Annotated in this window: 58 protein-coding genes, 1 tRNA gene and 1 riboswitch (2 of these 60 cut by a window edge); of the genes, 24 read left to right on the forward strand and 35 right to left on the reverse strand. The window is 69.9% G+C overall.

The window, feature by feature from the left end; all coding sequences use genetic code 11:
• The 4 genes from treY to ABZX12_RS35625 all read left to right on the forward strand — a co-directional run.
• Window positions 1–273: the end of a malto-oligosyltrehalose synthase gene (gene treY / locus ABZX12_RS35610; protein ID WP_355699843.1), read on the forward strand. It extends 2124 nt beyond the left edge of the window; only the last 273 of its 2397 coding nucleotides appear in the window; its start codon lies beyond the left edge, outside the window; the stop codon is at window positions 271–273.
• Between the two features lie 5 nt (window positions 274–278).
• Entirely contained in the window at window positions 279–2015 is a 1737-nt protein-coding gene (gene treZ, locus ABZX12_RS35615) for a malto-oligosyltrehalose trehalohydrolase (RefSeq protein WP_355699844.1), read from the forward strand.
• A 157-nt stretch (window positions 2016–2172) separates the two neighbouring features.
• A complete protein-coding gene (locus ABZX12_RS35620) occupies window positions 2173–2367 on the forward strand; it encodes a hypothetical protein (RefSeq protein ID WP_355699845.1) in 195 nt (64 codons plus the stop codon).
• A 182-nt stretch (window positions 2368–2549) separates the two neighbouring features.
• A complete protein-coding gene (locus ABZX12_RS35625) occupies window positions 2550–3374 on the forward strand; it encodes an SAM-dependent methyltransferase (RefSeq protein ID WP_355699846.1) in 825 nt (274 codons plus the stop codon).
• Here the strand turns inward: ABZX12_RS35625 and ABZX12_RS35630 are convergent.
• Window positions 3364–5952, reverse strand: coding sequence for a GNAT family N-acetyltransferase (locus ABZX12_RS35630; protein ID WP_355699847.1), 2589 nt, complete (start codon window positions 5950–5952; stop codon window positions 3364–3366). The genes ABZX12_RS35625 and ABZX12_RS35630 overlap by 11 nt on opposite strands.
• A 128-nt stretch (window positions 5953–6080) precedes the next feature.
• Between ABZX12_RS35630 and ABZX12_RS35635 the strand changes: the two genes are divergently transcribed.
• Complete coding sequence (locus tag ABZX12_RS35635; RefSeq protein ID WP_355699848.1) at window positions 6081–6530, forward strand: GNAT family N-acetyltransferase; 450 nt, start codon at window positions 6081–6083, stop codon at window positions 6528–6530.
• Here ABZX12_RS35635 and ABZX12_RS35640 read toward each other — a convergent pair.
• The 7 genes from ABZX12_RS35640 to ABZX12_RS35670 all read right to left on the reverse strand — a co-directional run bounded on the left by ABZX12_RS35640 (window position 6505) and on the right by ABZX12_RS35670 (window position 13184).
• The gene (locus ABZX12_RS35640) at window positions 6505–7131 is read right to left on the reverse strand and encodes a TMEM175 family protein (protein WP_355699849.1); all 627 of its coding nucleotides are present in this window, start codon (window positions 7129–7131) and stop codon (window positions 6505–6507) included. The genes ABZX12_RS35635 and ABZX12_RS35640 overlap by 26 nt on opposite strands.
• A gap of 25 nt (window positions 7132–7156) precedes the next feature.
• Window positions 7157–8656 carry an alpha-N-arabinofuranosidase gene (locus ABZX12_RS35645; protein ID WP_355699850.1) on the reverse strand — a complete coding sequence of 500 codons (1500 nt, stop codon included), beginning with the start codon at window positions 8654–8656 and terminating at the stop codon, window positions 7157–7159.
• Between the two features lie 72 nt (window positions 8657–8728).
• A complete protein-coding gene (locus ABZX12_RS35650; protein WP_355699851.1) occupies window positions 8729–9598 on the reverse strand; it encodes a carbohydrate ABC transporter permease in 870 nt (289 codons plus the stop codon).
• Complete coding sequence (locus ABZX12_RS35655; protein ID WP_355699852.1) at window positions 9595–10536, reverse strand: sugar ABC transporter permease; 942 nt, start codon at window positions 10534–10536, stop codon at window positions 9595–9597. The genes ABZX12_RS35650 and ABZX12_RS35655 overlap by 4 nt, the downstream gene beginning before the upstream one ends.
• Window positions 10537–10547: 11 nt before the next feature.
• Entirely contained in the window at window positions 10548–11837 is a 1290-nt protein-coding gene (locus ABZX12_RS35660; protein WP_355699853.1) for an extracellular solute-binding protein, read from the reverse strand.
• Window positions 11838–11928: 91 nt separating this feature from the next.
• On the reverse strand, window positions 11929–12939 hold the full coding sequence (locus ABZX12_RS35665) for a LacI family DNA-binding transcriptional regulator (protein WP_355699854.1): 1011 nt from the start codon (window positions 12937–12939) through the stop codon (window positions 11929–11931).
• Between the two features lie 50 nt (window positions 12940–12989).
• On the reverse strand, window positions 12990–13184 hold the full coding sequence (locus tag ABZX12_RS35670) for a hypothetical protein (protein ID WP_355699855.1): 195 nt from the start codon (window positions 13182–13184) through the stop codon (window positions 12990–12992).
• 129 nt (window positions 13185–13313) lie between these two features.
• On the opposite strand from ABZX12_RS35670, the gene ABZX12_RS35675 reads away from it, so the two are divergent.
• Window positions 13314–14423: a peptidoglycan-binding protein gene (locus tag ABZX12_RS35675; protein WP_355699856.1), complete on the forward strand. Its 1110-nt coding sequence runs from the start codon at window positions 13314–13316 to the stop codon at window positions 14421–14423.
• On the opposite strand, the gene ABZX12_RS35680 is transcribed toward ABZX12_RS35675, so the two are convergent.
• Entirely contained in the window at window positions 14424–15461 is a 1038-nt protein-coding gene (locus ABZX12_RS35680) for an aldo/keto reductase (protein ID WP_355699857.1), read from the reverse strand.
• An 80-nt stretch (window positions 15462–15541) separates the two neighbouring features.
• Here ABZX12_RS35680 and ABZX12_RS35685 point away from each other — a divergent pair, with 80 nt between their 5' ends.
• On the forward strand, window positions 15542–16576 hold the full coding sequence (locus ABZX12_RS35685) for an aminotransferase class V-fold PLP-dependent enzyme (RefSeq protein ID WP_355699858.1): 1035 nt from the start codon (window positions 15542–15544) through the stop codon (window positions 16574–16576).
• Window positions 16577–16596: 20 nt separating this feature from the next.
• A complete protein-coding gene (locus tag ABZX12_RS35690) occupies window positions 16597–17022 on the forward strand; it encodes a MerR family transcriptional regulator (protein ID WP_355699859.1) in 426 nt (141 codons plus the stop codon).
• Window positions 17023–17026: 4 nt separating this feature from the next.
• Here ABZX12_RS35690 and ABZX12_RS35695 read toward each other — a convergent pair whose 3' ends face one another.
• The 11 genes from ABZX12_RS35695 to alr all read right to left on the reverse strand — a co-directional run bounded on the left by ABZX12_RS35695 (window position 17027) and on the right by alr (window position 28454).
• Entirely contained in the window at window positions 17027–18142 is a 1116-nt protein-coding gene (locus tag ABZX12_RS35695) for a MerR family transcriptional regulator (protein ID WP_355699860.1), read from the reverse strand.
• Window positions 18143–18176: 34 nt separating this feature from the next.
• Window positions 18177–18659, reverse strand: a complete 483-nt coding sequence (locus ABZX12_RS35700; protein WP_355699861.1) for an SRPBCC family protein — start codon at window positions 18657–18659, stop codon at window positions 18177–18179.
• Window positions 18656–19513 (reverse strand): formate dehydrogenase accessory sulfurtransferase FdhD, encoded by an 858-nt coding sequence (gene fdhD / locus ABZX12_RS35705; RefSeq protein WP_355699862.1) that lies wholly within the window; start codon window positions 19511–19513, stop codon window positions 18656–18658. Before fdhD ends, ABZX12_RS35700 begins: the two co-directional genes overlap by 4 nt.
• Entirely contained in the window at window positions 19501–20715 is a 1215-nt protein-coding gene (locus ABZX12_RS35710; protein ID WP_355699863.1) for a molybdopterin molybdotransferase MoeA, read from the reverse strand. The genes fdhD and ABZX12_RS35710 overlap by 13 nt, the downstream gene beginning before the upstream one ends.
• A 68-nt stretch (window positions 20716–20783) precedes the next feature.
• Window positions 20784–21005 carry a formate dehydrogenase subunit delta gene (locus ABZX12_RS35715; protein ID WP_355699864.1) on the reverse strand — a complete coding sequence of 74 codons (222 nt, stop codon included), beginning with the start codon at window positions 21003–21005 and terminating at the stop codon, window positions 20784–20786.
• Window positions 21002–23824, reverse strand: a complete 2823-nt coding sequence (gene fdhF / locus ABZX12_RS35720; protein ID WP_355699865.1) for a formate dehydrogenase subunit alpha — start codon at window positions 23822–23824, stop codon at window positions 21002–21004. The genes ABZX12_RS35715 and fdhF overlap by 4 nt, the downstream gene beginning before the upstream one ends.
• Entirely contained in the window at window positions 23821–25335 is a 1515-nt protein-coding gene (locus tag ABZX12_RS35725) for an NADH-ubiquinone oxidoreductase-F iron-sulfur binding region domain-containing protein (protein ID WP_355699866.1), read from the reverse strand. The genes fdhF and ABZX12_RS35725 overlap by 4 nt, the downstream gene beginning before the upstream one ends.
• Window positions 25332–25826, reverse strand: a complete 495-nt coding sequence (locus tag ABZX12_RS35730) for an NAD(P)H-dependent oxidoreductase subunit E (RefSeq protein WP_355699867.1) — start codon at window positions 25824–25826, stop codon at window positions 25332–25334. Before ABZX12_RS35730 ends, ABZX12_RS35725 begins: the two co-directional genes overlap by 4 nt.
• A gap of 71 nt (window positions 25827–25897) precedes the next feature.
• Window positions 25898–26359, reverse strand: coding sequence for a M15 family metallopeptidase (locus tag ABZX12_RS35735; RefSeq protein WP_355699868.1), 462 nt, complete (start codon window positions 26357–26359; stop codon window positions 25898–25900).
• Complete coding sequence (locus tag ABZX12_RS35740; RefSeq protein ID WP_355699869.1) at window positions 26356–27321, reverse strand: D-alanine--D-alanine ligase family protein; 966 nt, start codon at window positions 27319–27321, stop codon at window positions 26356–26358. The genes ABZX12_RS35735 and ABZX12_RS35740 overlap by 4 nt, the downstream gene beginning before the upstream one ends.
• Window positions 27318–28454 (reverse strand): alanine racemase, encoded by a 1137-nt coding sequence (gene alr, locus ABZX12_RS35745; protein WP_355699870.1) that lies wholly within the window; start codon window positions 28452–28454, stop codon window positions 27318–27320. The genes ABZX12_RS35740 and alr overlap by 4 nt, the downstream gene beginning before the upstream one ends.
• A gap of 118 nt (window positions 28455–28572) precedes the next feature.
• Here alr and ABZX12_RS35750 point away from each other — a divergent pair, with 118 nt between their 5' ends.
• A complete protein-coding gene (locus ABZX12_RS35750) occupies window positions 28573–29115 on the forward strand; it encodes a CGNR zinc finger domain-containing protein (RefSeq protein ID WP_355699871.1) in 543 nt (180 codons plus the stop codon).
• Here the strand turns inward: ABZX12_RS35750 and ABZX12_RS35755 are convergent.
• From ABZX12_RS35755 to ABZX12_RS35765, 3 genes are all read right to left on the reverse strand, one after another.
• A complete protein-coding gene (locus tag ABZX12_RS35755) occupies window positions 29053–29703 on the reverse strand; it encodes a GNAT family N-acetyltransferase (RefSeq protein WP_355699872.1) in 651 nt (216 codons plus the stop codon). The genes ABZX12_RS35750 and ABZX12_RS35755 overlap by 63 nt on opposite strands.
• Window positions 29704–29738: 35 nt before the next feature.
• A complete protein-coding gene (locus ABZX12_RS35760; RefSeq protein ID WP_355699873.1) occupies window positions 29739–30884 on the reverse strand; it encodes an ROK family transcriptional regulator in 1146 nt (381 codons plus the stop codon).
• Window positions 30885–31054: 170 nt separating this feature from the next.
• Entirely contained in the window at window positions 31055–31753 is a 699-nt protein-coding gene (locus tag ABZX12_RS35765) for a GAF and ANTAR domain-containing protein (protein WP_355699874.1), read from the reverse strand.
• 138 nt (window positions 31754–31891) lie between these two features.
• Between ABZX12_RS35765 and nhaA the strand changes: the two genes are divergently transcribed.
• The 3 genes from nhaA to ABZX12_RS35780 all read left to right on the forward strand — a co-directional run bounded on the left by nhaA (window position 31892) and on the right by ABZX12_RS35780 (window position 35222).
• Window positions 31892–33772: a Na+/H+ antiporter NhaA gene (gene nhaA, locus ABZX12_RS35770; RefSeq protein WP_355699875.1), complete on the forward strand. Its 1881-nt coding sequence runs from the start codon at window positions 31892–31894 to the stop codon at window positions 33770–33772.
• 64 nt (window positions 33773–33836) lie between these two features.
• Window positions 33837–34274: a rhodanese-like domain-containing protein gene (locus ABZX12_RS35775; protein WP_355699876.1), complete on the forward strand. Its 438-nt coding sequence runs from the start codon at window positions 33837–33839 to the stop codon at window positions 34272–34274.
• Between the two features lie 105 nt (window positions 34275–34379).
• On the forward strand, window positions 34380–35222 hold the full coding sequence (locus ABZX12_RS35780; protein WP_355699877.1) for an SAM-dependent methyltransferase: 843 nt from the start codon (window positions 34380–34382) through the stop codon (window positions 35220–35222).
• 6 nt (window positions 35223–35228) lie between these two features.
• Here ABZX12_RS35780 and ABZX12_RS35785 read toward each other — a convergent pair whose 3' ends face one another.
• From ABZX12_RS35785 to ABZX12_RS35795, 3 genes are read right to left on the reverse strand one after another with little or no spacing between them, the layout of a single operon-like run.
• Window positions 35229–35762: a tetratricopeptide repeat protein gene (locus tag ABZX12_RS35785; protein ID WP_355699878.1), complete on the reverse strand. Its 534-nt coding sequence runs from the start codon at window positions 35760–35762 to the stop codon at window positions 35229–35231.
• The gene (locus ABZX12_RS35790) at window positions 35759–36121 is read right to left on the reverse strand and encodes a DUF1622 domain-containing protein (protein WP_355699879.1); all 363 of its coding nucleotides are present in this window, start codon (window positions 36119–36121) and stop codon (window positions 35759–35761) included. Before ABZX12_RS35790 ends, ABZX12_RS35785 begins: the two co-directional genes overlap by 4 nt.
• Before the next feature lie 16 nt (window positions 36122–36137).
• Window positions 36138–37424, reverse strand: a complete 1287-nt coding sequence (locus ABZX12_RS35795) for an FAD-binding oxidoreductase (RefSeq protein WP_355699880.1) — start codon at window positions 37422–37424, stop codon at window positions 36138–36140.
• Between the two features lie 85 nt (window positions 37425–37509).
• Between ABZX12_RS35795 and ABZX12_RS35800 the strand changes: the two genes are divergently transcribed.
• The gene (locus ABZX12_RS35800; protein WP_355699881.1) at window positions 37510–38910 is read left to right on the forward strand and encodes a PLP-dependent aminotransferase family protein; all 1401 of its coding nucleotides are present in this window, start codon (window positions 37510–37512) and stop codon (window positions 38908–38910) included.
• A gap of 52 nt (window positions 38911–38962) precedes the next feature.
• A complete protein-coding gene (locus tag ABZX12_RS35805) occupies window positions 38963–39694 on the forward strand; it encodes an N-acetyltransferase (RefSeq protein WP_355699882.1) in 732 nt (243 codons plus the stop codon).
• A gap of 119 nt (window positions 39695–39813) precedes the next feature.
• Here the strand turns inward: ABZX12_RS35805 and ABZX12_RS35810 are convergent, their stop codons facing one another.
• A complete protein-coding gene (locus tag ABZX12_RS35810; RefSeq protein WP_355699883.1) occupies window positions 39814–40764 on the reverse strand; it encodes an MBL fold metallo-hydrolase in 951 nt (316 codons plus the stop codon).
• Between the two features lie 109 nt (window positions 40765–40873).
• Between ABZX12_RS35810 and ABZX12_RS35815 the strand changes: the two genes are divergently transcribed.
• Entirely contained in the window at window positions 40874–41746 is an 873-nt protein-coding gene (locus ABZX12_RS35815) for a LysR family transcriptional regulator (RefSeq protein ID WP_355699884.1), read from the forward strand.
• Window positions 41743–42615 carry a serine hydrolase gene (locus tag ABZX12_RS35820; protein ID WP_355699885.1) on the forward strand — a complete coding sequence of 291 codons (873 nt, stop codon included), beginning with the start codon at window positions 41743–41745 and terminating at the stop codon, window positions 42613–42615. Before ABZX12_RS35815 ends, ABZX12_RS35820 begins: the two co-directional genes overlap by 4 nt.
• Window positions 42616–42621: 6 nt before the next feature.
• On the opposite strand, the gene ABZX12_RS35825 is transcribed toward ABZX12_RS35820, so the two are convergent.
• From ABZX12_RS35825 to ABZX12_RS35840, 4 genes are read right to left on the reverse strand one after another with little or no spacing between them, the layout of a single operon-like run.
• On the reverse strand, window positions 42622–43005 hold the full coding sequence (locus ABZX12_RS35825) for a RidA family protein (protein WP_355699886.1): 384 nt from the start codon (window positions 43003–43005) through the stop codon (window positions 42622–42624).
• The gene (locus ABZX12_RS35830) at window positions 43002–43472 is read right to left on the reverse strand and encodes a hypothetical protein (protein WP_355699887.1); all 471 of its coding nucleotides are present in this window, start codon (window positions 43470–43472) and stop codon (window positions 43002–43004) included. The genes ABZX12_RS35825 and ABZX12_RS35830 overlap by 4 nt, the downstream gene beginning before the upstream one ends.
• Window positions 43469–44236, reverse strand: a complete 768-nt coding sequence (locus ABZX12_RS35835; protein WP_355699888.1) for an ABC transporter permease subunit — start codon at window positions 44234–44236, stop codon at window positions 43469–43471. The genes ABZX12_RS35830 and ABZX12_RS35835 overlap by 4 nt, the downstream gene beginning before the upstream one ends.
• Window positions 44229–44948 carry an ABC transporter ATP-binding protein gene (locus tag ABZX12_RS35840; protein ID WP_355699889.1) on the reverse strand — a complete coding sequence of 240 codons (720 nt, stop codon included), beginning with the start codon at window positions 44946–44948 and terminating at the stop codon, window positions 44229–44231. The genes ABZX12_RS35835 and ABZX12_RS35840 overlap by 8 nt, the downstream gene beginning before the upstream one ends.
• Before the next feature lie 97 nt (window positions 44949–45045).
• Here ABZX12_RS35840 and ABZX12_RS35845 point away from each other — a divergent pair, with 97 nt between their 5' ends.
• Genes ABZX12_RS35845 through ABZX12_RS35855 form a run of 3 tightly spaced genes read left to right on the forward strand, consistent with a single transcriptional unit; the run spans window position 45046 to window position 48930 of the window.
• Window positions 45046–45705, forward strand: a complete 660-nt coding sequence (locus ABZX12_RS35845; protein WP_355699890.1) for a response regulator transcription factor — start codon at window positions 45046–45048, stop codon at window positions 45703–45705.
• A gap of 13 nt (window positions 45706–45718) precedes the next feature.
• On the forward strand, window positions 45719–47035 hold the full coding sequence (locus tag ABZX12_RS35850) for a HAMP domain-containing sensor histidine kinase (protein WP_355699891.1): 1317 nt from the start codon (window positions 45719–45721) through the stop codon (window positions 47033–47035).
• A gap of 32 nt (window positions 47036–47067) precedes the next feature.
• The gene (locus ABZX12_RS35855; protein WP_355699892.1) at window positions 47068–48930 is read left to right on the forward strand and encodes a DUF6807 family protein; all 1863 of its coding nucleotides are present in this window, start codon (window positions 47068–47070) and stop codon (window positions 48928–48930) included.
• On the opposite strand, the gene ABZX12_RS35860 is transcribed toward ABZX12_RS35855, so the two are convergent.
• From ABZX12_RS35860 to ABZX12_RS35870, 3 genes are all read right to left on the reverse strand, one after another.
• Window positions 48905–49678 carry a thiazole synthase gene (locus tag ABZX12_RS35860; RefSeq protein WP_355699893.1) on the reverse strand — a complete coding sequence of 258 codons (774 nt, stop codon included), beginning with the start codon at window positions 49676–49678 and terminating at the stop codon, window positions 48905–48907. The genes ABZX12_RS35855 and ABZX12_RS35860 overlap by 26 nt on opposite strands.
• 1 nt (window position 49679) lies before the next feature.
• The gene (thiS, locus tag ABZX12_RS35865) at window positions 49680–49883 is read right to left on the reverse strand and encodes a sulfur carrier protein ThiS (protein WP_355699894.1); all 204 of its coding nucleotides are present in this window, start codon (window positions 49881–49883) and stop codon (window positions 49680–49682) included.
• Window positions 49874–49985: riboswitch (TPP riboswitch) on the reverse strand. (Overlaps the previous gene by 10 nt.)
• Before the next feature lie 15 nt (window positions 49986–50000).
• A complete protein-coding gene (locus tag ABZX12_RS35870) occupies window positions 50001–50945 on the reverse strand; it encodes a DUF5937 family protein (RefSeq protein WP_355699895.1) in 945 nt (314 codons plus the stop codon).
• 87 nt (window positions 50946–51032) lie between these two features.
• On the opposite strand from ABZX12_RS35870, the gene ABZX12_RS35875 reads away from it, so the two are divergent.
• A complete protein-coding gene (locus ABZX12_RS35875) occupies window positions 51033–51431 on the forward strand; it encodes a pyridoxamine 5'-phosphate oxidase family protein (protein WP_355699896.1) in 399 nt (132 codons plus the stop codon).
• A 31-nt stretch (window positions 51432–51462) separates the two neighbouring features.
• Window positions 51463–51957: a YceI family protein gene (locus ABZX12_RS35880; protein ID WP_355699897.1), complete on the forward strand. Its 495-nt coding sequence runs from the start codon at window positions 51463–51465 to the stop codon at window positions 51955–51957.
• A gap of 4 nt (window positions 51958–51961) precedes the next feature.
• Here the strand turns inward: ABZX12_RS35880 and ABZX12_RS35885 are convergent, their stop codons facing one another.
• Window positions 51962–52450, reverse strand: a complete 489-nt coding sequence (locus ABZX12_RS35885; protein ID WP_355699898.1) for a G5 domain-containing protein — start codon at window positions 52448–52450, stop codon at window positions 51962–51964.
• 243 nt (window positions 52451–52693) lie between these two features.
• On the opposite strand from ABZX12_RS35885, the gene ABZX12_RS35890 reads away from it, so the two are divergent.
• From ABZX12_RS35890 to ABZX12_RS35900, 3 genes are all read left to right on the forward strand, one after another.
• A tRNA-Lys gene (locus tag ABZX12_RS35890) sits at window positions 52694–52769 on the forward strand.
• Window positions 52770–53011: 242 nt separating this feature from the next.
• Entirely contained in the window at window positions 53012–54442 is a 1431-nt protein-coding gene (locus ABZX12_RS35895; RefSeq protein ID WP_355699899.1) for a helix-turn-helix domain-containing protein, read from the forward strand.
• 115 nt (window positions 54443–54557) lie between these two features.
• Window positions 54558–55496, forward strand: the 5' portion of a protein-coding gene (locus tag ABZX12_RS35900; RefSeq protein WP_355699900.1) for an AAA family ATPase. It continues 1242 nt past the right edge of the window; 939 of the gene's 2181 nt are visible here — the first part of the coding sequence; its start codon is at window positions 54558–54560; the stop codon falls past the right edge of the window.

Consider the following 55496-nt stretch of genomic DNA (forward strand, 5'->3'; position numbering starts at 1 on the left):
CGGCAGTACCCCGAGGCCTTCGCGGGCAGCTACGCACCGCTCCCGACCTCCAACGGGCACGCGGTCGCGTTCGCCCGTGGCGACGCCGTCATCACCCTGGCGACCAGACTGCCGGCCGCGCTGCAGCGACTGGGCGGCTGGGGCGACAGCACCGTCGTGCTGCCGAGTGGCCAGTGGAAGAACGTGTTGACCGGCCGTGAAGTGGGCACCGGGGCCGCCCGGATCGGCGATCTGCTCGCGGACCTCCCGGTCGCCCTCCTGGTCAGGAGCTGACAGCCATGCACACGTTCCGCGTCTGGGTGCCAGAGGCAACCAATGTCGACCTGGTACTGCGGGACGGTGTGCTGCCGATGCGCTTCGCCGAGGACGGTTGGTGGGAGCGGCAGGTGGCCGAGGCGCACCACGGCACCGACTATGCGTACTCCGTCGACGGCAGCGACCCGCTCCCCGACCCGCGCAGCCCGTGGCAGCCGGACGGCGTCCACGGGTTCAGCCGGGTCTTCGAGGCGGACCGCTTCGAATGGAGCGACGACAGCTGGACGGGTCGCGACGTACGAGGCGCTGTCTTCTACGAGCTGCACCTCGGCACGTTCACGCTCGAAGGCACGCTGGACGCAGCCGCCGAGCACCTGGATTACCTGGCCGTGCTCGGGGTCGAGGTGGTCTCGCTGCTGCCGGTCGCCGCGTTCCCCGGCGTGCACGGCTGGGGGTACGACGGTGTGGACCTCTACGCGGTGCACGCGCCGTACGGCGGCCCGGAAGCCCTGCAGCGGTTCGTGGATCGCTGCCACGACGCCGGGCTGGCCGTCTGCCTCGACGTCGTCTACAACCACCTCGGTCCGAGCGGGAACTACCTGTCCAGCTTCGGTCCGTACTTCACCACCAGGCACTCCACGCCGTGGGGCCCCGCGGTCAACCTGGACGACGCCGGTAGCGCAGAGGTACGACGGTGGATCTGCGACAACGCACTGCGCTGGTTCCGCGACTTCCACATCGACGTACTGCGGCTGGATGCGGTTCACGCACTGGTCGACGACAGCCCGACGCACCTGCTCCAGCAGTTGTCGACCGAGACCGCCGAACTGGCCAAAGACCTCGGGCGGCCGCTGGGGCTGGTGGCCGAGTCGGACCTGAACGATCCGCGCACGGTCGAGCCGGTGTCCACGGGCGGCATGGGGATGACCGCCCAGTGGAGCGACGACTTCCACCACGCACTGCACTCCCTGCTGACCGGTGAACGGTTCGGGTACTACGTGGACTTCGGGGACCCGGCGGTGTTCGCGAAGACGCTGACGCGGGTGTTCCGGCACGACGGGAGCTATTCGACGTTCCGCGGCAAGGACTGGGGGCGCCCGGTCGATCCGCGCCTGCACCGCGGCGGCGAGTTCCTCGCCTACACGTCGAACCACGACCAGATCGGCAACCGGGCGCTCGGCGACCGGCCGAACCTGACCCCGGGGCAGCTCGCGATCGGCGCCGCGCTGGTGCTGACCTCGCCGTACACGCCGATGCTGTTCATGGGTGAGGAGTGGGGCGCCTCGACGCCGTGGCGGTTCTTCACGGACTTCTCCGACGACACCGAACCCGGCCTGGCGGACGCGGTCCGGACCGGCCGGCGGCGCGAGTTCGCCGAGTTCGGCTGGGACGCGGACGAGATCCCGGACCCGCAGGATCCGCAGACCTGGCGCAGCTCGGTGCTCGACTGGTCCGAACCGGACGAGGCGCCGCATCGCGAGCTGCTCGCCTGGTACCGGCACCTGCTGAGGTTCCGGGCCCGGATGCCGGAGCTGCGCGACGACAGGCTCGCGTCGGTCCAGGTCGAGTTCGATCCCCTCGGGGGCTGGCTGGTGGTGTCCCGCGGCAGTCTGCGCGTGGTGGCGAACCTGGACGGTGCGGACACGGTGGTGCCGCTGGACCAGCCCCCGGCGTACCTCGTGATGTCGTTCGCCGGCGGGGACCTGACCGCCGACGGAGTCCGGTTGCCCGGTCACGGCGTCGCGATCGTGGCCGTCTGAGACTTTCCAAAGGGTCACATTTGTAGGCCATTCCAACAGAACGCGGCGTTCGAGTGTGTTGATCCGTGGTGATTTCCGGAATCGCTTGTCTGCCGGGGTGGTCGTGGCGGACTGTTGATGGGCCAGCAGGGGACGGGGGGTTTTGAGGGAGGACCGGATGACAGTCGGAGGCGTCGACACCTACTACGACTACGAAGAAAAGCAGTGGAAGAGCCGGAAGCTGGGTGGCGGCCCGATCCGTCGCGGCCCGGTCTGCCCGGCACCACGCACCCCGGACCATGCGGTGCGCGAATCCACCGTCCACGAGCGTCGTGCGGCCGTTCGCGACGTACCGAAGCACACGCTCAACTGACGCGCACCGGTGGCAGGGCCCGCCAGACCAGGCCACCGACCTGACCACAGCGGCTGTCGTCCGACGGCCGCTGTGGCATGCCCGGACCAGCCGCGGTGACGGCTGCGCGCGCCGGGGTGGCGAGCGGCGTGGCTCCCGGGTCGCATAGAGTGACGGGTGTCTCGACAGGAAGGATCCGGGTGATGGCCGACGCGGACGACCAGGTGACACAGAGCGCTCCGTTCCCTGGGTTCGACACGACCAAGCCGAGTATCGCCCGGACGTACGACTACCTGCTGGGCGGCAAGGACAACTTCGCGGTGGACCGCGCGTTCGGCGACCGGTTCATCAACGAACTGCCCGGCTCCCGGGTGATCGCCTACGACAACCGCGGTGCGCTGATCCGCGCGGTCCGCGAGATGGTCACCACGACGCGGGTCCGCCAGTTCATCGACCTCGGCAGCGGGCTGCCGACCGCCGACAACGTGCACCAGGTCGCCCAGCGGCATGCGCCGGAGACGAAGGTGGTGTATGTCGACAACGATCCGATCGTGCTCGCGCACGGCCGCGCGCTGCTCGCCGAGAACGACAACACCACGGTCATCCAGGCCGACCTGCGGGAGCCGAAGGCGATCGTCGAGCACCCGGACACGGTGCGCCTGATCGACTTCTCCGAGCCGGTCGGCGTGATCTTCAGCGCCACCCTGCACCACGTGAACGACGACGAGGACCCGGCCGGCATCGTCCGCTTCTGGAAGGACCGGATCGCCTCCGGCAGTCACGTCTTCATCAGCCACTTCCGCAGTGAGAACGACCCCCGCAGCCAGGAGCTCGAGCAGGTCCTGCAAGGCTCGCTCGGCCGCGGCCGCTGGCGCACCGACGAGCAGATCCTCGCCCTCTTCGGCGAGGGCTTCACCGTGCTCCCTCCCGGCCTGGTCCCCGCCTTCCAATGGCGCAACCCCGACGAGCCCGACGACCTCACCGACTACCAGCGCCTGATCGCCGCCGTCCTCGCCGTCAAGAACTGACCTGTTCCCTGGTGAGGAACGCGAACTGGGCGTGTTTGGTGGAGCCGTCCGGCTGGACGATCTTCGCCTCGGCGCCGAGGGTGAATCCGCTGCGGTGGAACCGCTCGATCGCGCGGGTGTTGCGGACGTCGGGTTCGACCACGATCCGCGGGTGTCCCAGGTGCTCGAAGACGAAGCGGGCGACCGCGCCGACCAGTTGACCGGTGAACCCGGCACGGGCGTCCCCGGGCGCGATCAGCAGGTGGACGCCGAGGTCACCGGGCTCGACGGCGTACGCCGCCCCGGCGGGATCCGCCTGCGGGTCGTATGTCTGCAGCAACGCGACCGGCACGCCGTCCAGCCGGACGACGTACACGTGATGCGTCGGCACCGAGTCCAGGAACCGGTACGTCGCCTCGATCTCGTCGCGCGACAGCCCGCCCATGCCCCAGTACGTGGCCCGCTCGGCCGTCACCCACCCGTGGATGAGGTCCAGATCGCGCGCCGGATCCGCCTCCTCGATCCGCACCGTCCCGAACCCGTCGACGGTCGCCGAGTACGTGCGATCCTCCCGGGTCGCCGGACCCTCCGCGGGGACCAGCGCACCGCGCAACCACGACGCCAGTTGGTCGTGGTGGTGCGGATCGCCGAGGACGCCGGATGCGCCGAGCGGCACGATCCACCGGCTGGCGGAGCGATCGGCGAGGTCCCACGCGTACCGGGCGGCGGAGGCGCGGATGCAGACGTCCGTCAGCCCGGGCAGGCTCGACGTCGACAGCACGCAGTGGTGGTCGCCCGACAGGCCCAGGTCCAGCGGCATCTCGTTCGCCGCGAACACCGGGCCGCGCAACGCGTGCAGTGGTGCGAGCTGATGCGTCTCGGCCCACGGCGGGCGCGGGCTGTTGGCGGCGACCTCTTCCAGTGCCTCGCGGGCCAGCCAGCGTACGTCGACGTTCGGCAGCAGGTCGGTGGTGAGGAGGTTCTCGAGCGCGTACGAGACGTGGGTGAGCGGATCCATCCACGGCGTGAAGACCGCGGCGACATCGGCGTTCTCGAGCATCGTGAAGTGGTCGGTGAGGCGGGAGACCAGCGCCTTGCGGACCGCGGCGTACGACGAGGCCGTGGTGCTCGTGGCGTCCATCCGGCGGTCCCACGCGAAGAGTTCGGTGCGGAGGGCCACTGCTTGTGGGGACAGGTCGCCGAGTCCGGTCAGCAGGTCGAGCACGGAGCCGGCCGAGCCCAGGTACGTGTCCTGGTGGATGCCCGGCATGCCGTCGACCGTCCAGTCATCGCGGGCTTCCACGAGGTCGCGGATCCGGTCGGCGCGGTGCGGCGCGGCGAACTCGACCCCGAGCGGCGTCGCGAGCCCGCGGGCGTTCGCCATCACGGCCGGCCTGTCCACCGCTGCCCGCGCCATCTCGTGCCAGCCGTCCCAGCCGTACGTCGCGTCCCAGGCCGGCACGATCCGCAGCATGTTCGCCCGCTCGCGCCGCGGTACCGCGCCGGCGGTCCGATGCAGCAGCCCACCCGCGGTGTCGGCCGCCAGCACGACGTTGACCGGCTCGACCCACTCGTCGAAAGCGGCGTCCACATCACCCACGCTGGTTGCCCGGAGCAACCGACGCATCACCTGGAACCCGAGCCGTCCGGTGACCCGGGGCGGGTAGCGCAGCGAGACCGGTGCAGCGCCTTCCGGGTCGTGCGTGATGATCGGGCCGCGTTCGGTCTCGATCACCTCGACCTCGACGGGCGCCGCGCCGGCGACCTCCACCACCTCGGTGTGGACGGCCGCCGGTCGCCAGCCGTCCGGCCCCAAGGCCTCCACGCCTGAGCCGGTCCGGCGCAGTTGTTCGGCGTACAGGTCCTGGTAGTCGGCCATGGCGTTGGTGATGGACCAGGCGACCGACCCGGTGTGGCCGAAGTGTGCGAGGCCCGGGATGCCGGGAACGGCGAGCCCGAGGACGTCGTACTCCGGGCAGGTCAGCAGGATCTGCTGATACACGCCGGGGTTCTCGATGAAGCGATGCGGATCGCCCGCCACGATCGCCTGACCGCTCGCGGTGTGCGACCCCGGGATCAGCCACCCGTTGCTGCCGGCCCCGTGCGGTCCCTCTGACGAGAACAGTTCCAAGGACGCTTCTCCGAGGTGGGCCGCGACATGAGTGCGCCACAGCTTGGAGGGGAACCCGGCGAACAGGATGTGCACCGCCAGCCAGATCCCCAGCGGCGTCCACGGCTCCCACTCCTGCAGCGCCAGCCCGGTCTCCGCGAACTCGGGCGTGCGGGCCGCACCGCCCGGCAGCGCATGGTTCACGCCCTCGACGTACGCCGTGACCCACTCGCGCGTGTCGTCGTCGAGCGACTCGAAGCACTGCCGCGCCGTGTCCGCGAGCCGCGCCTGGCGGGCGAACACGTCCCACGCCACCGCCTCGACCCCGAGGAACGCGGCGCTCGTCCCGAGGTACCGCCGCCGCTCCAGCTCGATCTGCCAGGCCCGGTCCCGCGCGGCGTTCACGCCTTGCAGATAGACCAACGCGAGCGGATCCCCGGCCTGCAGGTGCGGTACGCCGTACGTGTCCCGGAACACCCTCGCGTTCACAAACAGCCCTCACTTCAGTTAGGTTAGGCTGCGCTAACTTACTCGGCAGCAATCAGTTCAGACAACCGCAATTCTGGCTGGAGGTCCAGCGTGAGGCACGGCTGGGAAGGCCGCGTAACCTGGCGGCTGTGATCACGCCGCTCGACGTCACCGACCGCACGCTCGCCGAGCGACTGCTCACGATCCAGCACGCCGCGTACGCCGTGGAGGCCGAGCTGATCGGCTTCGACGGCATCCCGCCGCTCCGGGAGGACCTCGACGGCCTGATGTCGTCGACCGAACACTGGCTCGGGCGGTACGACGGAACGCTGCTCGTCGGCGCGATCGCCTACGAACTGTCCGACGACACCGTGGAGATCGACCGGCTGATCGTCGACCCCGCCCACGCCCGCCGCGGACACGGCCGGGCCCTCCTCGACCACCTCGACCGGGTCGCACCGCGACCGGTCAGCCTGGTCTCGACGGGCTCGGCCAACACTCCGGCCGTCACCCTCTACACGTCCCGCGGCTACGCCGCCGTCGCCGAGCTGGAAGTTGCTCCCGGCATCAGCATCACACAGTTCCGCCGCGAGTCCTGACCTGCTCGAACCCGTAGTACAGCGCCAGCAGGAACACGATCAGCAGGGTCACCTGGGCGGACACGAACGAGATGCCGATGCAGGCTCCGTAGACGACCGTGCCCATCGAGTAGCGCAGCAGCGACTTGCGGACCTCCGCCTTGGACATGTCGTGGTCGACCAGATGGTTGCGCAGGACGTGCCACCAGATCAGGCTGAACGCGATCGCCGCCAGCGTCAGGTTCGTGCTGTACACGGCGGCCGCGACGTGCGCGTTGATCGACTCGTCCTCGAGGTGCTCCGCGAACAGACTGGTCGGGAACGGCAGCAGCGTCGCCCACAGCAGCAGGAGCAGGTTGAGGAACATCAGTCCGCGGTCCGCGCGCCGGATCTGGCGGAACATCGAGTGGTGGTTGACCCACATGATGCCGAGGATCGCGAAGCTGGTCAGGTACGCCGCGAACTGCGGCCACTCGTGCACCAGCGCCGGCCACAACCGCTCACCCTCCGCGAGCTCGGGACTGTGCAGTTCGAGGACGAGGAGGGTGATCGCGATCGCGAAGACGCCGTCACTGAAGGCTTCGAGACGGGTCGTCTCGGCAAGGTCGGACTGTGTGCTCACGGCCCACAGTCTGAGCCCAGGGGGATCAGTTGGTCGACAGAGAAAGCGCTGTCCAGCTGATCGCCGGTAGCGTAATCGTCAGCTTGCCGTCCTCGAGCCGTGCGTCGGCCGGTTGTGCGGTAACGCGGTCGGGCCGGGTGGCCGAGTTGGTCGCGAGCGGGTCGTCGTCGTGGACGATGACGGCCTCGTCGAGCGAGGTCACGCCGGCCCGGCCGAGGTCGACGGTGAGCTCGACCGGGCCCTCGGTCGAGCGGTTCACGGCGAAGAGCGCGATCTTGCCGTCGTCGTACGTCGCCACCGCGTCGACGGCCGGTACCTCGCCGTACTTCGCCGTGGACACGAGCGGCGAGTCGGTCTCGATCCGGAGCACCTGACCGGCCGCGAGCCGCGAGGTGATCGCGAACGGGTGGAAGGTGGGCTGCCGCCAGGCCGCGCCGCCGGGCTCGGTCATGATCGGCGCGATCACGTTCGCGAGCTGGGCGAGGCACGCGACCCCGACCCGGTCGCTGTGCCGCAGCAGTGAGATCAGCAGGTTGCCGACCACCACCGCGTCGGTGACGTTGTACTCGTCCTCGATCCGCCGCGGCGCCACCTCCCACGCCTCAGCCGGTCCGTCGGTGCGGCGGGAGCGGTCGCCGTACCAGACGTTCCACTCGTCGAAGGAGATGCCGATCTTCTTGCTGCTCTTGAGCTCCGCTCCGACGTGGTCCGCGGTCGCCACCACGGAGTCGATGAAGTGGTCCATGTTCACCGCGGACGCCAGGAACGACGCGGTGTCGCCGTCGTCGTTGCCGTAGTACGCGTGGCAGGAGATGTACTCGACGAACTCGTACGTCTCCCGCAGCACGTCCCGCTCCCAGGTGCCGAACAGCGGCATCCGCGACGACGACGAACCGCACGCGACCAGCTCGAGGTCCTTGTCGATCATCCGCATCGCCCGCGCGGTCTCCGCCGCGAGCCGCCCGTACTCCGTCGGCGTCTTGTGCCCCACCTGCCACGGGCCGTCGAGCTCGTTACCGAGGCACCAGAGCTTGATCCCGTACGGCGCCGCGCCGTGCTGCTCGCGCAGATCGGACAGCGCCGTACCGCCGGGGTGGTTCGCGTACTCGAGCAGGTCCAGCGCCTCCTGGACGCCGCGGGTGCCGAGGTTGATCGCCATCATCGGCTCGACGCCGGCCTTGGCGCACCAGCGGCTGAACTCGTCCAGACCGAACTCGTTGGTCTCGACGCTGTGCCAGGCGAGGTCGAGGCGCCGCGGCCGCTCCGCGCGCGGTCCGACGCTGTCCTCCCAGCGGAAACCGGAAACGAAGTTTCCGCCGGGATAGCGGACCACGGAAACTCCGAGCTCGCGGGTCAGTTCCAGGACGTCCTTGCGGAAACCGTCCTCGTCCGCGGTTGCGTGGCCGGGCTCGTAGATGCCGGTGTAGACACACCGGCCCATGTGCTCGACGAAGGTTCCGAAGGTCCGGCGGTTCACGGGCGCGATCGTGAACGCGGGATCGATGGTGAGATGGGCAGTGGGCACCAGGTGGCTCCTGTCGTGGTGATTCGCTATGACCGGGGCGGTGGGGTGGGAGATGCAAGGGCAGAGCAGCGGCTAGCCCTTGATCCCCGCGTCGCCGACACCGCGGACGACGTGGCGCTGGAACAGGGCGTAGACGATCAGCAGGGGAAGACCGCCCAGCACGGCCGAGGCCATGATCTGGGCGTAGCGCAGGCCGTACGAGCCCTGCACGTTGGCGAGGCCGACCGGGATCGTCATCATTGACGGGTCGGTGGTCACGATGAAGGGCCAGAGGAAGTTGTTCCAGGCCCCGATGAACGTGAAGATGCCGACCGCGACCAGGATCGGCCGCGACATCGGGACCATCACGCTCCAGACGATCCGCCACCGGGACGCGCCGTCGACCCGGGCGGCGTCCTCGTAGTCGCGGGAGATGCCGTCGAAGAACTTCTTCAGCACGAACACCATCACCGGCGCGACCACCTGCGGCAGCACGATGCCCCAGTAGGTGTCGACCAGGCCGAGGCCGGTCATCTCCTGGAACAGTGGCACGATCAGCACCTGCGGCGGCACCAGGATGCCGGCGATGATCAGCCCGAACAGCACCCGCCGGCCGGGGAACGAGGTCCGCGAAAAGCCGTACGCCGCGAGCACCGAGACGACCAGCGTCAGCGCGGTCACGAGCACCGAGACGACCGTACTGTTCAGGAACCAGCGGATCAGGTCGCCCTGCTCGATCACGCTCCGGTAGGCGCCGGTGGTAGGTGCCTCCGGCAACCAGGTGATCGGCGCGCGGGTCGTCTCCGGCTCGGGCTTCAACGACGTGTCGAGCGCCCAGAGCAGTGGAACCAGCCAGACCGCGGCGAGAATCACCGCACCGACGGCACTCGCCGCCTTCGGGAAGGTCCATGGCTGCCTGCGGCGCGGCGTTCTGGTTGCTACTGGCAACGTTGCGGTTGTCACGCTTCCTCCCCTCGGCCGGAGAACAGTTTGAACTGCGCGACCGCGACGATCACGATGACCGCGAAGAACAGGTACGAGATCGCGGACGCGTAGCCGATCCGGTAGCTGGTGAAGCCGGACTCGTAGATGTACTGGATGATCGGCCGGGTCGCGTAGTTCGGTCCGCCGTTGGTCATCAGATAGATCTGGTCGAAGATCTTCAGCGACGCCACGAGTTGCAGGACGATGATCAGGCCGGTGGTCCGGCCGAGCAACGGCAGCGTGATCCGGAACAGTTGCTGCCGCCCGTTCGCCCCGTCGATCGCGGCCGCCTCGTAGACCTGGGCGGGAATCCCTTGTAGCGCGGCCAGGTAGAGCAGGAAGTTGAACCCGACCGTCCACCAGACGGTCGTGATCACCACCGCGAGCATGGCCCGGTTCTCGGTGTTCAGCCAGTCGATCTCGGCGAAGCCGCCGGCCGTCAGCAGGCCGTTCACCAGGCCGAACCCGGGCTGGTAGATCCACACCCAGATCAGCGTCACGACCGTGGCGGGCAGCACGAACGGAGCGAAATACGCGAAGCGCAACAGCCAGCCCAGCACACCGCGCCGGTTGGCCAGCAGGGCCATGACGAGCGCGATGATCACCAGCGGCGGCGTGCTCATCGCGGTGAAGACCAGGGTGTTCTTCAGCGACGACCAGACGGCCGGGTCGCCGAACAGGTCCCGCCAGTTCTGCAGGCCGAGGAACTCGTGCTTGACGCCGGCCAGACTCGTGTTGAAGAAGCTGTTCCACAAGCCGGAAATGATCGGCCAGAGCATGAACAGGGCGAACAGCAGCAGGAACGGCGCGACGAAGAACAGGCCGCCCCAGCGTTCCTTCCACGGCTGCCCGGTCTCCGGTTTCGCCGCGGCCGGCGGCGTACCGGTGGTGAGGCGTGAGGGTGTCTCTACGGCCATGACCGACCTCCTTAGACCGGTGACGGGGTGTCGAGGAGCTTCTGGGTTGCGGCCTTGAACTGCGCGAGCGCGGCCTTCGGCGTCGCTTGACCGGAGAACACGCCGCTGAACGCCGCGGCGGCCTCGTTCTGCAGTTGCGCACCGGACCCGCTGAACCACGCGTCCGGGTCGAACAGCACGTCCGGCGCCACGCTGCGGTACTCCGCCTGCGGCTTGAGGTTCAGGTAGTCCTGGCTCTTCGCCACCGGCTGGTACGCCGGGACGTGACCGCCGGCCGCCCAGTCGGCGCTGTGCTTGAGCATCCAGGCGATGTACTCGACGGTGGCCTTGGTGTCGGCCTTGTTCCGGTTGCTCTGGTGCGGCAGCACGAACGTGTGCGCGTCGCCGGCGAACTTCGGCACGTCGTACACGACCGGGAACGGCGCCATGCTGAACGGCATCTTGGCGGTCTGGTACGTCGTCACCTCCCACTCGCCGTTGAAGCTCAGCCCGGCGTCGCCGTTGCTGAACTGGGCGACCAGGGCCGAGTAGTTGGAGGACCGTGGCGTCAGACCGTCGGCGGCGAGTTTGGCCATCAGGTTGAGGGCTTCCAGCGCCTTGGCGTCGTCGAGGATCAGCCGGGTGCCGGTGTCGTCGAAGAACTTGCCCTCGAGCTGTCCGTACAACGTCCACCAGAGCCGCCAAGGGTTCGTGGTCTCGACCGACGCGGCGAACTTGCCGGTCACGTCCTTGACCGCCTTCAGCATCTCGAGGAACGCGTCGACGCCCTTGACCGTCTTGATCCGGCCGTCCGCTTCGAGCAGCCCGGCCTTCCGGCAGATCTCGGTGTTGTAGTAGAGCACGAACGGGTGCGTGTCGAGCGGTACGGCGTACAGCTTGCCGTCCACGACCGCGCGGTCCCACGAGGTCGGCAGGAAGTCGGACTCGGTGACGCCCGCGTCGGTCAGCAGCTCGACCGGTATCGGGTCGAGCATCGTGGTCGGGCTGAACCCCTTGAGCCGGGACAGGTGCAGGGTCGCCACCTCGGGCGCCCGGCCGCCGGCCGCGGACATTGCGAGTTTCGTGTAGAACGGCGGGCCCCAGGCGAGCGTGTGGGCCTCGAACGCGACATCCGGGTGCTCGGCGACGTACTGCTGGTGGATCTGCAGCAGGCGGGCACCGTCGCCGCCGCCGAACAGGTTCCACTCGCGGACCTTGGGTTTGCCGCGGAGTGTGCCGCAACCGGTCAGAGTGAGGGCGCCGAGCAGGCCACCAAGTACTGCTCGACGCCTGGGACGGAAGGGAGGGGAGTCTGGGCGCATCTGTCCTCCAGGCGGAGTGGAGCACGGATCTACACCGATGTACTACATCGGTGTAGAAAGGATGCCCGGGTGCTCTCGGACCGTCAAGGCCTCAGTTCGCGCCGAGGGTGGACTCGCGGGTGTGGAGCACGTACGGCGAGACGATCTCGCGGTGCTCGGAGACGTCGCCGGCCATCCGCTCGACCAGCAGGTCGACGGCGGTCCGGGCGATGTGCACGCGGTCCGGGTCGACCGTGGTCAGGGTCGGGCTGCTGTAACTGGCCTCGTCGATGTTGTCGAAGCCCGCCACCGCCACGTCGTCCGGGATCCGCACGCCGCGGGCGGCCAGTGCCCGGATCGCGCCCAGCGCGAGCGTGTCGTTGAGGGCGAAGACGGCGTCGAAGTCGTGCCCCAGGGCGAGCAGCTCCGCGACCGCGTCGGCGCCGCTCGACCGGTGCCATTTCCCGCCCGACACGGCCAGTTTCTCGGGGACGGCGACGCCGTACTCCTGCAGTGTCGCGGCGTACGCGCCGTACCGGATCGCTGCGGTGCCGACCAGCTCGCCGGGGCGGATCCCGATCACCGCGATCTTGCGCCGGCCCTGGTCGAGCAGATGCCGGACGACGGCCTTCGTGCCGTCGATGTTGTCGATCATCACGTGGTCGACCGGCCCGTGGAAGATTCGCTCGCCGAGCAGCACCATCGGCGTGTTCGTGCGCAGCTGGTCGACGTCCTCGGGGCCGAGTCCGAGCGGGCTGTAGAGCAGGCCGTCGACGAGATGCCCGCGGGGCCGGGCGAGCGCGCTGAGCTCCCGCTCGCGGTCGGCGCCGGTGGTCTCGATCATCACCGTCAGGCCGTGCTCGCCGGCGGCGGCGATCGCGGCGTCGGCGAGCTCCGCGAAGTACGGGTTGCTGAGCTCGGGGACCGCCAGCGCGATCACGCCGGTCCGGCCGGACTTGAGGTTCCGCGCCGAGAGGTTCATCCGGTAGCCGAGGGCATCGATCGCGGCGAGCACCTTGGTTCGGGTCTCCTCGCGGATGTACGGATACCCGTTCATCACGTTCGAGACCGTCTTCGGGGACACGCCCGCCTCGCGCGCGACGTCGCGCATCGTCACCGCCATGGCGTCATCCCCGTCATGGGCAGCCACGGTAGTGCACGGTGCATGGGCGGTCAGTCGGCGGCGGGTGCGTCGTGGGGCGGGCGCCGCGGCGGGTTGGGCTGCGGGCCGGCCGACCGGCTGCCCGGGTGCTCCGGGATGTCGGGCTCGTCGCCGCTCAGCTCGACGCCCTCCTCGCGGAGCGTGTCCTCCACTGCCGGATCCAGCTCGTGACCCGGATGCGGCAGGCCCGGCCTGTCGAAGCTCATGGCGCCCTCCCTGGCAGTTGTCGCTGCCACCAGCGTACGGCCTGTCAATTAGTAACCGTCGACTGTAATGTGTTGGGCGAAAACCTTCATCTTCCGTTCCGCCCCTCGGAGGTTGCGATGGTTCGCCGCGTGAGTTTCGCCTGTCTTGCCCTGGCCCTGGCCGGGGTGGCGCTGCTGGTCCCGCTCCGCGATTCCCAGGCCGAGGAGCTGGCCGGCCCGACCGCCGACCAGCTGCGCGCCCGGGCGTCGTGCGAGTCGCAGCTGTCGAACGGGAAGTACGCCCACGACTCCGGTGGTTCCAGGACCGCCGCGGTCTGCCGGTCGGGAGACGCGGTGCATTGGACCGCGGACCTCGACATCGACTGCGACGGGCAGTGGACGACGGAGTGCAACGAGAACGCCGATCCGTCGTTCCAGCCGGACACGTCGTGGCATCAGTCCGACGGCGAACCGCTGAACTCGGCCGGGCTGCCGTTCATCGTCGTACCGCTGCCGAGCTCGATCTGGGACTACCGTACGGCGGGGGTCGGCGGGGCGACCGTGGCCGCGGTCGTGTACCAGGACAAGGTCGCGTACGCCGTCGTCGGCGATCAGGGGCCGACCGGGATCATCGGCGAGGGCTCGTACAAGCTCGCACAGCAGCTCGGCATCAACCCGAACCCGGCGTCCGGCGGGGTGGACGGTGCGGTCATCACCTACATCCTGTTCCCGGGTGTCACGTCGGCTCCGATCGAGAACGCGGCCGACGCGGTGAGCAAGGGTGAGGCGGCCGCGAACGCGTTCGTGAACAGCACGCAGACGTGTGCGAGCACGAACCTGGACTTCACCGCATACCCGACGATCCAGTCCGGATCGACCGGCGCCGCGGTGCAGGCCGCGCAGTGTCTCCTTGGTGGCACCAACGAACCGTCCGGCACCTTCGACACCGCGACGTCGGATGCCACCAAGGCCTTCCAGACCAAGGTCGGCCTGCCCGCCGACGGCGTTGTCGGCGCGAAGACCTGGACTGCACTCCTCGCCGCGGGCACCCAACCGACCCTCCGCCTGAACAGCACCGGTCCCGACGTCCGCCGCCTCCAACGCGCCCTCACCGCGGCTCTGTCCCGAACCGTCGCCATCGACGGCCAGTTCGGCCCGCAGACAGAAACCGCGGCCAAGGACTACCAAACCACCCGGCAGCTGGTGGTCGACGGAGTAGTAGGCCCAGTCACCTGGGCAGCCCTCCAATCCGGCAAGTAGTCAGCGGTCGGTCAGCGGGCGGCGCCGTTGGGTGAGGTCGGTGAGGGACTGGGGTTGCCAGGCGGCGTCGGCGCGGTACAGGTCGGTGCCGGGCGGGACGATCTCGTCGATGCGGTCGAGGGTCTTGTCGTCCAGCGTCAGGTCGGCGGCCTTGAGCAGACCTTCCAGTTGCTCCATCGTGCGCGGACCGGCGATGACGGAGGTGACCGCGGGATGCGTGGTGACGAAGGCCATCGCCAGCTCCGGCAGCGACACACCGAGGCCGTCGGCCACCTCGACCAGCTGCTCGACGGCGTCGTACTTCGCCGCGTTCGCGGGCAGCGCCGGGTCGAACCGGTCAGGCGCGAGCGCGGCACGCGCGGACAGGTCGAGCGGCTGGTTCTTGCGGATCTTCCCGGACAGGAATCCGAAGGCGAGCGGGCTGTAGGTCAGCACGCCCATCCCCAGCCGCCGGCAGGTCGGCAGGACCGAGCGCTCGATGCCGCGACCCATCATCGAGTACGGCGGCTGGTTCGTCCGGAACCTCCCGTACCCGCGCCGGTCGGACACGTGGTACGCCTCGACGATGTCCTCCGCGGGAAACGCCGAGCAGCCGAACGCCCGGATCTTGCCCGCGCTGACCAGGTCACTCAGCACCCACAACGTCTCCTCGATGTCGGTGGTGTGGTCCGGCCGGTGGATCTGGTACAGGTCGATCCAGTCGGTGCCGAGCCGGCGCAGGCTGTCCTCGACCGCGCGCGTGATCCAGCGCCGCGAGTTCCCGCTGCGGTTGCGGCCCTCGCCGAGCGGGAAATGCACCTTGGTCGCGAGCACGACGTCGTCGCGGCGGCCCTTGAGCGCCTTGCCGACGATCGTCTCGGACTCGCCCGCCGAATACATGTCCGCGGTGTCGACGAAGTTGATCCCCTGGTCCAGTGCGTGGTGGACGATCCGGACGCAGTCGTCGTGATCGGGGTTGCCGACCGCGCCGAACATCATCGCCCCGAGACAGTGCGTACTGACCTCGATCCCGGTCCCACCCAATGTGCGATACCGCATCTGTGCAGCTCCTTTGTTCGCTGCCCGGAACGCTAGGAGCTAGAGCGCTGTCTAGGTCAAGTCCGGCCTAGGGTGGGCGTATGGAGATCGCAGGGCTGTGGGATCCGGAGCCGGGCTGGCTGAACACCGCGTCGTACGGCCTGCCGCCGAAGCCCGCCTGGGACGCGTTGCAGGCGGCGCTGTCCGACTGGCGGGCCGGCGTGACGAGCTGGGAGCCGTGGGACGAGTCGACGACACAGTCCCGTACGGCGTTCGCGCGGCTGGTCGGGGCGGACCCGGCGGACGTGTTCGTCGGCAGCACGGTGTCCGCGGCGCTGGCGCCGATCGCGGCCGCGTTGCCGGACGGTGCGAAGGTGCTGACCGACGACGTCGAGTTCACGTCGAACGTGTTCCCCTGGCAGGTGCACGCCGACCGCGGCGTCGAGGTGATCGCCGTACCGGGGGACGAGCTGGTCGCGGCCATCACCCCGGGCATCGACCTGGTCGCGGTCAGCGCGGTGCAGTCGTCGACCGGCCTGGTCCTGGACCTGCCCGCGGTCGTTGCTGCCAGCAAGCAGATCGGCGCGCTCGTGGTGCTCGACGCGACCCAGGCCGTCGGCTGGCACCCGATCACGGTCGACGGTGTCGACGCGCTGGTCGTGCACGCCTACAAGTGGTTGATGTCGCCGCGGGGCGCCACCCTCGGGTACCTGTCCCCGCGGTTGCAGGAACGCTGCCGGCCGTCCGCGGCGGGCTGGTACGCCGGACGCGACGTCCACGGCTCGTACTACGGGCCGGTGATGGAGCTCGCGCCCGGCGCCCGGCGGTTCGACCAGTCGCCGGCCTGGTTCAGCTTCGTCGGCGCGGCCCCGGCGCTGGAGTTGGTCGAGCAGATCGGCGTCGACGCGATCAACCGGCACAACCTCGCGCTGGCGAACGAGTTCCGCGCCGGGCTCGGCCTCGAGCCGTCGAACAGCGCCATCGTCAGCACCAGCCTGCCCGGCGCCCAGGAGGCCTTCGCGGCGGCCGGTATCCGCGCCGCCGTCCGCGACGGCCGGCTGCGTGCGTCGTTCCACATCTACACCACGCGTGCCGACGTACAGCAGGCTCTGTCCGCGCTGAAGCCGTTGCTCTAGATCGGAGCTATGGTGCGGACATGGGCGGATTGAGCATCGGGCAGGTGGCGGAGCGGACCGGGTTGAGTGTGCACGCGCTGCGGTTCTACGAGCGGGAGGGCCTGCTCGCGGATACGGTACGGCGGGAGTCGAACGGGCGCCGCGTCTACACCGAGGACGACGTCGATTGGCTGACCATGTGCATCAGGTTCCGTTCGTCCGGGATGCCGCTGGACACCATCCGCAGGTACACGGAGCTGGTCCGGCAGGGAGCCGGGAACGAGGCGGACCGGCTGGCCCTGCTCAAAAGCCATCAGGACCACGTCCGCGCGCAGATCGAGGAACTCAACGAGTGCCTCAACGTGATCACCTTCAAGGTCCACATCTACCAGCAGCACGTGGACGCGGGCACCGCGGACTGCCTGTGGGTGACTCCGTCGACACAGGCAGCCAGCGAAGCGTCCTGAGCGCTCAGGCGACGAGCAGGCGGAGCCCCAGATCGGCCGCGTCGAGGTCGACGAGCTCGCTGTTGCGTTCAGCCCACCGACCGGAGCCGAGGTCGTCGCCGAGGTGCCGTACCGCGCGCTGCTCGGCCTCCGCGCCCACTCTCGTCCACACCGACATCGCGCGGCGGACGCGGTTCTCCAGGTAGGCCTCCGGCCGCCGCCAGTACGCCTCGAACAGCCCGTCGGCGCAGTCCCACGGAACGGGCACCGGCTCGGCGCGGGCGCCGATCGCGTCGCCCATGCCGGCGATCGAGGGGAAGCCTTCGAGCACGGACGCGAACTCGGGCAGGTAGTCCCGGGTGAGCCAGAACCGGTCCTGCCAGCCGGGCTCGTCGGTGTCGAACGTGAACACCACCACGCGGCGGGCCACCCGGCGCAGCTCGCGCAGCCCCGCGATCGGATCGGCCCAGTGGTGCACGGTCGAGACGGCCATCGCGACGTCGAACGAGTCGTCGTCGAACGGCAGGCTCTCCGCGGCGGCCGCCACGCACGGCGCCGAGCCGGCCGGCCGCTGGGCGCGCATGACGGCCGACGGCTCGACCGCGGTCACGTCGCGATCGGCCGGCTCGTAGGATCCCGTGCCCGCGCCGACGTTCAGCACCGTCTGCGCGTCCCCGAGCGCCTCCCAGATCCGCGCGGCGATCCGCGGCTCGGTACGCCGAGTCGCCGGATAGGCGCCGCCGATCACGTCGTACAGCTGCGCGCCGAGCACTTCCAGTTGTTCCTCCGGTGTCACCGTCAGTCCCTTCGCTCGCGTCTCGAGTTCCCTGTCGATCGCCCGCACCATGGCGTCGGCACGATCACGCCGCTCCACGAGCAGCCCGCGCAGTTGACGCAGGCGCGCGACCGCGTCCGTGGACGGGTCGCCGACCAGCTCGCCGACCTCCCGCAGCCCGAAGCCCAGCCGTCGATAGGCGAGGACTTCTCGCAGCCGCTCCACGTCGGCCGCCGAGTAGGCCCGGTACCCGGCGGCCGTTCGCGCCGACGGCCGAACGAGCCCGATGTCGTCATAGTGATGCAGCGTCCGGACGCTCACGCCGGCCAGGTCGGCGACGCGTCCCACGGTCCAGTGATCGTCCACGGGACCGACTATGGGACCTGACGTGGCGTGAGGGTCAAGCTTTCAGCGCTGACTCCATAGCGGCCAGGGTGGCGCGCATGTTCGCGGCCAGTTGGTCGAGGCGGCCCTGGATCAGCTCGGCTGCTCGGTCCGGATGCTGTACGACGCCCAGCCGCATCCCGCTGTCGCCCGGTCCGTGGGTGAAGGACTGCCGGACGAGCGTCGCGGCGCCGCGGTCCTCCAGCTCGTACTCCCAGTGCGCGAATGGGACCGGCTCGTCGCCGTACACGTCCCAGCCGAAGCATTTCGGCTCCTCGAAGGCCGTGATGGTACAGGTCACGTAGGTCTCGAACCCGTCCGCGAACCGGTTCCGCGCCTCGAACCGCGCTTCCTTCTCGAGCCAGGCGCCGTAGATGCACTCCGGGCTCCACTCGCCGTACCTGTCGATCGCGGTGATGCCGGACCAGACCTCGTGGATCGGCAGCTTGATCAGGGCCTCGACACCGGTGGTCGCACCGGTCACTCCGTAGTCGTTCATGCCCCGGACGTCGTACGCACCTCGGCGGACTCGACATTTACCCGCTCGGGGCGGCTGTAGAGGTTCATGGCGCCGTTGCGGATGAAGCCGGCCAGCGTCAGGCCGGCCTCGTCGGCGAGGTCGACGGCGAGCGAGCTCGGAGCCGAGACCGCGCCGAGGACCGGGATGCCGGCCATCACCGCCTTCTGCGCAAGCTCGAACGAGGTCCGCCCGGAAACGATGAGGATCAGGCCGCGAGCCGGGATCCACCCGTTCAGCAGCGCCCAGCCGACCACCTTGTCGACGGCGTTGTGGCGGCCGACGTCCTCGCGGACGACGAGCAGGTCGCCGGCCGGGGTGAACAGACCGGCCGCGTGCAGGCCGCCGGTGCGGTCGAAGACCTGTTGCCGTTCGCGCAGCGCGTCGGGAAGGCCGGTGAGTACGTCGTACCTGATGGTGACGTCGTCGGCGGCCGGGGAGTGGCGGGTCTTCGTGCGGACCGCGTCGAGCGAGGCCTTGCCGCAGACACCGCACGACGAGGTCGTGTAGAAGTTGCGCTCGACGCCGGTGACCGGCGCAGGCACGCCCGCGGCGAGGCCGATGTCGAGGACGTTGTACGTGTTGCGGCCCTCGTCGTCGACGGAGTCGCAGTACCGCGCGTCACGGATGTCGTCGACGCTGCCGATCACGCCTTCGGTGTGCAGGAAGCCGTGCGCGAGCTCGACGTCGTGGCCCGGGGTGCGCATGGTCACGGCCAGTGGTTTCCCGTCGACGCGAAGCTCGAGCGGTTCCTCGACCGCGATCGAGTCCGGCCGGGAACGCCGGCCCGCCGGCGTGATCCGTACCACCGGCCGCCGCGCGATCAGCCGGCCCATGGACGGGATCCCGGGTCGAGGGGGAGGAGACGGGCCGCGATGGCTTCGGCGGGGCCGGGGGCCACGACGGCGAGGGCGTCGGCGGCGGCCGGGCCGCGGAGCATGGCGGCACCACCGTGGCCGACGGGTACGGCGCCCTGTGGGGTGAGGCGGATCGGGACGAGTCGTGTGCTGGTCGGGTGGCACGCAATGCCGCCGGGAACGGCGACCTGGGGCAGCACGGGGAGGGGGAGGCCGCGCAGACGGTAGACGGCCGCGACGCCGAGCGTCAGGAACGCGACGAGTGCGGCGAACGGATTGCCCGGCAGGCCGAGCACCAGCCGGCCATCAGGGAGGTGTGCGAGGGCTTGCGGGTGGCCGGGCCGGCAGGCGACGCCGTCGACGACCAACTCGGCGCCGAGCGCGGTGAGCGCCGGCCGGAGATGATCAGCCGGCCCGGAGGCGGACGAGCCGGAGACGAGGACGAGGTCCGCCGACGTCTCCTGCAAGGCGGAAACCAGCTCCTCCAGCGAGTCGGGCAGATGCCGTACTCCGGCCTGCGCCGCGCCGGAGCGGGTGATGAGGCTGGGGAGCATCGGGCCGATGGCGTCCCGGACGCGTCCAGGCCCTGGCCGGCCGCGGTGGACGAGTTCGTCGCCGGTGACGAGGGCGGCGACCGTCGGTCGAGGAATGACGGCGAGGCGATTGAGGCCGACCGTCGCGGCGAGGCCGAGAACTGCCGGGTCGATCATCACGCCCGCCGGCAGGAGTTGATCGCCGGGCTTGCACTCCTCGCCCGCGCGCCGGATGTGCCGGCCGTCCTCCGACGGCCCCTCCAGCAACCCGCCGGTCACGACGGCGTCCTCGGACCGTACGACGGAGGTCGCCCCGGTCGGCACCGCCGCACCCGTCACGATCCCCGTCGCCTGCCCGTCCTCCAGCGCCCCGGAGTCCGCACATCCCGCGGGCACGTGCCCGATCACGCGCCACGGCCCGGCGCCACGGACGGCGTACCCGTCCATCGCGGCCCGATCCACCGGGGGCACCGCTACCGGCGACACCAGCGGCGTCGCCAGCACGCAGCCGTCGGCCTCGGCCAGTGTTCGCGTCACCACGGTGCCGGGGCGCGCCGCGGCATGCGCGAGCTGCCGCGCCACGTCCCACGGCATGTCGTCCCGCCGCTGACGCCCACGGCCGACCCCAGGTGTGCGCCCGTCCTCCACAGGCCCACCCTCTCCGACCCGCCCCGGCTTGTCGAACCGATCCCGCAGCCCGGACGCCGATCCTGGGGTCACGAGGGCGCCTGGAGCTTCTTGGCGGCCAGCGCCGCGGTCGGGTCCAGGTCGGTGGCACCGGAGTCGGCATGGGCGATGAGGGCCCGTTTCATGCGGGGATCCCAGACCGCCTTCAGGTGGTTGGCGATGGCGGTGGCGGCCTCGTCCGGGGCGCGGTGGGCGAACTGGGCGGCGATCTCGTTCGCCAGCCGGACGTACGGCGGCACGCCGCCGCTCATCGATTGCCCCCGGCAACGACCGGCTCGCGGGCGGGTTGGCCGGCGACCGGTTCGGTGACGAGGTCGACCTGGACCGCGGTGACCTTGTACTCGGGGCAGTTGGTGGCCCAGTCGGAGTTGTCCGTGGTGACGACGTTCGCGCCGCTGACCGGGTGGTGGAACGTGGTGTAGCAGACCCCGACCGGCATCCGGTCCGAGATCCGCGCACGCAGCTCGGTGCGTCCGACGCGGCTCGACAACGCGACCAGGTCGCCGTCCGACACCCCGCGCACCTCGGCGTCGTGCGGATGGATCTCCAGCACGTCCTCGGCGTGCCAGGCGACGTTCGCCGTCCGCCGGGTCTGCGCGCCGACGTTGTACTGCGACAGGATCCGCCCGGTGGTCAGGATCAGCGGGAACTTCCGCGTCGACCGCTCCGACGTCGGCACGTACACGGTCTCCATGAACCGTCCCTTGCCGCGGGTGAACTCGTCCTCGTGCATGATCGGCGTCCCCGAGGGATGCTCGACGTTGCACGGCCACTGGATCGACCCGAGCTCGTCGAGCCTGGCGAACGAGACGCCGGCGAAGGTCGGCGTGGTGAGCGCGATCTCGTCCATGATCTGCGCCGCCGAGTCGTAGTGCATCGGGTAGCCCATCGCCTGGGCAATCTCGCAGACGATCTCCCACTCCTGCTTCCCGGTCCGCGGCGCCATGATCGGGCGGACCCGGTTGATCCGCCGCTCCGCGTTCGTGAACGTCCCGTCCTTCTCCAGGAACGACGTCCCCGGCAGCAGGACGTGCGCGAACTTCGCCGTCTCGTTGACGAACAGGTCCTGGACGACGAGCAGCTCCAGCGCGCCCAGGGCCGCGAAGACGTGCTGCGTGTTCGGATCCGACTGCGCGATGTCCTCGCCCTGCACGAACAGCGCCTTGAACGAGCCGTCGATGGCCGCGTCGAACATGTTCGGGATCCGCAGCCCGGGCTCGTTCAGGATCGGCGTTCCCCACAACTTCTCGTAGATGTCGCGGACGTCGTCGTCGGACACGTGCCGGTAGCCGGGCAGCTCGTGCGGGAACGAGCCCATGTCGCACGAGCCCTGGACGTTGTTCTGCCCGCGCATCGGGTTCACCCCGACACCCCGCCGGCCGATGTTGCCGGTCGCCATCGCGAGGTTCGCCATGCCCATCACCATCGTCGAGCCCTGGCTGTGCTCGGTGACGCCGAGGCCGTAGTAGATCGCCGCGTTCCCGCCGGTCGCGTACAGCCGGGCAGCCTCGCGGATCTTCTCGGCCGGGACGCCGGAAATTTCGGACACCGCCTCCGGGCTGTGTTCCGGCTGGGCGATGAACGCTTCCCAGGCCTCGAAGTCCTCGCAGCGGCTCGCGACGAACTCCCGGTCCACCAGACCCTCGGTGACGACCACGTGCGCGAGCGCGTTGACGATCGCGACGTTCGTGCCCGGGGCGAGCTCGAGGTGGTACGCCGCCTCGACGTGCGGCGACCGGACCAGGTCGATCCGCCGCGGGTCGACCACGATCAGCTTGGCGCCCTGACGAAGCCGCTGCTTCATCCGGGAGCCGAACACCGGGTGCGCGTCGGTCGGGTTCGACCCGATCAGCAGGATCACGTCGGACTCGTCGACGGAACGGAAATCCTGCGTTCCGGCCGATTCCCCGAAGGTCTGCTTCAGGCCGTACCCGGTCGGCGAGTGGCAGACCCGGGCGCAGGTGTCGACGTTGTTGTTCCCGAAGACCGCGCGGACCATCTTCTGGACCGCGTACACCTCTTCGTTGGTCGTCCGCGACGAGGTGATCGCCCCGATCGAGCCCTGGCCGTGCGCCGCCTGGATCTCCCGCAGCCGGCGCGCGGTGAAGCCGATCGCTTCCTCCCAGGACACTTTCCGCCACGGTTCCGACAGCGTGTTCCGGACCATCGGCTCGAGCACCCGGTCCGGATGCGACGCATACCCGAACGCGAACCGGCCCTTCACACACGAGTGCCCCTCGTTCGCGCCGCCGTTCTTGTACGGCACCATCCGGACCAGCTCGTCACCCCGCAGCTCCGCCTTGAACGAGCACCCGACACCGCAGTACGCGCAGGTGGTCAGGACGGTCCGGGTCGGCATCCCGAGCTCGACCACCGACTTCTCCTGCAGCGTCGCGGTCGGACAGGCCTGCACACACGCACCGCACGACACACAGTCCGACTCGAAGAACGACACCCCGGCGCCGGCCGCGACCTTCGAGTCGAACCCGCGTCCCTCGATCGTCAGCGCGAGCGTGCCCTGGACCTCGTCACAGGCGCGCACGCACCGCGAGCACGCGATGCACTTGGACGCCTCGAAGTCGAAGTACGGGTTGGAGGAGTCGGTCGGCAGATCCAGGTGGTTCGCGCCGGCCTCGACACCGGAGCCGTACCGGACCTCGCGCAGCCCGGTGACGCCGGCCATGTCCTGCAGTTCGCAGTCGCCGTTCGCCGAGCAGGTCAGGCAGTCGAGCGGGTGGTCGGAGATGTACAGCTCCATCACACCGCGGCGGAGCTTCCCGAGCCGCTCGTTCTGGGTTCGCACGACCATGCCGTCGCGGACCGGCGTCGTACAGGACGCCGGAGTGCCTTTCACCCCGTCGATCTCCACGACGCACAACCGGCACGACCCGAACGCCTCCAGGTTGTCGGTCGCGCACAGCTTCGGTACGTCGACCCCGGCCTCCTTGGCCGCCCGCAGCACCGACGTACCGGGTGGCACCTTCACCGTCACCCCGTCGACGGTCAGCTCTGTCGTCGCGGCGCCGGGGCGCGCCGGCGTACCGAAGTCAGGTTCCTTGAGCAAGCTCATGCGTGGAAGTCCTCTCCGAAATGGCGGACGGCACTGCGTACTGGCATCGGGGTGAGGCCGCCCATGGCGCACAGGGAGCCGTCGGTCATCAGTTCGCACAGGTCCTCGAGCAGGACCAGGTTCTGCCGGGGGTTCTCGCCGGCGACGATCCGGTCCACGGTCTCGACGCCGCGGACCGCGCCGACCCGGCACGGCGTGCACTTGCCGCACGACTCGGCGGCGCAGAACTCGAACGCGAACCGCGCCATCGCCGCCATGTCCACGGTCTCGTCGAACACCACGATCCCGCCGTGCCCGACCATCGCGCCGGCCGCCGCGAACGCCTCGTAGTCCATCGGCAGGTCGAACTGCTCGACCGGCAGGTAGGCGCCGAGCGGACCGCCGACCTGCACCGACCGCACCGGCAGCCCCGACGACGTACCGCCGCCGAAGTCGTTCACCAGCTCGCCGAGGGTGATTCCGAAAGCGGTTTCCACGATCCCGCCGCGGGCGACGTTCCCGCCGAGCTGGAACACGCTGGTGCCGAGCGACCGCCCGGTGCCGTACGCCGCGTAGGCCGCGGCCCCGTGCGCGAGAATCGTCGGAATCGTTGCCAATGACAACACATTGTTGACGACCGTCGGGCGGCCGAAAAGCCCCTCCAGAGCGGGGATCGGAGGCTTGGCGCGGACCATGCCGCGTTTTCCTTCCAGGCTCTCCAGCATCGAGGTCTCTTCGCCGCAGATATACGCACCCGCACCGACCCGGACGTGTAGGTCGAAGCCGAACCCTGAGCCGAGGATGTCCGGCCCCAACCAGCCCTCGTCGCGCGCGTGCCCGATCGCGTCCTCGAGCGTCGCCACCGCGTCCGGGTACTCCGACCGCAGGTAGACGTACCCTTCCGCGGCGCCGACGGCGTACGCCGCGATCGTCATCCCCTCGATCAGCGTGAACGGGTCGCCTTCGATCAGCATCCGGTCCGCGTACGTCCCCGAGTCACCCTCGTCGGCGTTGCAGCAGACGAACTTGAGATCCGCTGGTGCGTTGAGCACCGTCCGCCACTTGATCCCGGTCGGGAACCCGGCGCCGCCCCGGCCGCGCAACCCGGAGTCGACCACGGTCTCCACCACCTCGGCCGGCGACAACGCCAGCGCCGCGCGGAGCCCGGCCATCCCGCCGTGCGCGACGTAGTCCACGGTCGACAGCGGATCGACCACACCGACCCGCTCGAACGTCAATCGCTGTTGCCGCTTCATCCACGGCAGCTCCTCCACCAACCCGAGCGAGGCGCCCGCACCGTCGAGCATCCCGCCCGCGATCAGCCCGTCCACGTCCTCCGGAGCAACAGGCCCGTATCCAACCCGCCCAGCGGCCGTTTCGACCTCCACCAACGGCTCGAGCCACAACATCCCCCGGGACCCGGTACGAACCACCTCGACGTCACCGTCCTGGGAGGAGGCGGCGATCCGCTCGGCGACCTCGTCCGCCCCCACGGAGCAGGCGGCGGAATCCCTCGGTACGTAGACCTTCATCGCGCCTCCCCGAGAAGGGCGTCGAGGCGGGTGGGGGTGACCCGGCCGTGGAGTTTGCCGGCCACCTGCACCGCCGGGCCGAGCGCGCAGTTCCCGAAGCAGTAGATCTCTTCGAGGGTGATGCGGCCGTCGTGCGTCGTCTCGCCGAAACCGCAGCCGACGGTGCGTCGCGCGTGCTCGGCGAGCTCGACGGCGCCGACCGAGCGGCACGCCTCGGCCTGGCAGATCGCGACGGTCGTCCGGCCGGCCGCGATCCGCCGGAAGTCCTTGTAGAACGTGACGACGCCGTGCACCTCGGCGACCGCGAGGTTCAGGACGTCGGCGATCACCGCGACGTCGGGTTGATCGACGAACCCGAACTCCTCCTGCACCGCGTGCAGGATCGGTATCAATGCACCGCGGAGACCGCGTAGGTCCTCCGCGATTTCCCGCACGCGCTGGGCACGCCCGGGGACCGGGACAGGGGCGGCGGCCACGACCTCACTCGTCATGTATACAACATTCCGTCGCCGCTGCGGCACGGTCAAAGCAATGCTGCCTATCACCTCATAGGCGGCAGCTATCACGCCAGGCTGTAGGCGGGCCCGTAGAGCGCATTCGGGCGGTCCTCCACGAAGGCCCAGTAGCGGTCGCCGAACGACCAGTGCCACCACTGTGTCGGATAGTTCACCAGGCCTGCCGCGGTCAGCACGTCGGCCAGCAGGGATCGGTTCGTCCGGGCCTCGCGGCTGATGTTGGCGGCCGCGAAGAAGCACGCGCCGCTGCTCTGCTCGGGTGTCGCGTCGATCGGCGTACCGAGGTCGAGCGGGCCGTGCGCGCCGACCAGCGTCAGATCGGCCGCCGCGCCGGCCAGTGCGAGCCGGTCCGCGACCGTTTCGCGCGCGAACTGCTGCCCGCTCGTCAGCATGTCCCGCGTGAACAGGTCGACCAGCGGCTCGCCGCACTCGATCGCCGGGATGCCGGTGATCCGGTCGTCGCTCAGCAGGACGGTGCTCTGCAGTACGGTGCTCTGCGGTACGGTCACGGGCGCGCCACCGCCGTACGGATCAGGGTGTCGACCACTTCGGCGTACGACATCCCGCCCGCGGCCCACATCCGCGGGAACTGCGACGCCGGGGTGAATCCGGGGAACGTGTTGATCTCGTTGACGACCGGTTCGCCGTCCCGCGGCACGAAGAAGTCCACCCGCGCCAGCCCGGCGCAGCCGAGCACCTCGAACACGTCGATCGCCGTCCGCCGCAGCCGCATCGCCAGCTCGGGATCGAGCGGCGCCGGTACGACGAACCGCGTGGCGTCGCTGTCGTACTTCGCGGCCGCGGTGAAGAACGGCTGGTCCGGGTCCGGATGGATCTCCAGTGCCGGTGCCGTCTCGACCCGTCCGTCCGGGAATTCCAGCACCGCCAGGTCGATCTCGCGGCCGGTGATCTCCCGCTCCACCAGGACATGCGCGTCGAACTCGGTGGCCTCCGCGATCGCGGCCAGCAACGTCGGCAGGGTGGTCGCGCGGGCCACGCCGAAACTCGAGCCGCCGTTCGCCGGTTTCACGAACAACGGGAAGTCCAGGCCGGCCGCCTTCAGTTTCTGCAACGCCGCCTCGGCGTCGGTCAGTTCGGCGCCGCGTAGCGTGACACCGGGCGTGACCGGGATGCCGTGCGCCTGCAGGACGGACTTGGTCAGGTGCTTGTCCAGCCCGACCGCGCTGGCCGCGATACCGCTGCCGACGTACGGGACGTGCAGCTGCTCGAGAAATCCTTGCAGCCGGCCGTCCTCGCCGCCCTCGCCGTGCAGCGCGGGGATCGTGACGTCGCACGCCTGCAGGATCTCGATCGCTTCGTGCTGCCCGTCGGACCAGTTGCCCTGGGCATCGAGCAGCATCGGGATCGCCGTGTGACCGAGCAGCTCGACCGCTGTCAGGATGCCTTTCCCGCTGGCGAGCGACACGTCGTGCTCGGAGCTCGCCCCGCCCATCACCACCGCGACCTTCATCGGCCGCCCTCCTCGTACCGGCGGGGGACCCGGGATCCGATCCCGCAGTAGATCTCGTGCGGGATGGTGCCGGCCCAGGCCGCCCAGTCGGCCACGGTCGGCTCACCCGCGGAGCCGTCGCCGAAGATCGTCACCGGTTCGCCCGGCTCGACCGCGAACTCCCCGGCGTCGACGACGAACTGGTCCATCGCGATCCGCCCGATCACCGGCATCCGGACGCCGCGGCACAGCACGCTCGCCTGCCGTCCGGCGGCCCGCGGCACCCCGTCGGCGTACCCGATCGGGACCAGGCCGATGGTGGTGTCCCGATCCGCGACGAAGTCGTGCCGGTACGAAACCCCTTCGCCGGCACGGATCCGGCGGATCTGGGTCAGCGTGCTCAGCAACCGCATCGCCGGCCGCAGCCCGATCCCGAGCTCGTCGATGCCGTACAGGCCGGCGCCGATCCGCACCAGGTCCGTGTCCGGTGCGTCGAGCGTGAGCGCGCCGGCCGAGTTGGCCAGGTGGACGACGTCCGGTCGCAGACCGGCACGGTGCGCGAGGCCCACCCCGGTCCGCAGGAGCTGGAGTTGCCGCGTGCTCTGTACGGCGTCGGCGGCGTCGCCGTGCGAGAGATGCGACCAGATCCCGCGGACCGTGACGGCGCCGAGCGCCTGGTAGTGCGCCGCCGCCCGGGTGAGCTCGATCCACCGGTCAGGTGCGCTGCCGGCCCGGTGCAATCCGGTGTCCAGCTTCAGGTGCACGGAGTGGACCGAGGGGATGGCTGCGACCTGCTGGAGTTCGGCGACCGTCGAGACGCTGACGTCCACGTCCTGGTCGCCGAGCAGCACGAGTTCGGCGGCGTCGTACAGCCAGGTCAGGATCGGCACGGTCAGTCCGGCCGCCCGCAACTGCAGGACTTCGTCGGCCCGGGCCACGCCGAGCCAGGTCGCCCCGGCCTCGACGGCCGCCCGCGCCACCGGTACGGCGCCGTGCCCGAAGGCGTCGGCCTTGACCACGGCCAGGACCTGTTGCGGAACACGTTGTCGGAAACGGTCGACATTGTCGCGGATTGCGGACAGGTCGACGACGGCCTCCGACAGTCCGGTGATCCCACGGGTTCCGGGGCGGCGGCGGGACTGAACCAGGTACATATCGTCATTGTTGTTTCCGGCAACGATCAGGATCATCGGAGCGCGGACGGATGTCCGGCTACGACCCTGGTATGACCCGCCTCCTCCGCAAGGACGAGCGGACCGGGATACTGGACAGGTGGAAGCCACCGATCATCTGCGGGCCTCACTGCACGCCGCGATCGCGCTGGCCAACGCCTTCGGATCGCCCGCCCGGCAGGGCCGTCCGGCCGTTCCGCCGGACGCGGCGGCCGTCGACGCCGTCCTGCGGCTGACCACGAACCGCCCGCCCGTGGTCGATCCCGGCGGCTACGCCGGCGGTGCGAAAACGCTGTACGACGCGCTCGGAAATCTCCCCGACGTCGACCGAGCAGTCGAGCTCGTGAACGAGCTGCTCAGGGACACCAAGGCCGCGCCGCAGCTGACCCGCGAGATCGGGGCCCCGTGGCACCTGCACTTCGGCAGCCCCGACGACGCGACCGGCTGGCTGGCCGAGTTCGCCACCGCCGTCGCGATGCTGCTCGGCAGCGACGAGGCGGCACGGATCCGCCGATGCGCGGCCGCCCGGTGCGACGACCTGTTCCTCGACGCGACCCGGAACGGGAACCAGCGGTTCTGCTCAACCGCGTGTCAGAACCGCGCCAAGGTCGCCGCCCACCGGGCGCGGGTCCGGAGCTCCTGACGCCGTCACCATCGTGGCTTCGGCCGACCAGCCGAGCCTGCGGTACAGGTGGCGCCCGTCGGTGGTGGCCATCAACAGCCCGGTCCGCGCACCGCGATCGACTGCTCGCGCGGCCAGCATGCCCATCACGACACTGCCGAGTCCGCGGCGCCGGAACGCCGGATCGGTGTGGATGTCGTGCATGACGGCATCGGTTCCGACGATCGCCGCCATGCCCCCTGCCGCGACCACGCCGTCCAGCACGACCTTGACGTACTCCAAAGGGCCGACCGTCTCGACCTGCGCCGAGGCGAGTGGGTGGTCGCGCAGCTCGATCGACATCAGCGTCTTCTGCTCCGCGAACGGCTGCACGCCGGCCCCCACGAGGCGGCGCGCTACCTCGTCGCCGTGCTGCGTGGTGACGGTCAGCCAGGTGTCCGCGGTCAGGCCGCGCGCGAGCCGGTCCACGGTCGCGGGGTCGTCGGTGCGGGCAAACAGTTCACGGTCGCGCCCGGGGAGTCGCAGTACGGCGGCGTACGCGTCGTCGTCCTCGATCACCGGCTCCAGGCCGCGGCACAGCCGCCAGCCCTCCAGCCATCGCCTCATCATGGCAGCAGTGTAACTGCCTAGAGAGAAATAGCTAGTTACTCAACGCCCAGCACGAAGGTCTGGATCGCGACCACCGCGGCGCCCCGTGCCCATTCGCCGAAGTCGGCGGGCTGCAGGACCATCGGCAGCTCGGCGGCGGACGGATGCCGGTCGGCGTGCAGTCCGGCCAGCAGTTCGTCGTGCGCGACCTCGGCCAGCCGGACACCTTCACCGCCGAGGACGATGAGCTCGGGCGTGGTGAAGTTCGCGGCCGCGGCGATCAGCTTGCCGAAGGCGCGACCGGCGCGGCCGATCACCTCGCGCGCCGCCGGATCGCCTTTGGCGGCGAGATCGAGCGCCTCCTCGTACCCGACCGGCCGGCCGAGAGCGGCAGCGACCTGGGAGGTGACGGCGCCGACCGTCAGCAGGCTGACTGCGCAGCCGCGGTGGCCGCGGTCGCAGAGCGGGCCGTCGTGGATCAGCGGGTGGTGGCCGACGAGACCGAGGGTGATGTCCGGACTGTCGACAATCCGGTTGTGCACGACGAGGCCGTAGCCGACGCCGGCGCCGATCGTGAGCAGGACGAAGCGGTGCGAGTTCCGCCCGGCGCCGAACCAGTGCGTGGCCTCGGTCAGCGAGGTGAAGTCGTTCGCGACCACGATCGGGACGCCGGTGTGCGCGGCGAGGATCTCGCCGAACGGTACGTCCACCCAGTTCAGGTACGGGGCCCAGCGGACCTCGGAACGGTTCGCCACCCGGCCGCCGAGCGAGACGCCGAGCCCGGTGATCGCCGTACCGTTCGGCACCTGGACGGCCAGTTCGTCGGTGATGTCGAGCACCAGGTCGGCGACCGCGGACGGCGTCGGGTCGGAGATCGGGCGCTGCACGCTCGCCAGCACGTCCGCGCGAAGCGTCGTGAGGACGCCGATCGCGGAGTCGCCGGTGAGCTTGATGCCGACGAAGTGATGGGCGTTCGCGTCCAGGTCGAGCGGCTGTGACGGGCGGCCGACCCGGGCGTCGGTGGGACCGCCCTCGACCTCGACCAGCAGCCCCGACTCGACCATCGGCTTCGTCAACCGGGTCAGGCTGCCCGGGGACAGGCCGACGCGACGCGACAGCTCGGCCCGCGACAACGGACCGTCCAGCAGGATCTCCAAAGCGACCTGCCTCGATGGCCCTGCCAACGGCTGCCACTCACCCATTGCGTCAGCTTAAGGCCCTGTCTGGTGGTCCAGCGCCGTAGCGAGGAGGTGGGACGCCGGGACGTGACCCGGTCCGCGGTACTGGCCGCACAAGTCCCGGCGTCGGGCTCATCTCGCAGTATGCAACGGATCGCCGGAGATGGCGGCCGGACAACGGTGTCAGATTGTCGTCACTGCGGGAGTTTGCGCGTATCGATCAGCTGCTGCGCGACGTCGCGCAGTTTGGTGTTGGTGTCCTGGGAGTACCGCTTGAGGATCGCGAACGCCCGGTCGCCGTCCACGTCGAAGCGCTCCATCAGGATGCCCATCGCCTGGCCCACGAGCTTCCGCGCGTCGACCGCCTGCGCCATCGTCTCCTCGTGCCGCGCGGACGCCACCGCGACCGTCGCGTGCCGGGCGAGGATATGCGCGATCGCCTCGTCGTCGGCGCTGAACGCGTCCGGTTCCAGGCTGTACAGTCCCAGCACCCCGACCGTCCGTCGCGCTGCATCACCGGTCGCCAACGGCACGTCGAGAACGCTGCGTACTCCCAGCGCCGCGACCTTCGCCGCCCACTCCGGCCAGCGGTCGTCGGTGCCCGTGTCCCGGACCAGCACTGTGGTCCGGTCGCGCAGCGCCGTGACCAGCGGCCCGTTCTCGGTGTTGATCTGCAGCTCGTAGACGTCGGCGACGACCGGATCGGTGACCGCGGCGACCTCGGCCTGCGAACCCCGGGTGGAGAGCACCACACCGGCGTGCGTACAGCTCAACGCCTGCCGGGCGAACTGCACCACGGCCTCGATCGTCTCCTCGACGCCGGGCGCGTCGTGCAACTCGACCGCCAGTCGGGCGAAGGTGTCTGCGGAGTTGACGATCTCGGGCTCGGTCACTGGGGTCTCCAGGGCATGTCGTGCGGCAGGGCAAGGCAATAATGCAGCCCAAGCCCCCCGAACCGTTAGCCATTCGCCGAACGTCGGAAATCCGGACGCCGCGGGTGCCCGGAGCGGGCGCGGTTTACAGTGTCCGCCATGGCGGACTTGTCTGGTCTGTTGAGTGGGCGGACCGACTGGCGGCGGGGGTTCGCGGCGCCGATGCGGGCGTTCCTGCGGACCGAAGCGGGGAGCTCCGGGGTGCTCGCGGCCGCGATCGTGGTGGCGTTGCTGTGGGCGAACGTGTCGCCGGAGACGTACGACGAGGTGTGGCGGACCGATCTGTCGATCGGGCTCGGGCACGACGTGCTGCGCCTGGATCTGCAGGAGTGGATCAACAGCGGGCTGATGACGCTGTTCTTCCTCGTGGTGGGGCTGGAGGCGCGGCGCGAGTTCGACCTCGGGGACCTGCGGGACCGCAGCCGGTTCGTGCTGCCGATGCTCGCCGGGGTCACCGGGATGGTCGTGCCGGTGCTGATCTACCTGGCCTTCAACGCCGGCGGTCCGGGGTCGCACGGCTGGGGTGTCGCGATGTCGACCGACACCGCGCTCGCCCTCGGTCTGCTCGCGCTGGTCGGCCGCGGCGTGCCCGACCGGGTGCGGGTCTTCCTGCTCACGGTGTTCGTCGTCGACGACCTGCTCGCGCTCGTGGTGATCGCGGTCGTCTACAGCGAGGACATCAAGCTGATGCCGCTGACCGCGGCGGTCGTCGCGTTCGCGGTCGTGCTGGCGCTGTCGCTGCTGCGCGTCCGCAAGGCGTGGATCTACGTGATCCTCGGCGTGCTGATGTGGGCCGCGCTGTTGCGCAGCGGCGTGGATCCGGTGGTCGCCGGGCTGGCGATCGGACTGACGGCGCCGGCGTACTCGCCCGGCCGTGAGGAGTTGGAGGAGGCGACGGGCCTGTTCCGGCTGTTCCGCGAGCAGCCCACCCCGGAGCTGGCGCGGTCCGCGACCGTCGGCCTGACCACGACGATCTCGCCGAACGAGCGCCTGCAGTACCTGTACCACCCGTGGACCAGCTACCTGATCGTCCCGCTGTTCGGCCTCGCGAACGCCGGCGTCACGATCGGCATGGCCTTCCTCGGCCGAGCGTTCACGTCGCCGATCACGCTCGGCATCCTGATCGGGTACGTCGTCGGCAAGCCGCTCGCGGTGACGACGGTGTCCTGGCTGGTCGAGCGCCTGAGCGGCGGGCGGATCCGGCCGGGCGTCGGCTGGGCCGCGGTCGCCGGCAGCGGGACCATCGCCGGCATCGGCTTCACGGTGTCCCTGCTGATCGCGACGATCGCGTTCGACGGGCCGCAGCTGGCCGAGGCGAAGGTCGGTCTGCTCTGCGCGGTGATCGTCGCGTCGGCCCTGACCTGGTCGGTGTTCCGCGCGGCCAAGCTGTTGTCGCCGCCGAAGAAGGCGCTGGCGCTGCTCGGCGACGCGGAGCAGTTGGTGGACCTCACCGACCCGGTGGATCCGGAGCGGGACCACATCCGCGGCCCGGAGAACGCCTCCGTCACGCTGGTCGAGTACGGCGACTTCGAGTGCCCGTACTGCGGGATGGCCGAGCCGGTCGTCCGCGACCTCCTGCACGACGACGACCTGCGGTACGTGTGGCGGCACCTGCCGCTGTCCGACGTCCACCCGCGGGCGCAGATCGCGGCGGAGGTGGCGGAGGCGGCCGGTGCGCAGGGCGCGTTCTGGGAGATGCACGACCTGCTGCTCGCGAACCAGCAGAACCTGCAGCCCAAGGACCTGATCGGGTACGCGGAACAGCTCGGACTGGACACCGATCGGTTGCACGACGACGTGAAGCGGCACGTCGCCGCGGCGCGGGTCGCGCAGGACGTCGAGTCGGCGGACACGAGCGGGGTCTCCGGGACGCCGACGTTCTTCGTGAACGGTCAGCGGCACTACGGGGCGTACGACGTGGAGACGCTGAAGCAGGCGATCAAGGTGGCCCGGGCGCGGTCCAAGATCCGTCGTGGCTGAATCTTGATGCACTGGGGCATTTCTGCCACTGTTGTCGCGTCGTCCGGTCACCGACGCTTGCTCCATGACCAAGCAGATCGACCAGGCCGCCGTCGCCCACTTCGCGGAACGGCTGGCGTACGAGACCGACGTGTCCGATGTCGCCTCCGATATCGGCGCCGGCGTGACCGGGTGGGTGCTGATCGACAGTCGCAGCCAGGAGAGCTGGGACCAGGGGCATGTGCCGGGCGCCGTCCACCTGCCGACGCGGGAGATCGCGGCGCGGGCGGCGGCCGTCGTACCGGACGGGGTCCCGGTCGTGACCTACTGCTGGGGACCGGGGTGCAATGGGGCGACGCGTGCGGCGCTGGAGTTCGCCAGGCTCGGGTACTCGGTGAAGGAGATGATCGGCGGCTTCGAGTACTGGGTCCGTGAAGGGCTGCCGGTGGAGACCGCGGACGGCATCGAACGGCGACCGGCCGACCCGCTGACCGCACCGCGCGGCGTGGCCTGCGCGTGCTGAAACCCCTGTGAGCGTTGAGTTTTAACACAGTTCGAACTCGTCGTGGTGAAACGCTGACTCTCCGTCCGTTACCCTCGGAGTGAACCGCCGACGCGAGGAGACAGTGTGACGGATCAGCCGAGGTACGACGGTGGGCTGGTCGCACCCGGTATCGACACCACGCGTCCGAGCGTCGCCCGCGTGTACGACTACGCCCTCGGCGGCAAGGACAACTACGAGTCCGACCGCGAGCTGTATCGGCAGATCATGGAGATCGCGCCGGAGACACCGGTCTGGGCGCGGGCGAACCGGCGCTGGCTCAACCAGGTGATCACCTGGCTGGCCGACGAGGCCGGGGTGCGGCGCTTCATCGACGCGGGCTCCGGCCTGCCGACCGCGGAGAACACCCACCAGATCGCACAGAAGGTCAGCCCGGACGCCAGGGTGCTGTACATCGACAACGACCCGTCGGTGGTCGCGCACGGCCGGGCGCTGCTGCTCGACAACGACCGGACCCAGTTCACCGCGGCGGATCTCACCCGGCCCGACGAGGTGCTGGCGGATCCGGCCGTCGCGGGCCTGCTCGCCGACGGTCAACCGGTCGCGCTGGTGATGGCGCTGATGCTGCACCACATCCACGACTACGAACAGACCCTGGCGATCGCGGGGCAGTACGTCGACGCGCTGCCGCCGGGCTCCTACCTGGCGATCACCCATGCGTGCAACCCGGGCGACGGCGGCCCGGTCGACCAGCTCGTGACCGAGCTCCTGGCGAAGGTCAAGGACGCGTTCCCGACGCTGGCGTTCCGTTCGGTCGAGCAGATCTCGTCGCTGTTCCACGGGCTGGAGATCCTCGAGCCGGGCGTGGTCCCGCTGGCCGACTGGCACGTCCCCGGCGGCCGAGTCGACGAGGACCCGCAGCCCGGCATCCGCGACGCCATCTACGGCGGCGTCGCGCTCAAGTCCTGAGCCGTCCTAACCCAGTCCGGCCAGATAGTCGGCGTTGCCGCGGATGGCGGCCTCGTAGCGCTTGATCTCGGCGGAGTCGACCTTGTCCGCGATCACCAGCAGGAGGGTCGCCAGCGCCTTGTCCTGGTGCCCGGCGGCCTGCAGGGTCAGCGCCTTGAAGACCCGGAGCGAGTCCGATTCCGGGAACTCCGCGCAGGCGTCCTTGAAGACCGCGAGCGACTCGTCGAAGCGGTCCAGGTTGCGCAGCGTGCTGCCGTACTGCAGGAGACACTTGCGGCGGGTCTCCCCGGTCAGTCCGGGCAACGCGCGCTCGTAGTACCCGACGGCCTTCTCCTCGTCGCCGGCGGTGTCGTACGACCCGCCGACCTCGTAGAGCACGTACGGGTTGTCCGGGTGCTCGGTCAGCAGCTTCTCGAAGAAGGCGATCGTCGGCCCCATGTTGGCCCGGTCCCGCCGCGCGAACGCCTCGTCGATCGTCGCGGCGAGTTCCGGGGTCAGGTCGACCGGGGTGGTGGGGCGGGGCAGGTGTTGGCTGGTCACGGGTCCATCATGCCGCGTTCGCTCTGGCGGGCCCGCCACGGCCAGCTTCCGGAGATCTCCACCTCGAGTGCGAAGCTGAGCACGATCCGGATCACCACGATCAGCCCCAGCACGAGCGCGCTCTCCAGCGACGTGTCGACGATGATCGTCCGGATGATGTCCCCGATGATCAGGATCTCCAGCCCGAGCAGGATGACCCGCCCGAGACTCACCCGCAGTTGCTGGTAGCTGCCGGAGCCCTTGCGGACGACGTCGTAGGCGTAGCGGATCAGCACCACGGCGAGCCCGACGGCCATGATCACCACGCCGGCGCCCTCGATCACCCGGGCGACGTCGGCGAAGACCGCCTCGAAGTCCATCCTCCAGGGGTACCAGTCAAGCGGCGGACTCGGCGGTCGGCTCGCCGGGGCGGATGTTCTGGTTCAGGTGGAACACGTTGGCCGGGTCGTACGCGGTCTTCAGCGCGACCAGCCGCCGCAGCGTCGCGGGCGGAAACGCGCGGTGGATCGGGTCCTCGTTCAGCGTGTTCACGTAGGCCCCGCTCGCGTACGGCGCCAGCGTCGCGGCGTACCCGCGCAGCCAGGCGATCCGCTCCGCGTCCTCGGCCGGGTCCTGCCAGCGCGTCGCGGTGACGAACTCGAACAGCGTGTCCCGGTGGCTGAACGCCGCGGCGTCCGCCGGGACGTCGGCGATCGCGCCGCCGTACGCTTGCAGGCTCGCGCCCACGCCCGGATTGTCGAGCAGCGCGCGGATCGCCTCGTCGGGCAGCGACTTGAAGTAGTGCCCCTTCCAGTACCGCCGGAAGCGGTGCCCCTGCACGTTGTCGTCGCGCGTCTGCAGTTTCAGGTACGTCGTCTCCTCGATCAGCTCGTCGCTCACCGGCCCGAGCGCGCGGAACGCCGGCAGCAGGTCGTACCCGCCCTCGCCGACCCACACGTACCCGACCGTCAGGGAGTCCCCGGTGATGTTCGCGGTGAAGGTCGCCTCCCACGGCGCGTCGGCGTTCAGCTCCCGCCATCCGCGCAGCACCTCGAAGCCCGCCGAGACCGGATAGCTGAACTCGACGATCAGCGCCCGCGTCCCGACCTGATGCAGCCGGAACTCGAACGACGTGACGATCCCGAAGTTCCCGCCGCCGCCGCGCAGACCCCAGAACAGCTCGGCGTTCTCGTCGGCGCTCGCCCGGACTACGGTGCCGTCCGCCGTCACGACCTCGTACGACACGACGTTGTCGCAGGCCAGCCCGAACCGCCGTGCCAGCCAGCCCATCCCGCCGCCCAGCGTCAGCCCGCCGACGCCGGTGTGCGAGACGTTCCCGGCCGTGGTCGCCAGCCCGTGCTCCTGCGCCGCCTTGTCCAGCTCGCCCAGCAGCGCGCCGCCCTGCACCCAGGCCCGCTGCGCGACGGGGTCCACCCGGACCGCGTTCATCGGCGTCAGATCGATCATCAGGCCGTCCTCGGGGACCGCGAGACCGGCGATGTTGTGCCCGCCGCAGCGGACCGCGATCTCCAGCCCGGCCGCGCGTCCGAAGCGCACCGCCTCGGCGACGTCCGCGGACGAGGCGCACCGGGCGATCACGGCCGGGCGGCGGTCGATCATGGCGTTCCAGACGGTGCGGGCCTCGTCGTACCCGGCGTCGCCGGTGCGCAGAAACTCGGTCATCTCAGCTCTCCTGGGGTGTCTTTGGTCTGTCCCACAACCCTGACAGCGCAGCGGTACGCCGATAAGGTCCAGTTCTGTGAGCCGAATGAGGACCAGTTCCGGAACCGGTGAACTCCTGGTCGAGCTGCAGCGGGACAGCGGCGTGCCGCTGCACCAGCAGCTCGAGAGCGGGATCCGGACCAGGATCCGGGCCGGACTGCTGCGCGCCGAGACCGTGATGCCGTCGACGCGCGCGCTGGCGCAGGACCTCGGGCTGTCGCGCGGCGTGGTCGTCGAGGCCTACCAGCAACTGGTCGCCGAGGGGTACCTGGTCAGCCGCGGCGGCGGGTTCACGCAGGTGGCCGACGTCGCCGTCGTCTCGCCGACGGCCACCCCGGCGGCAGTTGCCGGCCCGCCGCGGATCGACTTCCGCTACAGCCGCCCGGACGTCTCCGAGTTCCCGCGCGCCGCCTGGCTGCGGTCAATACGCCGGGTACTCAACGAGACGCCGTACCGCAGCCTGGCCTATATCGACGGCCGCGGCACGATCGAGCTCCGCACAGCGCTCGCCGACTACCTGAACCGGGTCCGCGGTACGGCGGCGCGCCCGGAGAACATGGTGATCTGCAACGGCTTTGCGCAGGGCTCGCGGTTGCTGCTGCAGGTCCTGGCCGCGGCCGGGCGCCGGCGGCTCGCGGTCGAAGATCCGTCCGACAACGATCTCCGGGAGGTCGCGGCAGCGGCCGGCCTGGAGACGGTCGGCGTACCGGTGCTGACGTCCGGGGTCGACGTGGCGGCGCTGGAGCGGTCCGGGGCGGACGTCGTCCTGGTGACGGCGGCGCACCAGTTCCCGACCGGGGCCGTGACGTCGGCGGAGACCCGGGCGGCGCTCGTGGCGTGGGCGGGGCGCGGCGACCGGTTGGTGATCGAGGACGACTACGACGCCGAGTACCGGTACGACCGGGAGCCGGTCGGCGCGATGCAAGGGCTCGCGCCCGATTGCGTTGCGTACGCGGGCACGGCCTCGAAGACGCTGGCGCCGGGGTTGCGGCTGGGCTGGCTGATCCTGCCGTCCTGGCTGGTCGAGCCGATGGCCCAGGCGAAGCTGATGGACGATCGCGGGTCGCCGGTGTTCGACCAGTTGGCGTTCGCGGACTTCGTGGCGCGGGGTGAGTTCGACCGGCATCTGCGGCGGATGCGGCCGCGGTACCGGGCGCTGCGGGACACGCTGGTCGAGCGGCTGGCGGCGCGGCTGCCGGAGCTCGAGCCGGTCGGGGTCTCGGCCGGGCTGCACGTGCTGACATGGTTGCCGCCGGACCTCGGCGAGGACGCTCTGCGGGAGGCCGCGTTGAAGCGTGAGCTGGGGGTGTACGGCCTCGCGCCGTACTGGGTTTCCGGGGCCGGCCCGGCCGGGTTGGTCTTCGGGTACGGCTCGCTGTCCCGGAAAGAAGTTGTCGAGGGCATCGATTTGCTCGCGGACGCGGTCGCGGAGCTCCGCGGCAGATGAATAAATATCCATTTCATTGCAATTCAATCCGCGCGGTTCTACTCTTGGTGGAGTGATCGCCGAAGCGCGTATGGACGCTCTGATGAACCAAGGCTGGCAGGCCGCGGACAGCACCGAGCTGGACGGCTGGCTGATCCGGCGCAACGCCGGGGTCACCCTTCGAGCCAACTCCGTGCTGCCGGCGAGCGCGCCGTTCGACGTCGACAGAGCCTTGGAGTACGTGGAGAACCTGTACGTCGCGTACGGCATTCAGCCGTCGTTCCAGATCAGTCCCGCAGTCCAGCCGAGCGATCTCGACGCGCATCTCGAGGCCCGTGGGTACGAGGTGCGTAACCCGACGCTGGTGCAGTGCGCGGCGATCTCCGACGTACTCGCAAAGCTCCCGGCGCCGGCTGTTGACGTGAATATATCCACGACGCCATCCGCGAGCTGGACCGACTGCTGGTGGAGCATCGACGGACGGGGCGACGACACGAGGGCGACCGCGGAACAGATTCTCGGCCGCGGGAACGCGCTGTACGCGACCGTCCCCGACGGTGACCAGGCCCAGGCGATCGGCCGGCTTGCGCTCGTCGACGACACGGCCGGTCTCTATTGCCTTGCCGTCGACAAGCGCTTCCGCCGCCAAGGACTCGCGTCCGCGGTGATCCACGGTTTGTTGCAGGCGGCAACAGTCAACTGGGTCTGGCTGAGCGTCCTCGAGGACAACGCCCCCGCCCGAACTCTGTACGACCGCCTCGGCTTCCAGACCGTCTCGCGCTACCACTACCGCGTCCGCCCTTAGTCGGTCGAATGCCGTGTGCGTCGGCGACGGAGTTGCGCGTTGACGACATGCGCCGGGGTCTGGGAACAGGCAATAGCTTGTTCCTAGACCCCGGCGGGTGTTCCCAGCGCGGCAGGCGTCTAGAGCGTGACCTTCTGTAGGTGGTCGAGGATGACGAACTCGGCGCCGGTCTTCTCGACCGAGGTGCGCAACGGGGTCAGGTCGGTCCACGGGATGCCGGGCTCTTCGAGCGGCTTGTCGAAGTCGTCCCAGTGCGTGGCGACGACCTTGGTGACCGGCTTGATCGTCCGCAGCAGGCGGTCGGTGATTCCCGGTTCGCCGCCCGGTGCCGCGAGGACGACGTCGACCTGGAGGTCGCGCAGGGCGTTCGGGTCGAAGTTCGCCGTGCTGAGGCTGAGGATGCGCACGCCGCCGATCGTGATCACGAACGCGAGCGTGCCGCCTTCGACCAGGTCCTCGATCACGCGCGGGCGCGGCGGGACGTCGTACCGGTAGCCCGGGTACGCGTACGTGTGCCGCTTGCCGCCGCAGGAGTGCAGCGACGGGAACACCTCGATCGTGAAGCCCTCGAACGGCAGGTACTCACCGCCGCGCACCGGTGACAGCAGCTCGTTCGGCGTCTTCATCGCGCGCAGCAGATTGGCGTGCGTCTCGGTGCAGAGCACGGTGCCCTGCGTCTTCTTCGCGACGTATGGGACATCGGCCATGTGGTCGTAGTGGCCGTGGTGCACCAGGATCGCGTCGGCGGCGCCGAGGTGCTTGTCGATGACGTCGGGCTTGATCACCAGCTTGGTCTTCGGGTCGGCGCCCTCCGGCGTGAAGGTCCCGGTGTGGAACCGGGTCAGCCACGGATCGGTCAGTACGACGCTCTGGCCGCAGCGGATCTGCCACGCGTGCGTCCCGAACCAGGTCAGCTCCACCGGCTCCCGCTGAGCCTGGCCCTGACTCGCCTCACCCACTTGCCCGGCTGTTGCCGCGTCGCTCCGATTCTCCAGCCCGATCGCCCCCGCTACACCCGCGGCGCCGGCCGCTGCCGCGCCCGCCAGCATCCCTCTCCGACTCACCTTCACGCTGTCTCCTCTCGTTTCCGCCAGTCAAGGCGAGCGCTCAGGCGATGTCGAATATGCTCTTACGTATGCACCGATTGTCTGGAGATATCACCGCAGGTCAGCCGGGTCGATGCTGACCGAAAGACATCTCCAGATCTTCATCGCCCTCGCCGAGGAACAGCACTTCGGCGACGCGGCGCGCGTCGTCGGCATCACCCAGCCACCGCTCTCCCAGGGCCTGCGCCGTCTCGAGGCCCTGGTCGGAGCCAAGCTCTTCGAACGCGGCGCCGGAAACGTCGAGCTCACCCCCGCCGGCGCAGCGCTCCTGCCGTACGCGCGCCGCGCCCTGACCTCGATCGAGGAGCTGCACCAGGCAGCCGTGGCCCGTGACCCCGAGGGTCCCGAGATCCGGCTCGGTCTGGCGCCCGAAGTACCGCCGTCGGCGGGTGCGGCCGTCGCCGCGGCCTGCGGTTCGATCATCGCGGGGAGCCGGGTGACGGTGGTGACGGCACCGACGACTTCCCTGGTCAACCAGGTCGGCACGGGCCGGTTGACCCTGGCTGCGGTGCTGCATCCCGCCGTACTGGACGGTCTGGAAGCGGGACCGGTATCGCTGCTGCCGACGTGGGCGTTGGTGCCGGCGTCGACCGTGCACGACGAGGTCGTGGCGCTGCGACAGCTGAAGGGGTTGCCGGTTGCGGTCCGGCCGCGGGCCGAGGCGCCGGCGGCCCGGGACCTGTTCCTGGACACGTTGGCGTTGCACCGGCCGGACGGCGGCACGGTCGTGGTGACGGACGAGCGCGCCGGGCTGGCGATGGCGGCGGCCGGTCAGGCGATCGTGGTGACCGCCGACCCGGCCCTGATCGCACCGGGGGTCGCGCGGCATCGACTCGCCGACGATCCGCTGCCGTTGCGGCTCCGGCTCGTCTGGTCGAGGACGCGGACGCCGTTCCTGCGGCCGAACGACGTGATGGCGCAGCTCACGGAAGCGCTGGCGTCGTGAACGCGCGGATCCGCGGGATCTTCGACGACGCCGGCGTCCGCGGCTGGCTGCACGCGGTCTCGCTCGACGACCCCGAGGCGACCGTCGAGCACGATGCCGACGCGATAGTGCCGCTGGCGTCGGTCTACAAGCTGCCGCTGCTCGCCGGGTTCTGCCGGCTGGTGGACGAGGGCGTCCTCGATCCGCGCGAGCGTGTGACGCTCGAGCCGTCGGAGCGGACCGCCGGACCGACCGGGCTGTCCGTGTTCGCGGACCCGGTGACGGTGTCGCTGCGCGATCTGGCGCTGTCGATGGCGACCGTCTCGGACAACGCGTCGGCCGACGCGCTGCTGGACATCGTCGGGCTGCGCCGGCTGGCCGGGATCCTGGAGTCCTTCGGCCTGCGCCGCACCTGGGTCCGCCGGGGTACGGCGGGCAATCTGCGGGACCTGCAACGGCGGACCGGCGCCGACAACGCCGACGCCGCGCTCGCCGTACTCGCGGACAACGACCGCACCGATCCGGCCGGGGTGTACGAGGCGGCGAACGGGTCAGCGGCCAGCGCGCGCGACCTGACCTTCTTGCTGCGCCGGCTGTGGGCGGGGGAGTTGCTGTCGGCCGGGCAGACCGAGTTCGTGAAGGCGACGATGCATCGGCAGATCTTCCTGCACCGGCTGGCGTCCGGCTTCCCGCACGACGGCGTCCGCGTCGCGGGGAAGACCGGGACGTTCGGCGCGTTGCGGCACGAAGCCGGCGTGGTCACGCTGCCCGGCGGAGCGGCGTTCGCGATCGCCGTCCTCACGCTCGCCGCCCGCGGCGACTTCCGCCAGCCGCGCGTCGACGCCGCGATCGGCGAGGCCGCGCGGGTGGCGGTCGACCGGCTGCGTTAAGCCCTGTTAGACGATCGCGAAGGCCTCGATCTCGAGCAGCGCGTCCGGGCTGAAGAGCGCGACGACCTGGACCGCCGTACTCGCGGGCTTCGGCCCCGGGATGTACCGGTCGCGGACCGTGCGGACCGCGGGCAGGTAACCGATGTCGGTCACGAAGTACGTCAGCTTGACCACGTTCTCGAAGGTGGCGCCGGTCGTTGCCAGGCAACGCTCCAGATTCGCGAACACCTGCTCGGCCTGCGCCGCCGGGTCGCCGACGCCGACGAACGTGCCGTCCGCGTCGAGCGCGACCTGCCCGGAGATCGCCACCCACTGGCCGGCTCCGGTCACCACGTGGCTGTACCCGTTGCCTGGAGCAACACCGTCGGGCTGTGGATAGTCGAGTGTCACGTCGTCCTCCTGGTGAGTCGTCGCCCTATCCTCGCCCGGCCGGCCAGGACGACGATACCGAGTATTGCCGGTACGGCGATCGCGACCGGCAACGCACCCGCGGTGTCCAGCGTCTGGCGCGGCGATACCGTGATCCGGACCGGCGGCCCCGCGACCAGCGGACCGGTGCGGGGAACCAGGACGACGTACACCACAAAGTGACCGGGGTTGACCGCCTGGAACTCCCAGTCCACCGGGGTTTCCGGCCCGGCCGGCACCGGTTGGGTGACGTCCTGCGTCCAGTCCTCCAGGTCGACGTACACGCCGTCGAGGCTGACCACGTTCAAGTGCGCGATCGTCGGGACGGTTGACCGGACGACCGATTCGACGCTGAGCGTCTGGCCGATCTGGGCCGTCAACTGGTCGTGGTCCATGGTGATCGTCGGGTTGGCGAGCAGGACGGTGGCGATGAGGCTCAGGAGGTTCATCGTGACCCCGCGGTGAGTCGGACGAGTCGTGGACCGGCGGCGACCACGACAACCAGGACGAGTACGGCGACCACGACCGGAGCGGCCAGGTAGCTGAGGTCATGCGTCCACGGCCGACGGCTGACCAGGACCTGCGAGATGTAGTGCAGCGCCGAGCCGATCGGGTTGATCCGGGTCAGCAGCTGACCGAAGCCTGTCTTGGGCAGAGCCGGCAACTGGGTCGGGGCGAACAGCACGAGGAGCAGCAGCAATCCGCAGGCCAAGCTGGTCTTGTTGGAGTTCGTCCACCCGCTGAACAGCATTCCGACACCGCCGAGCCCGACGGCGACCAGCGTGCCGACGGTCAGAGCGAGCACGGCCGCCTGTGTCGCGCCGGCGACCCCGCGCCCGAGCACCCACAGATAGGGGAGTGTGACGACGAGGCAGCCCAGCCACATCGTCGACGCGGCCGCCAGTTTGCCGACCACGATCGCGCGCCGCGAGACCGGGGTGAGCAGCAGGCTTTCCAAGGTGCCGCGCTCCCGTTCGCCGCTGATCGCGTCCGCACTGGTCACGACGGTCAGCAGGACGCCCACGGCCAGCCCGACCTGTGCCGTCAGGTTGACCGCCTCGCGCTGCTCGAGGAAGTTCATCGCCCGGTTGGTCGCGGCGAGGTACGTGATCGTGCTCAGCAGGACGCTGAAGCCGAACACCAGGACCGGTCCGCGGCCGCCGATCCACAGGTCCCGGCTCTCCTGCCGGGCCACCACGCTCCACTCATTCATGACCGGTCAGCTCCAGGAAGGCGGCGCTCAGACTGCCCGTGCCGGCGACGATCCCCGCGATCGGTCCGGCTGCCCGGAGCTTGCCCTGATCGAGGATCAGGACGCTGTCGCAGACCTGCTCGACCTCGACCAGGGTGTGCGTCGACAGCACCACGGTCACCCCGCGGTGCTCGGCGATCTCCGCGATCGTCTCGAGGATCGACCGCTGCCCGGCGGGATCGAGGCCGAGTGCCGGCTCGTCCAGGAAGACGACCTCGGGATCGTTGACCAGCGCGCGGGCGATCCCGAGCCGCTGGCGCATGCCCCGGCTGTACGTCGAGATCCGCGCGTCCGCACGGTCGCCGAGGCCGCCGTCGGTCAGCAACCGATCGGCCACTGCCCGTGCGTCACGCCGGCTCCTGCCGAACAACCGGGCCGCGTAGCGCAGGTACTCGCCGCCGGTCTGCCGGCCCGGGTAGCCCGCGCTCTCCGGCAGCACACCGATCCGCTGTCTGATCCGGCCGGGCCGGTCACCGGGTACTCCGGCGACGGTGAACGTACCGCTGGTCGGCTCGAGGATCGTCGTGAGCAGCCGGATCGTGGTCGTCTTCCCGGCGCCGTTCGGCCCGAGCAGCCCGATCACCTGCCCGGTGTCCGCGGTGAAGGTCAGCCCGTCGAGCGCGGTGCGTCCGCCGTACCGCTTGGTCAGCCCGCTCGCCTCGATGGTCGCCATGATTCGACGCTAGGCCCGCGCTGCTGAACCCTTGCTGAACCGGGTGCATTCAGCGGGGATTCAGCCACAATGAAGGAGGATCGCCTGGAGGTGGGTGATGCGCGCGCTGGTGGTCGAGGACGAGCCCCGGCTGGCCACGGGGCTGCGGAGCGGCCTGGAGGCCGAGGGGTACGCCGTCGACGTCGCTCTGACCGGGACGGACGGGCTGTGGCTCGCCCGCGAGCACGGCTACGACGTCGTGGTCCTCGACCTGATGCTCCCGGAGGTTGACGGATTCGAGATCTGCGCGACACTGCGGGCCGAGCGCGTGTGGACGCCGATCCTGATGCTCACGGCAAGGAGCGCGGACACCGACCAGGTGCGGGCGCTCGACACCGGCGCCGACGACTACCTCACCAAGCCGTTCTCGTACGCGGTCCTGATCGCCCGGCTCCGGGCTCTGGTACGACGGGGCGCCGCCGAGCGACCGTGCCTGTTGCAGGTCGGCGCCCTGCGGCTGGACCCGGCCGCCCGCAAGGCCTGGCTCGACGAGACCGAACTGGTTCTGACGGCGCGCGAGCTGTCGTTGCTGGAGTTCCTGGTCCGGCGAAGCGGTCAGGTCGTGTCGAAACGGACGATTCTCGAGCACGTCTGGGACGACGCCTTCGACGGTGATCCGAACATCGTCGAGGTCTACATCCGACGGCTCCGCACCAAGCTCGGCGAGCAGTTCATCACGACTCTGCGCGGTGCCGGCTATCGCCTGGCTTCGCCGTGAAGGAGGTGCTGCTGTGCGAATCCGGGTGACGCTGGCCGCGGTCCTGGTCGTCGGGTTCGCCTTGGTGGCCTGCGCGTTGGTGCTGGTCGCGCTGCTCGGCTCGGTGCTCACCGATCAGGTCTGCCGGGCCGCCCAGGACCGCGCGGCTCAGCTCGCCGCGGTCCCCGCAGCCGTGGTCGGACCGTCGTCGACCGAGATCGTGCAGGTGATCGATCGCGCCGGGCACGTGACCGGCGGCGGGTCACGGCTCGCCTCGCCGGGGACCGGGTGCGTCCGGGTCGAACCGCCCGGCCACGGTGAGGACTTCGTGTTCGCCGCCGCCGTCGTACCGTCCGGCGGCGAGGTGGTCGTCGGCCGGCCGCTGGTGGACGTGCTCGACTCGACCCGGTTCGTACGCCGCGTGCTCGTGGTCGGCGTACCACTGATGGCGGTGATCGTCGCGGGGGTGACCTGGGTGGTGACCGGGCGGGTCCTCGCGCCGGTGACGGCGATCCGGCGGGAGGTGGACGCCGTCACCGCGACCGAGCTGCATCGGCGCGTTCCGGCCACGCGCGCCGACGAGATCGGCCGGTTGGCCAGGACGATGAACCGGATGCTCGACCGGCTTCAGCGGTCGCAGCAGTCGCAGAATCGCTTCGTGTCCGACGCCTCGCACGAGCTGCGCTCGCCGATCGCCGCGATCCGGCAGCACGCCGAGGTCGCGCTGGCGCATCCGGAGCGGACCGAGGCCGGCGACCTGGCCGCCACGGTCCTCGCGGAGGATCTGCGGATGCAGCACCTGGTCGACGACCTGCTCCAGCTGGCCCGCTCCGACGAGCAGCGGTCCGCCCCGCCGGATCTGCCGGTCGACCTCGACGACCTGGTCCTGGCCGAGGCGAAAACGTTGCGCGCGGCAACAAGCGTGGCGGTCGACACGACCGCGGTGTCGGCCGGTCAGGTCCGCGGCGACGAGGCGCAACTGGCCCGGCTGGTGCGTAACCTCGGCAGCAACGCCGCGCGGCACGCGCGCACCGGGATCAGCTTCGGCGTCGCCGAGGCGGACGGTGTCGTCGTACTCACGGTCTCCGACGACGGCCCGGGGATCCCGGCCGCGGACCGGGAGCGCGTGTTCGAGCGGTTCGTCCGGCTGGACGCGGCCCGGACCCGCGACACCCGCGACATCGGCGACTCGGGCGGTGCGGGCGGCGCCGGTCTCGGCCTGGCGATCGCCGCCGGCATCGTCGACCGCCACCGGGGCGCCATCCGGGTCACCGGCCGGTCCACCCTCGAAGTCCGACTGCCGGCGGTAAGCGCTTGCTCAAACTCCGGGAGATCTGTCGGAGAGGGTTGAGAAACCGGTTTCCATCGGGAGAGGATACGGGGGTGGGACGGACACCGAAGGACTCGATCACGATCGCCGACGTCGCGCGGGCGGCGGAGGTGTCGCGGGCGACCGTGTCCCGGGTGATGAACGGTCGGCTCAGTGTCGCACCTGAGATCGTCGCCCGGGTGCGCGCCGCGGCGGAGCGGCTCAACTACCGCCCGAGCGACCTGGCGCGCAGCCTGTCGCTGGGCCGGACGAACATGGTCGCGCTGGTCGTGCCGGACCTCGGCAACCCGCTGTTCCAGCAGATCCTGCGCGGGATCACGAACGCGTCCGCGGCGGCCGGCTACAAGGTGCTGGTCGCCGAGACCGCCGAGAACCCGGACGCCGAGGCGGCGATCGCGATCGAGGCCCGGCGGCGCTGCGACGCGCTGATCATGGTCTCCCCGCGGATGGACGAGAACCAGTTGCTCGAGCTGCTGCCGCAGGTGCAGCCGGTGATCCTGGTCAACCGTCAGGGCCCCGCGGAGGTGTCGTCGGTGGTGGTCGACTACGGCCGCGCCGTCCGGATCGTCGTCGATCACCTGGTCGGCCTCGGGCACCGGCGGCTGGCGTTCCTGTCCGGCCCGGCCGCGAGTGCGTCCAACAGGTTGCGGTTGCGCGCGCTCGACGTCGCCGAGCGGGAGATCCCAGGTCTGGAGCTGGTCCGGTTCGAGTGCGGCTGGTCGATCGAGGACGGCTACGCCGCGGTGGAGCGGGTGCTCGAGTCGCGCGCCACCGCGGTGGTCGCGTTCAACGATCTCGTCGCGTTCGGGTTGCTGGCGCGGCTCAACGAGGTCGGGGTCGCCGTACCCGAGGACCTGTCGGTGACCGGGATGGACGACATCGGCCTGGCGCGGTTCGCCGTACCGTCGCTGACGACCGTCCGGGTGCCGCAGAAGGACCTCGGCGAACTCGCGTGGCAGCGGCTGCACGCGGCGATCACGTCCGGTGTGGGCGAGGCGGACGCCGTACCTGAGCTGCGGCTGGCGGTACGGGCGAGCACCGGTCCGGTGCCGCCGGAGCCGCGGTGGAGCGGGGACGGCGCCGCGGACCGGGTCGGGTGGCAGCGGCAGGGCGACATCTATGCACTCGGGAGTTCGGCGGGGCTGCTCGCGCGGTACGAGTTCGGCCGCCGGATGCCGCAGGTGCACGCGCCACGGCCGTACCTGCATCCGGTCCGGACGCTCGGCGGGCATCCGCTGACCGAGGTCAACCCGGTGGACCACCGGCACCACTACGGACTTTCGCTGTCGGTCGCCCAGGTCAACGGCACCTCGCACTGGGGCGGCCGGACCTACGTCCGCGGTCAAGGCCCGACCCTGCTCACGAACCACGGTCAGCAACGCAGCCGCGGCGTGACCGTCGACGATCGTGAACTGGTCGACGACATCACCTGGTACGACGAGCAGGGGCGGCCGCAACTGGTCGAACGCCGGCGCCTCAGCGGGGCTCTCGCCTTCGGCGGCTGGCGCCTCGACTGGCACAGCGTGCTGACCGCGCGCTACGGCTCGGTCCGCATCGACAGCCCGGCGACCTGTGGGCGCTCGGGTGCCGGCTACGGCGGGATCTTCTGGCGGTTGCCCTCCGCGCCGACGACTGTCCTTTGTGCCGACGGTAACGGGCGCGACACCGCCTTCGGATCTCGCAGTCCGTGGCTCGCCTTCGTCCAGGGCAATGTCACTCTGCTGTTGGTGCAGCCGGATCAGGTGTGGCCGTGGTTCCTGCGCACCGCCGAGTACGTCGGGGCGTGCCCGGCGCTCGCGTGGGAGCAGCCGTTGACGTTGCAGCCCAACCAGGAGTTGACGTTGTCGCTGACCGCGCTCCTGCTGGATCGGGCCGTCGACGCGGCGGAGGCTAGAACGTTGGCAGGCCAGTTGTAGGCGACGACGCCAGCGCCGACTGCCAGCGCTTCGGCACGCGGCCCGCCAGCCGCGCGTTCCGGCCCGCGGAGACGGCGTCGCGCATCGCGGCGGCCATCAGGGCGGGCTTCTCCGCGCGGGTCACCGGGGTCGCGAGCATCACCGCGGCACAGCCGAGCTCCATCGCCAGCGCGGCGTCGCTCGCCGTACCGATGCCGGCGTCGACGATCACCGGGACATTCGCCGCCTCGGCGATCAGCGCGATGTTGTGCGGGTTGCGGATGCCCAGCGCCGAACCGATGGGGGCGGCCAACGGCATCACGGCCGCGCACCCCGCCTGCTCGAGGCGGCGGGCGAGGATCGGGTCGTCGTTGGTGTACGGCAGCACGGTGAAACCGTCGGCCACCAGCGCGTCCACGGCGTCGAGCAGTTCCACCGGATCGGGCAGCAGCAGGTGGTCGTCGGCGACGACCTCGACCTTGATCAGGTCGGTCTCCAGCGCCTCCCGGGCGAGCTTCGCGGTCAGCACGGCCTCGGCCGCGGTGTGACAGCCGGCCGTGTTCGGCAGGACGTCGATACCGTGCTTCTTCAGCACGTCGAGCACCGATCCCTCGTGACCGGTGCCGAGGCGACGCATCGCGACCGTCGTCAGTTGGGTGCCGGAGGCAATCAATGCCTCCTCCATGACTTCGAGGTTGGCCGAGCCGCCGGTCCCCATGATCAGCCGGGACGTGTACGTGCGGCCGCCGAGCTCCAGCGGGTCGTCCATGTCAGCCTCCCTGCGTCGCGCTGACGATCTCGACCCGGTCGCCGGGCTCGAGCGTGGTCCGGGCCCACTCGGCCTTGGTCAGCACGTTCTGGTTGACCGCGACGGCGATCCCTGTCGTGCGATCGGAGTACTCCGCGATCAACTCGGCGACAGACCGGCCGGCCGACCCGTCGACCGCCGTACCGTTCACCCAGACCGATTCCACAGCTTCCTCCCTACGCCGGAATTACCCGATTCAGGTTCAGCGGTCGGTGACGGTCCAGTCACCCTCTCAGCCCACTCCCTGCGAGCTCCCGCGGACGGTTCGACTATAGCTGACGGGTCAGTCGACGGTGGCGCCGGTGAGCAGGGCGGCGAGCTCGGTCGGACGGTACAGAACCTGTTTGCCGGTGCGCTCCGGCTCGACGAGACCGGTCCGGCGGAGGAGCTGGAGGTGCTGGCTCACGGCGGACGGGGTCACCTTCAGCTCGCCGGCCAGGTCGGTCGTCGTCCGGGGATGGGTGAGGAGCTCGAGGATGTGCGCCCTCGGCGTACCGATCAACTGGGCGAGGTCGTGGCGCGACGGCGGCTCGACGACGGACCAGAGATTTGCCTGACCGCGTGGCGGGTAGCCGAGCAGCGGTTCGGCGCCGGGATCGAACGGGATGACCGCGTGCGGGCCGAAGAGGGTCGGCTGCAGCACGAGCCCGCGGCCGGCGACGTCTTCGGTACGGCTCTGCTCAGCGACACGGTCCACCTTGAGCAGCCCGTCGGCGTACGTGATGGCCGGGCCCAGCCCGTTGAGCATCGCGCCGGTGCCTTGCTGCGTGAGGACGTGGCCGCGGTAGCTGATGTCCGCCGAGAGGAGTGTGCGCATGCGGCTCCAGTACGGCGCCATGACGGCATCCCAGTACTGCCGTAGCGCCTCGACGACCTTGTCGATCGTGCATTCCGCGGGCAGTTCGCCGTTCACAGCGATCATCTGCCGCTCGAATGTCGCCTGATCGACGGCGGCGATCCGGCTCAGCTCGTCGTCGAGTTGCGTGAGGGGCGAGGACGGGCGCGGGGTCAAGAAGTCCGGGCTGCCCATCGTGTCGTTGACGAGCCACCGCAGGACGTCCCAGTCGAGCTCCGCGACGTACGGCTGCACCGCCCGGACCCACGCCAGCTGCAGCGGGAAGCGGCCGGGATCCCGGAGCGCGCGCAGCGACAGCACCGTCTCCGCGACCGGCGACACCGCGAACCGCACGTCCGCGAGATCCTGCGACGTCAGCTGATAGGTGAGCACCGCGATCCCTTCGTCGATGTAGGCAGATCCTAAATCGACAGGCTGTCGGTGGCGCGTGGCATGGTCGAACGCATGGGATTTCGCACAATGGACGACGAGGAGATGGCAGAGTTCCTGAGCCGGCCGCTGGTGGCCGTGCTCGCGATCGACGAACCGGGCTGGTCGCCGCATGTGACACCGGTGTGGTTCTTGTTCGGCTCCGACCGGTTTCAGGTGATGACGCCGCGCAAGTCGAAGAAGACCCGTCTGCACCGGACCGGCACGGGTGAGCTTTCGCTGTCGGTCCAGACGGTCGAGGGCGCCACGGCGAAGTATGTGAACATGCAGGGCGTTGCCCGGCTGCTGCCCCTGGACCCGGACGTGCTGCACGCGGCGGTGGAGAAGTACCTGCCGGAGGAGGCGCGCGCCGCGTACGTTGCCGATCCGCCCGAGGACGCGATGTTCGACATCACCCCGCGGCGCATCACCACGGGCGTCATCGGCTGACAGTCCGCCGTCCTGTCTCGTCGTACCGGGTATGACTGACTATGTGCTCGACGCGGATCGGACCCGGATCGGCTTCGTGGCCGCGCATCGCGTCGGCGGGAAGGTGCACGGACACTTCGCGACGTTCGAGGGCGCCGTGAAGGTGGAGGCGGCGGATCCGTCCGCGTCGTCCGGGTGGCTGACCGTCCAGATGGCGAGCGTCGACACCGGCAACCGCCGACGCGACGACCAGTTGCGTCAGGACTTCTTCGGCGCGCCGACGTACCCCGCGATGACGTTCGTCGCCACCGCCGTCACGCCGAGCGCGCCGGGTCACTTCGAGGTCACCGGCGACCTGACGATCCGCGGGACGACATCCCCGCTCACCGTGCCGCTCGAGGTGACCGACACCGGCGACGAACTTCGCTTCACGGCGACCCGCACCATCAACCGGCACACCTGGAACGCCAACTGGAACTCGTTCACGACGGCCCTGATCCGCCCCGACGTCGTACTGGACCTCGACGTCACCGCGCGCCGCGCCTGACGGGCTACTCGCAGGCGATCCCGTCGTGGTCGGCATCCAGACGATAGATATCGGCCCCGACGACCTCGACCGGGCCGGCGACGTACGCGGGCCCGTTGCCGGTACCGCCCGAACAGTCCACGTCACTGGCGATCGGGACACAGCCGGTGTAGTTCGGGTCGCACTGCTCCTCGTCGGCCTTCGTCCCCACAGCCGTCACCTGCGACCGAGGCTCCTTCGTCACCTCCTGCCGCACCAACTTCTTCGCCGTCTGCACGCCGTTCACATACGTCACCCGATAAACCAGCCGCCGCGTCCCGTTCACCCCCGCCGTACGAATCGCCGTCTCACCCTTCGCCAACGACCCGTCCGCCACCGTCTTCTTCTTGAACGGGATCACGCGCAACTCCACGACCACCTTGCTCGTGACCACCGGCCGAGCCGTCACCGTCAACGCGGGCTTTGAGCCCGTCGCGTACGGCGGCAACGTGGGCAGCGGCGAAGTCGCACGCATCGGCGACGCACTACCCTGCAGAACCCGCACCGGCTCACCACCCGCCTCTGCCCCACACCCACCAACAACCAGCACAAGGACAGCGGCCCCCAACACAGCACGCACAGCATTCCCCCAACCCACCGTCGGTTCCCCCCGCGGCGAATTCCGATCTATACCACCGTGCCTGACGCCCCCACAACCCCCCACCCCCACCAAGCATTCCCCCACCAAACCTGACACACTGTTCCCCACACCACCTGAGGGCCTCTAGCTCAATTGGCAGAGCAGCGGACTTTTAATCCGCGGGTTGTGGGTTCGAGTCCCACGGGGCCTACCAGTCTCCGCAGGTCAGGCGCAGATCGGCGCCTCGCCCTGGAAAGTTGGGTCTGCGCAAACTCTGCCAATACTCAAAGTGGCCGATGCCTGCCCGTCTGAGAGGGCCCGGCGGCTCCGCGCAGCTACCTGGATGCGCGTTGCTGAGCGACGTATCGCATCGCTTCGCACTGCTCTCGTTTCGCCCGATCTCCGGCCTGCCCAGCCGTTGAGCTTCCACACGCAGCTGGACTGTGGAGGGCCGACATGAGCAGACCGCACCTTCCGATCGGAACGTGGGGGCACGTCCGATCCCGTGCAGAGAGGAAGGACGCCGAGGGCAAGGTGGTCTCCTGGCGCGCATCCGCGTACTTCCGTGACCACGACGGACGTACCCGTGAGGTCACCGCGTCCGCCAAGACCAAGGGCGCAGCCGAGCACCGCCTATTAACGAAGCTGCGAGACCGGGCAAAGGTCTCGCAGTACGGCGAGCTCAGCCCGACGGACAAGATCAACGACCTCATCGACCTCTGGATCGAGAAGCTCGAGGAACGCATAGAAGACGGCCGGCGATCACCGACCACCCTCACGACGTACCGCACAGCCATCAAGAACTACGTGCGTCCTGCCCTCGGCGAACTCCTGATCGGTGAGGCAACCACGCCCCGCATCGACAGAGTGATCGGAACCATCAAGCGCAACGCCGGCCGCCCCACCGCGAAGACTTGCCGCGCGGTCATCTCCGGGATGATGCAACTCGCCGTCCGGTATGGCGCTCTGACTGTCAACCCGGTCCGCGAGGTCGAAGCAGTCGAGGCCCGTCCAAAGGACCCGCCCCGAGCGCTGACCACCGAAGAGATCGCCCTCCTGCGCCAACAGCTGACCACCGATGAAGCCGCCCGGCACGCCGACCTACCGGACCTCGTCGTCTTCATGCTCGGAACAGGAGTCCGAATCGGCGAGTCTCTCGCGGTTCTGTGGTCGCAGGTCGACCTAGAAGCCGGCGCGGTGCAAATAACTCACACCGTTGTTCGCGTCCCAGGCCAAGGCCTGATCCGCAAGGCCCCAAAGTCCAGGGCAGGCGTACGTGCCCTGCCCCTGCCCGACGGGGCCGTCAGCATGCTCCGCCGCCGCCACGCCGCCGGCGTGAGCCTCGACGGCCCCATCTTCGCCGACTCCCTCGGAGGCTTCCGCGACCCGTCCAACGTCCGCCGAGCTCTCCGCCGCGCACTGTCCCCCGTAGCCAGCACCGCCCGCCGCGACCTAGGCGAGACCCTCCGATCCGCCCGCCTCCAGGCTGGCCTCACCCGCAAACAGGTCGCCACGAAACTCGGCTGGCCAAAGACCAGACTCGAGCTGATCGAGACCGGCCGCATCAAGCTCGACCGCGAACTCGTAGCCACCCTCCTCAAGATCTACCGCATAAACCTCGATGCATCGCCCAGCCTGAGCGCCCAGGTAGACCAAGCATCCCAACCCTCACCCTCAGACGCCCTGACCTGGATCCGCTCCCACACCTTCCGCAAAACCACCGCCACCGCCCTAGACCGCCGAGGCCAATCCGCCCGCCAAATAGCCGACCACCTAGGCCAAGCCCAAGTCTCCATAACCCAAGACGTCTACATGGGCCGCCGAATCCACAACCCCTCAGCAGCCCACGCCCTAGACCAAGAATTCGCCGACCTCGACCTCTGGTGAGAACCGCCTCGCGTAGCGGAGTGGGACTTGGTGCTGACGGCGCGCCTGTCGACGATCGTGGCTCGACCCAGCGGGTTCCACGCCATCCGCAGCGCTGCGACTACCCTGACGACTCATGGTGACCATGTGGGGTATCCATAACAATCGCCCGGAGATCAACCCGGTGGCGGATCGTGCAGTGCGGATCGGATGGGATGAGGTCGGCGACCTGGCTGAGATCGGCGCGTCGCGCGACGCGTTCAAGGCGGCACTGGCTGCGCGCATGCCCGAGCTGGGCGAGGCGGCGACGCCCGCCGGTGCCGGAACTCTCTACCGGTTCGTGCATGTGATGGCTGACGGGGACATCGTGGTGTGCCCGAACCGGTCCACCAAGACTCTGGATATCGGTCGAGTCGGCGGACCCTACGAGTTCCACCCCGAGAGTCATGCGCACCGCCATTGGCGGCCGGTCACCTGGTTGCGCACCGGCGTACCCCGTACAGAACTGTCAGAGGCAGCGCTGAACGAGCTCGGCTCAGCGACAACTTTGTTCACGATCAAGACGGCGGAAGACGAGATCGCGCACCTGCTGGCCTCCCCCCAGCCGAGTGCCGAGGTCAGCTACGCGTGGGCTGACTTCTATCCGCGACTCGCCGACGTGTTCCTGACCTATCAGCATGATCGCGGAGCGCTGCTCGCAAAGATGTGGGACGTTGCCGCGGCTTCCGGGCGACCCCAGTTGTTCAAGTATCTGCAGTCCGATCACCACTCCGACGGCACCAGCGGACCCATCCGCGACGTCGATCCATTCACTGTGCTCGGAACCTTCAACCGTGGTATTCGCCACGAGGCACGGGCCGTCATCGCGCGCACCTTCGGCGAGGAATTCGGACTCGAGCCGCCGTACCCGGACACGTTTCCTGGGGTGCCGGTCGTCAACAACCTCAACTCCTGGTTCATCTCCTGGGAGAACGAGCGGGGTCCCCATGATGTGGACTCGCTGTGGGAACTGTGTCGTGCGGCCGTTGCCTACGCCACCGAAGCGACCGAGGAAACACGCGAACAGCTGGTTGCG

It is taken from the genome of Kribbella sp. NPDC003505 (genome assembly GCF_040610875.1).
Lineage (GTDB): Bacteria > Actinomycetota > Actinomycetes > Propionibacteriales > Kribbellaceae > Kribbella.

Excerpts from the sequence above, each read along its gene's own strand:
- treZ (WP_355699844.1), top strand. The coding sequence starts at position 279 with ATGCACACGTTCCGCGTCTGGGTGCCAGAGGCAACCAATGTCGACCTG.
- ABZX12_RS35620 (WP_355699845.1), top strand. The coding sequence starts at position 2,173 with ATGACAGTCGGAGGCGTCGACACCTACTACGACTACGAAGAAAAGCAG.
- ABZX12_RS35625 (WP_355699846.1), top strand. The coding sequence starts at position 2,550 with ATGGCCGACGCGGACGACCAGGTGACACAGAGCGCTCCGTTCCCTGGG.
- ABZX12_RS35655 (WP_355699852.1), bottom strand. The coding sequence starts at position 10,536 with ATGGCCGTAGAGACACCCTCACGCCTCACCACCGGTACGCCGCCGGCC.
- ABZX12_RS35660 (WP_355699853.1), bottom strand. The coding sequence starts at position 11,837 with ATGCGCCCAGACTCCCCTCCCTTCCGTCCCAGGCGTCGAGCAGTACTT.
- ABZX12_RS35665 (WP_355699854.1), bottom strand. The coding sequence starts at position 12,939 with ATGGCGGTGACGATGCGCGACGTCGCGCGCGAGGCGGGCGTGTCCCCG.
- ABZX12_RS35670 (WP_355699855.1), bottom strand. The coding sequence starts at position 13,184 with ATGAGCTTCGACAGGCCGGGCCTGCCGCATCCGGGTCACGAGCTGGAT.
- ABZX12_RS35680 (WP_355699857.1), bottom strand. The coding sequence starts at position 15,461 with ATGCGGTATCGCACATTGGGTGGGACCGGGATCGAGGTCAGTACGCAC.
- ABZX12_RS35685 (WP_355699858.1), top strand. The coding sequence starts at position 15,542 with ATGGAGATCGCAGGGCTGTGGGATCCGGAGCCGGGCTGGCTGAACACC.
- ABZX12_RS35690 (WP_355699859.1), top strand. The coding sequence starts at position 16,597 with ATGGGCGGATTGAGCATCGGGCAGGTGGCGGAGCGGACCGGGTTGAGT.
- ABZX12_RS35700 (WP_355699861.1), bottom strand. The coding sequence starts at position 18,659 with ATGAACGACTACGGAGTGACCGGTGCGACCACCGGTGTCGAGGCCCTG.
- fdhD (WP_355699862.1), bottom strand. The coding sequence starts at position 19,513 with ATGGGCCGGCTGATCGCGCGGCGGCCGGTGGTACGGATCACGCCGGCG.
- ABZX12_RS35715 (WP_355699864.1), bottom strand. The coding sequence starts at position 21,005 with ATGAGCGGCGGCGTGCCGCCGTACGTCCGGCTGGCGAACGAGATCGCC.
- fdhF (WP_355699865.1), bottom strand. The coding sequence starts at position 23,824 with ATGAGCTTGCTCAAGGAACCTGACTTCGGTACGCCGGCGCGCCCCGGC.
- ABZX12_RS35725 (WP_355699866.1), bottom strand. The coding sequence starts at position 25,335 with ATGAAGGTCTACGTACCGAGGGATTCCGCCGCCTGCTCCGTGGGGGCG.
- ABZX12_RS35730 (WP_355699867.1), bottom strand. The coding sequence starts at position 25,826 with ATGACGAGTGAGGTCGTGGCCGCCGCCCCTGTCCCGGTCCCCGGGCGT.
- ABZX12_RS35740 (WP_355699869.1), bottom strand. The coding sequence starts at position 27,321 with ATGAAGGTCGCGGTGGTGATGGGCGGGGCGAGCTCCGAGCACGACGTG.
- alr (WP_355699870.1), bottom strand. The coding sequence starts at position 28,454 with ATGTACCTGGTTCAGTCCCGCCGCCGCCCCGGAACCCGTGGGATCACC.
- ABZX12_RS35755 (WP_355699872.1), bottom strand. The coding sequence starts at position 29,703 with ATGATGAGGCGATGGCTGGAGGGCTGGCGGCTGTGCCGCGGCCTGGAG.
- ABZX12_RS35760 (WP_355699873.1), bottom strand. The coding sequence starts at position 30,884 with ATGGGTGAGTGGCAGCCGTTGGCAGGGCCATCGAGGCAGGTCGCTTTG.
- nhaA (WP_355699875.1), top strand. The coding sequence starts at position 31,892 with ATGGCGGACTTGTCTGGTCTGTTGAGTGGGCGGACCGACTGGCGGCGG.
- ABZX12_RS35775 (WP_355699876.1), top strand. The coding sequence starts at position 33,837 with ATGACCAAGCAGATCGACCAGGCCGCCGTCGCCCACTTCGCGGAACGG.
- ABZX12_RS35790 (WP_355699879.1), bottom strand. The coding sequence starts at position 36,121 with ATGGACTTCGAGGCGGTCTTCGCCGACGTCGCCCGGGTGATCGAGGGC.
- ABZX12_RS35795 (WP_355699880.1), bottom strand. The coding sequence starts at position 37,424 with ATGACCGAGTTTCTGCGCACCGGCGACGCCGGGTACGACGAGGCCCGC.
- ABZX12_RS35800 (WP_355699881.1), top strand. The coding sequence starts at position 37,510 with ATGAGGACCAGTTCCGGAACCGGTGAACTCCTGGTCGAGCTGCAGCGG.
- ABZX12_RS35815 (WP_355699884.1), top strand. The coding sequence starts at position 40,874 with ATGCTGACCGAAAGACATCTCCAGATCTTCATCGCCCTCGCCGAGGAA.
- ABZX12_RS35830 (WP_355699887.1), bottom strand. The coding sequence starts at position 43,472 with ATGAACCTCCTGAGCCTCATCGCCACCGTCCTGCTCGCCAACCCGACG.
- ABZX12_RS35835 (WP_355699888.1), bottom strand. The coding sequence starts at position 44,236 with ATGAATGAGTGGAGCGTGGTGGCCCGGCAGGAGAGCCGGGACCTGTGG.
- ABZX12_RS35840 (WP_355699889.1), bottom strand. The coding sequence starts at position 44,948 with ATGGCGACCATCGAGGCGAGCGGGCTGACCAAGCGGTACGGCGGACGC.
- ABZX12_RS35845 (WP_355699890.1), top strand. The coding sequence starts at position 45,046 with ATGCGCGCGCTGGTGGTCGAGGACGAGCCCCGGCTGGCCACGGGGCTG.
- ABZX12_RS35860 (WP_355699893.1), bottom strand. The coding sequence starts at position 49,678 with ATGGACGACCCGCTGGAGCTCGGCGGCCGCACGTACACGTCCCGGCTG.
- ABZX12_RS35875 (WP_355699896.1), top strand. The coding sequence starts at position 51,033 with ATGGACGACGAGGAGATGGCAGAGTTCCTGAGCCGGCCGCTGGTGGCC.
- ABZX12_RS35880 (WP_355699897.1), top strand. The coding sequence starts at position 51,463 with ATGACTGACTATGTGCTCGACGCGGATCGGACCCGGATCGGCTTCGTG.
- ABZX12_RS35885 (WP_355699898.1), bottom strand. The coding sequence starts at position 52,450 with ATGCGTGCGACTTCGCCGCTGCCCACGTTGCCGCCGTACGCGACGGGC.
- ABZX12_RS35895 (WP_355699899.1), top strand. The coding sequence starts at position 53,012 with ATGAGCAGACCGCACCTTCCGATCGGAACGTGGGGGCACGTCCGATCC.